The organism is Burkholderia sp. THE68, assembly GCF_009938265.1.
In the GTDB taxonomy this organism is placed as follows: Bacteria; Pseudomonadota; Gammaproteobacteria; order Burkholderiales; family Burkholderiaceae; genus Caballeronia.
Genome location: NZ_AP022315.1, coordinates 1,020,848 through 1,076,654 on the forward strand (window position 1 = coordinate 1,020,848; position 55,807 = coordinate 1,076,654).

Annotated in this window: 58 protein-coding genes and 2 tRNA genes (2 of these 60 cut by a window edge); 39 read left to right on the forward strand and 21 right to left on the reverse strand. The window is 64.4% G+C overall.

Translation table 11 applies throughout. The features are described 5' to 3' along the window. Nucleotides 1-90, forward strand: partial view of a DUF2968 domain-containing protein gene (locus tag BTHE68_RS04795; RefSeq protein WP_162065363.1) — the 3' end only. 621 nt of this gene lie to the left of the window's left edge; the window shows 90 of its 711 coding nt (coding positions 622-711); its start codon lies beyond the left edge, outside the window; the stop codon is at nt 88-90. Nucleotides 91-153: 63 nt separating this feature from the next. Here the strand turns inward: BTHE68_RS04795 and BTHE68_RS04800 are convergent, their stop codons facing one another. Next, complete coding sequence (locus BTHE68_RS04800; RefSeq protein ID WP_061175760.1) at nt 154-378, reverse strand: response regulator; 225 nt, start codon at nt 376-378, stop codon at nt 154-156. An 84-nt stretch (nt 379-462) separates the two neighbouring features. Here BTHE68_RS04800 and BTHE68_RS04805 point away from each other — a divergent pair, with 84 nt between their 5' ends. Beyond that, the gene (locus BTHE68_RS04805) at nt 463-705 is read left to right on the forward strand and encodes a hypothetical protein (RefSeq protein WP_162065364.1); all 243 of its coding nucleotides are present in this window, start codon (nt 463-465) and stop codon (nt 703-705) included. 34 nt (nt 706-739) lie between these two features. Here the strand turns inward: BTHE68_RS04805 and BTHE68_RS04810 are convergent, their stop codons facing one another. After that, entirely contained in the window at nt 740-1,246 is a 507-nt protein-coding gene (locus tag BTHE68_RS04810; RefSeq protein WP_162065365.1) for a PRC-barrel domain-containing protein, read from the reverse strand. Between the two features lie 113 nt (nt 1,247-1,359). Between BTHE68_RS04810 and BTHE68_RS04815 the strand changes: the two genes are divergently transcribed. Next, a complete protein-coding gene (locus BTHE68_RS04815) occupies nt 1,360-2,040 on the forward strand; it encodes a ribonuclease HI family protein (protein WP_162065366.1) in 681 nt (226 codons plus the stop codon). 25 nt (nt 2,041-2,065) lie between these two features. Here the strand turns inward: BTHE68_RS04815 and BTHE68_RS04820 are convergent, their stop codons facing one another. Beyond that, nucleotides 2,066-2,809, reverse strand: coding sequence for an SDR family oxidoreductase (locus BTHE68_RS04820; RefSeq protein ID WP_162065367.1), 744 nt, complete (start codon nt 2,807-2,809; stop codon nt 2,066-2,068). Between the two features lie 254 nt (nt 2,810-3,063). On the opposite strand from BTHE68_RS04820, the gene BTHE68_RS04825 reads away from it, so the two are divergent. The 4 genes from BTHE68_RS04825 (at nt 3,064) to BTHE68_RS04840 (ending at nt 6,703) form a co-directional block, all read left to right on the forward strand. Next, the gene (locus BTHE68_RS04825) at nt 3,064-4,194 is read left to right on the forward strand and encodes a porin (RefSeq protein WP_502710570.1); all 1,131 of its coding nucleotides are present in this window, start codon (nt 3,064-3,066) and stop codon (nt 4,192-4,194) included. A gap of 66 nt (nt 4,195-4,260) precedes the next feature. Then, nucleotides 4,261-4,893, forward strand: a complete 633-nt coding sequence (locus BTHE68_RS04830; protein WP_162065368.1) for a LysE family translocator — start codon at nt 4,261-4,263, stop codon at nt 4,891-4,893. Between the two features lie 140 nt (nt 4,894-5,033). Then, the gene (locus tag BTHE68_RS04835; protein ID WP_162065369.1) at nt 5,034-6,587 is read left to right on the forward strand and encodes a peptide MFS transporter; all 1,554 of its coding nucleotides are present in this window, start codon (nt 5,034-5,036) and stop codon (nt 6,585-6,587) included. Nucleotides 6,588-6,626: 39 nt separating this feature from the next. After that, nucleotides 6,627-6,703 (forward strand) — tRNA-Met (locus BTHE68_RS04840). Between the two features lie 300 nt (nt 6,704-7,003). On the opposite strand, the gene rpsU is transcribed toward BTHE68_RS04840, so the two are convergent. From rpsU to BTHE68_RS04860, 4 genes are all read right to left on the reverse strand, one after another. Continuing rightward, nucleotides 7,004-7,216, reverse strand: a complete 213-nt coding sequence (gene rpsU / locus BTHE68_RS04845) for a 30S ribosomal protein S21 (protein WP_006999077.1) — start codon at nt 7,214-7,216, stop codon at nt 7,004-7,006. Between the two features lie 163 nt (nt 7,217-7,379). Beyond that, nucleotides 7,380-7,682: a 2Fe-2S iron-sulfur cluster-binding protein gene (locus tag BTHE68_RS04850; protein WP_502710580.1), complete on the reverse strand. Its 303-nt coding sequence runs from the start codon at nt 7,680-7,682 to the stop codon at nt 7,380-7,382. Nucleotides 7,683-7,711: 29 nt separating this feature from the next. After that, nucleotides 7,712-8,305, reverse strand: a complete 594-nt coding sequence (locus tag BTHE68_RS04855; RefSeq protein ID WP_162065371.1) for an IMPACT family protein — start codon at nt 8,303-8,305, stop codon at nt 7,712-7,714. A gap of 53 nt (nt 8,306-8,358) precedes the next feature. Further along, nucleotides 8,359-8,898, reverse strand: a complete 540-nt coding sequence (locus BTHE68_RS04860) for a GNAT family N-acetyltransferase (protein ID WP_162065372.1) — start codon at nt 8,896-8,898, stop codon at nt 8,359-8,361. Between the two features lie 273 nt (nt 8,899-9,171). On the opposite strand from BTHE68_RS04860, the gene BTHE68_RS04865 reads away from it, so the two are divergent. The 13 genes from BTHE68_RS04865 to BTHE68_RS04925 all read left to right on the forward strand — a co-directional run bounded on the left by BTHE68_RS04865 (nt 9,172) and on the right by BTHE68_RS04925 (nt 23,006). Continuing rightward, the gene (locus BTHE68_RS04865; RefSeq protein ID WP_162065373.1) at nt 9,172-10,761 is read left to right on the forward strand and encodes an EAL domain-containing protein; all 1,590 of its coding nucleotides are present in this window, start codon (nt 9,172-9,174) and stop codon (nt 10,759-10,761) included. 59 nt (nt 10,762-10,820) lie between these two features. Then, nucleotides 10,821-11,219: a hypothetical protein gene (locus tag BTHE68_RS04870; protein ID WP_162065374.1), complete on the forward strand. Its 399-nt coding sequence runs from the start codon at nt 10,821-10,823 to the stop codon at nt 11,217-11,219. A gap of 282 nt (nt 11,220-11,501) precedes the next feature. Further along, nucleotides 11,502-12,191: an ABC transporter permease gene (locus tag BTHE68_RS04875; RefSeq protein ID WP_162065375.1), complete on the forward strand. Its 690-nt coding sequence runs from the start codon at nt 11,502-11,504 to the stop codon at nt 12,189-12,191. 21 nt (nt 12,192-12,212) lie between these two features. Then, entirely contained in the window at nt 12,213-12,947 is a 735-nt protein-coding gene (locus BTHE68_RS04880) for an ABC transporter permease (protein WP_162065376.1), read from the forward strand. An 18-nt stretch (nt 12,948-12,965) separates the two neighbouring features. Then, on the forward strand, nt 12,966-13,793 hold the full coding sequence (locus tag BTHE68_RS04885) for an ABC transporter ATP-binding protein (protein WP_232077906.1): 828 nt from the start codon (nt 12,966-12,968) through the stop codon (nt 13,791-13,793). 43 nt (nt 13,794-13,836) lie between these two features. Then, nucleotides 13,837-14,805 (forward strand): GlxA family transcriptional regulator, encoded by a 969-nt coding sequence (locus BTHE68_RS04890; RefSeq protein WP_232077925.1) that lies wholly within the window; start codon nt 13,837-13,839, stop codon nt 14,803-14,805. A 105-nt stretch (nt 14,806-14,910) separates the two neighbouring features. Next, nucleotides 14,911-16,137 carry an aspartate aminotransferase family protein gene (locus tag BTHE68_RS04895; RefSeq protein WP_162065379.1) on the forward strand — a complete coding sequence of 409 codons (1,227 nt, stop codon included), beginning with the start codon at nt 14,911-14,913 and terminating at the stop codon, nt 16,135-16,137. Nucleotides 16,138-16,153: 16 nt separating this feature from the next. Continuing rightward, nucleotides 16,154-17,200, forward strand: a complete 1,047-nt coding sequence (gene aruF / locus BTHE68_RS04900; protein ID WP_162066792.1) for an arginine/ornithine succinyltransferase subunit alpha — start codon at nt 16,154-16,156, stop codon at nt 17,198-17,200. After that, complete coding sequence (astA, locus tag BTHE68_RS04905; protein ID WP_162065380.1) at nt 17,197-18,225, forward strand: arginine N-succinyltransferase; 1,029 nt, start codon at nt 17,197-17,199, stop codon at nt 18,223-18,225. Before aruF ends, astA begins: the two co-directional genes overlap by 4 nt. A 16-nt stretch (nt 18,226-18,241) precedes the next feature. Beyond that, entirely contained in the window at nt 18,242-19,714 is a 1,473-nt protein-coding gene (gene astD / locus BTHE68_RS04910; RefSeq protein ID WP_162065381.1) for a succinylglutamate-semialdehyde dehydrogenase, read from the forward strand. Between the two features lie 29 nt (nt 19,715-19,743). Beyond that, the gene (gene astB, locus BTHE68_RS04915) at nt 19,744-21,084 is read left to right on the forward strand and encodes an N-succinylarginine dihydrolase (RefSeq protein WP_162065382.1); all 1,341 of its coding nucleotides are present in this window, start codon (nt 19,744-19,746) and stop codon (nt 21,082-21,084) included. Continuing rightward, nucleotides 21,068-22,084 (forward strand): succinylglutamate desuccinylase, encoded by a 1,017-nt coding sequence (gene astE / locus BTHE68_RS04920; protein ID WP_162065383.1) that lies wholly within the window; start codon nt 21,068-21,070, stop codon nt 22,082-22,084. The genes astB and astE overlap by 17 nt, the downstream gene beginning before the upstream one ends. Nucleotides 22,085-22,190: 106 nt before the next feature. Then, entirely contained in the window at nt 22,191-23,006 is an 816-nt protein-coding gene (locus tag BTHE68_RS04925; protein ID WP_162065384.1) for an ABC transporter substrate-binding protein, read from the forward strand. 685 nt (nt 23,007-23,691) lie between these two features. Here the strand turns inward: BTHE68_RS04925 and BTHE68_RS04930 are convergent. Genes BTHE68_RS04930 through BTHE68_RS04945 form a run of 4 tightly spaced genes read right to left on the reverse strand, consistent with a single transcriptional unit; the run spans nt 23,692 to nt 28,484 of the window. Continuing rightward, on the reverse strand, nt 23,692-24,555 hold the full coding sequence (locus tag BTHE68_RS04930; protein WP_162065385.1) for an efflux RND transporter periplasmic adaptor subunit: 864 nt from the start codon (nt 24,553-24,555) through the stop codon (nt 23,692-23,694). Nucleotides 24,556-24,593: 38 nt separating this feature from the next. After that, nucleotides 24,594-24,797 (reverse strand): DUF1656 domain-containing protein, encoded by a 204-nt coding sequence (locus tag BTHE68_RS04935; protein WP_061175740.1) that lies wholly within the window; start codon nt 24,795-24,797, stop codon nt 24,594-24,596. Further along, nucleotides 24,784-26,970, reverse strand: a complete 2,187-nt coding sequence (locus BTHE68_RS04940; protein WP_162065386.1) for an FUSC family protein — start codon at nt 26,968-26,970, stop codon at nt 24,784-24,786. The genes BTHE68_RS04935 and BTHE68_RS04940 overlap by 14 nt, the downstream gene beginning before the upstream one ends. A 2-nt stretch (nt 26,971-26,972) precedes the next feature. Further along, a complete protein-coding gene (locus tag BTHE68_RS04945) occupies nt 26,973-28,484 on the reverse strand; it encodes an efflux transporter outer membrane subunit (protein ID WP_162065387.1) in 1,512 nt (503 codons plus the stop codon). Between the two features lie 168 nt (nt 28,485-28,652). Here BTHE68_RS04945 and BTHE68_RS04950 point away from each other — a divergent pair, with 168 nt between their 5' ends. Continuing rightward, a complete protein-coding gene (locus BTHE68_RS04950) occupies nt 28,653-29,591 on the forward strand; it encodes a LysR family transcriptional regulator (protein ID WP_061175737.1) in 939 nt (312 codons plus the stop codon). A gap of 123 nt (nt 29,592-29,714) precedes the next feature. Then, nucleotides 29,715-29,903, forward strand: coding sequence for a hypothetical protein (locus BTHE68_RS04955; RefSeq protein WP_162065388.1), 189 nt, complete (start codon nt 29,715-29,717; stop codon nt 29,901-29,903). 4 nt (nt 29,904-29,907) lie between these two features. On the opposite strand, the gene BTHE68_RS04960 is transcribed toward BTHE68_RS04955, so the two are convergent. From BTHE68_RS04960 to wrbA, 5 genes are all read right to left on the reverse strand, one after another. Then, nucleotides 29,908-30,618 carry an SOS response-associated peptidase gene (locus BTHE68_RS04960; protein WP_162065389.1) on the reverse strand — a complete coding sequence of 237 codons (711 nt, stop codon included), beginning with the start codon at nt 30,616-30,618 and terminating at the stop codon, nt 29,908-29,910. Nucleotides 30,619-30,651: 33 nt separating this feature from the next. Then, on the reverse strand, nt 30,652-31,455 hold the full coding sequence (locus tag BTHE68_RS04965) for a metallophosphoesterase (protein ID WP_162065390.1): 804 nt from the start codon (nt 31,453-31,455) through the stop codon (nt 30,652-30,654). After that, nucleotides 31,452-32,906, reverse strand: coding sequence for an FAD-binding oxidoreductase (locus tag BTHE68_RS04970; RefSeq protein ID WP_162065391.1), 1,455 nt, complete (start codon nt 32,904-32,906; stop codon nt 31,452-31,454). The genes BTHE68_RS04965 and BTHE68_RS04970 overlap by 4 nt, the downstream gene beginning before the upstream one ends. 160 nt (nt 32,907-33,066) lie before the next feature. Next, nucleotides 33,067-33,462: a DUF2069 domain-containing protein gene (locus BTHE68_RS04975; RefSeq protein WP_162065392.1), complete on the reverse strand. Its 396-nt coding sequence runs from the start codon at nt 33,460-33,462 to the stop codon at nt 33,067-33,069. Next, nucleotides 33,459-34,079: an NAD(P)H:quinone oxidoreductase gene (gene wrbA, locus BTHE68_RS04980; protein WP_162065393.1), complete on the reverse strand. Its 621-nt coding sequence runs from the start codon at nt 34,077-34,079 to the stop codon at nt 33,459-33,461. Before wrbA ends, BTHE68_RS04975 begins: the two co-directional genes overlap by 4 nt. A gap of 91 nt (nt 34,080-34,170) precedes the next feature. Between wrbA and BTHE68_RS04985 the strand changes: the two genes are divergently transcribed. Continuing rightward, the gene (locus tag BTHE68_RS04985; RefSeq protein WP_174257990.1) at nt 34,171-35,484 is read left to right on the forward strand and encodes a YihY family inner membrane protein; all 1,314 of its coding nucleotides are present in this window, start codon (nt 34,171-34,173) and stop codon (nt 35,482-35,484) included. Nucleotides 35,485-35,502: 18 nt separating this feature from the next. Here BTHE68_RS04985 and BTHE68_RS04990 read toward each other — a convergent pair whose 3' ends face one another. From BTHE68_RS04990 to BTHE68_RS05000, 3 genes are all read right to left on the reverse strand, one after another. Next, nucleotides 35,503-35,823: an Mpo1-like protein gene (locus tag BTHE68_RS04990; RefSeq protein WP_162065394.1), complete on the reverse strand. Its 321-nt coding sequence runs from the start codon at nt 35,821-35,823 to the stop codon at nt 35,503-35,505. A gap of 116 nt (nt 35,824-35,939) precedes the next feature. Then, nucleotides 35,940-36,770 (reverse strand): alpha/beta fold hydrolase, encoded by an 831-nt coding sequence (locus BTHE68_RS04995; protein ID WP_162065395.1) that lies wholly within the window; start codon nt 36,768-36,770, stop codon nt 35,940-35,942. Next, complete coding sequence (locus BTHE68_RS05000) at nt 36,767-38,104, reverse strand: O-acetylhomoserine aminocarboxypropyltransferase (protein WP_162066794.1); 1,338 nt, start codon at nt 38,102-38,104, stop codon at nt 36,767-36,769. Before BTHE68_RS05000 ends, BTHE68_RS04995 begins: the two co-directional genes overlap by 4 nt. 240 nt (nt 38,105-38,344) lie before the next feature. Between BTHE68_RS05000 and BTHE68_RS05005 the strand changes: the two genes are divergently transcribed. From BTHE68_RS05005 to aroC, 3 genes are all read left to right on the forward strand, one after another. Next, entirely contained in the window at nt 38,345-38,797 is a 453-nt protein-coding gene (locus BTHE68_RS05005; protein ID WP_162065396.1) for a CBS domain-containing protein, read from the forward strand. A gap of 208 nt (nt 38,798-39,005) precedes the next feature. Beyond that, on the forward strand, nt 39,006-40,946 hold the full coding sequence (locus BTHE68_RS05010) for an MFS transporter (RefSeq protein ID WP_162065397.1): 1,941 nt from the start codon (nt 39,006-39,008) through the stop codon (nt 40,944-40,946). 58 nt (nt 40,947-41,004) lie between these two features. Then, nucleotides 41,005-42,111, forward strand: a complete 1,107-nt coding sequence (gene aroC, locus BTHE68_RS05015; RefSeq protein WP_162065398.1) for a chorismate synthase — start codon at nt 41,005-41,007, stop codon at nt 42,109-42,111. A 70-nt stretch (nt 42,112-42,181) separates the two neighbouring features. Here the strand turns inward: aroC and BTHE68_RS05020 are convergent, their stop codons facing one another. Continuing rightward, entirely contained in the window at nt 42,182-43,855 is a 1,674-nt protein-coding gene (locus tag BTHE68_RS05020) for an electron transfer flavoprotein-ubiquinone oxidoreductase (RefSeq protein ID WP_162065399.1), read from the reverse strand. Nucleotides 43,856-44,057: 202 nt separating this feature from the next. On the opposite strand from BTHE68_RS05020, the gene BTHE68_RS05025 reads away from it, so the two are divergent. Together BTHE68_RS05025 and BTHE68_RS05030 are read left to right on the forward strand one after the other, a co-directional pair. Beyond that, nucleotides 44,058-44,831 (forward strand): SDR family oxidoreductase, encoded by a 774-nt coding sequence (locus BTHE68_RS05025; RefSeq protein ID WP_061175724.1) that lies wholly within the window; start codon nt 44,058-44,060, stop codon nt 44,829-44,831. A 24-nt stretch (nt 44,832-44,855) separates the two neighbouring features. Beyond that, entirely contained in the window at nt 44,856-45,293 is a 438-nt protein-coding gene (locus BTHE68_RS05030; RefSeq protein ID WP_162065400.1) for an acyl-CoA thioesterase, read from the forward strand. Nucleotides 45,294-45,302: 9 nt separating this feature from the next. On the opposite strand, the gene BTHE68_RS05035 is transcribed toward BTHE68_RS05030, so the two are convergent. Then, nucleotides 45,303-45,848 (reverse strand): LuxR C-terminal-related transcriptional regulator, encoded by a 546-nt coding sequence (locus BTHE68_RS05035; RefSeq protein ID WP_162065401.1) that lies wholly within the window; start codon nt 45,846-45,848, stop codon nt 45,303-45,305. 219 nt (nt 45,849-46,067) lie between these two features. Here BTHE68_RS05035 and BTHE68_RS05040 point away from each other — a divergent pair, with 219 nt between their 5' ends. The 11 genes from BTHE68_RS05040 to pheS form a co-directional block, all read left to right on the forward strand. Next, nucleotides 46,068-46,772, forward strand: coding sequence for a CoA transferase subunit A (locus BTHE68_RS05040; protein WP_162065402.1), 705 nt, complete (start codon nt 46,068-46,070; stop codon nt 46,770-46,772). A gap of 2 nt (nt 46,773-46,774) precedes the next feature. Beyond that, nucleotides 46,775-47,416: a CoA transferase subunit B gene (locus BTHE68_RS05045; RefSeq protein ID WP_061175720.1), complete on the forward strand. Its 642-nt coding sequence runs from the start codon at nt 46,775-46,777 to the stop codon at nt 47,414-47,416. A gap of 204 nt (nt 47,417-47,620) precedes the next feature. Beyond that, the gene (locus BTHE68_RS05050) at nt 47,621-48,541 is read left to right on the forward strand and encodes an alpha/beta fold hydrolase (protein ID WP_162065403.1); all 921 of its coding nucleotides are present in this window, start codon (nt 47,621-47,623) and stop codon (nt 48,539-48,541) included. A 63-nt stretch (nt 48,542-48,604) separates the two neighbouring features. After that, entirely contained in the window at nt 48,605-48,958 is a 354-nt protein-coding gene (locus BTHE68_RS05055) for a RidA family protein (protein WP_162065404.1), read from the forward strand. 35 nt (nt 48,959-48,993) lie between these two features. Next, complete coding sequence (locus tag BTHE68_RS05060) at nt 48,994-51,216, forward strand: RelA/SpoT family protein (protein WP_162065405.1); 2,223 nt, start codon at nt 48,994-48,996, stop codon at nt 51,214-51,216. 97 nt (nt 51,217-51,313) lie between these two features. Beyond that, nucleotides 51,314-51,390: transfer RNA gene (locus BTHE68_RS05065), tRNA-Val, on the forward strand. A gap of 285 nt (nt 51,391-51,675) precedes the next feature. Continuing rightward, on the forward strand, nt 51,676-53,583 hold the full coding sequence (gene thrS / locus BTHE68_RS05070; protein WP_162065406.1) for a threonine--tRNA ligase: 1,908 nt from the start codon (nt 51,676-51,678) through the stop codon (nt 53,581-53,583). Nucleotides 53,584-53,630: 47 nt separating this feature from the next. After that, a complete protein-coding gene (gene infC / locus BTHE68_RS05075; protein ID WP_075644636.1) occupies nt 53,631-54,158 on the forward strand; it encodes a translation initiation factor IF-3 in 528 nt (175 codons plus the stop codon). Between the two features lie 233 nt (nt 54,159-54,391). Continuing rightward, nucleotides 54,392-54,589 carry a 50S ribosomal protein L35 gene (gene rpmI / locus BTHE68_RS05080; protein WP_061175715.1) on the forward strand — a complete coding sequence of 66 codons (198 nt, stop codon included), beginning with the start codon at nt 54,392-54,394 and terminating at the stop codon, nt 54,587-54,589. 28 nt (nt 54,590-54,617) lie between these two features. Continuing rightward, nucleotides 54,618-54,977, forward strand: coding sequence for a 50S ribosomal protein L20 (gene rplT / locus BTHE68_RS05085; protein ID WP_008350196.1), 360 nt, complete (start codon nt 54,618-54,620; stop codon nt 54,975-54,977). Between the two features lie 192 nt (nt 54,978-55,169). Continuing rightward, a protein-coding gene (gene pheS, locus BTHE68_RS05090) for a phenylalanine--tRNA ligase subunit alpha (protein ID WP_162065407.1) crosses the window boundary here: on the forward strand, nt 55,170-55,807 show its 5' portion. 376 nt of this gene lie beyond the right edge of the window; only the first 638 of its 1,014 coding nucleotides appear in the window; it begins with the start codon at nt 55,170-55,172; its stop codon lies beyond the right edge, outside the window.

Here is a 55,807-nt window from a genome sequence, read left to right on the forward strand (position 1 = left end):
CAGGCGCAACTGAACAAACTTCAGCGCCAGCTTCATCAACTGAATACCACGGTCAACGAGAGCGTTCCGCATCTGCCATCCGTGCGCTGACCCGGCGCATTGATTCGTCCGAAGAAAACGTTGTGATCTCGCGTAAAATCCCGCTTCGGGCAGCTAGTCGATTTTTTCGGCATACTCCGCTCCGAACTTCGCGATATAGGTACTGAGCCCGCGTCCGGCGCGGGCAAGCTGCTTCATTTCCTCGACGCGCGTGCGACCGGGCACGCGATAGTCATACAAGTATGTCCCGCCATTGACGAAGCGCACCTTGATGCCGTCGCGCAGGATGTCGAATGCTTCGACGCCCGAATTGCCGGCGAGATTTCGATAGGGTTGCATGGGCTTTTGAACGCGAATGTGCGCAAACGATTGCGCGTCTGGAGCGGGCCTAAAGTTTCGTCGGCCGGGACCGTTAAGGGTGTCATGGATAACGATCAATTCCCGTCCCTCGACTCGGACGATCCGCACTTTCAGCACGCTCGCGCGCTGAGTCTCTCGGTCGGTGCGATTCGCCGTGCACAGGGCAAGTGCAATCCCAACGACTTCCCGGTCGGCTCGCTCGAATGGCACTTTGCCATCGAGGACTTCGCGGAGGACGTCCTGCGCGCGCTGATGGGCGAAACCGAAGGCGTCGACGTTCAGGTCGGAGAGCGTCCGCGCGACTAAGCGAGCGGACGCGTTCTGCCACCTGGTTCGTTCGTCACAGCTTCACGCCGCCTGCTTCGGGCGCATCTACGCCCTCCGGCGGAATCGCGCCGGTCCGGCCGATGTCGCTCGCGCGGTCGTTCGACCAGTATGGCTCGCGGCCGTAGTGCTGATGCACGGTGCTGGCCCATACACGATCCGCCATCGACGGCCATGCGTCCTTGTCGAATCCCGGTGAGTTGCGCACCTGTTCCCCAGTCGCGTCGAGCCGGAAGCAGCGATTGTCGGTATCGAGCGTGAGCGCGCTCCAAGGCACGGCGAGCAACTTGTCGCCGATGCCGAGAAAACCGCCGCTCGACAACACCGCATACGCAATACGCCCGCTCGACACATCGAGCATGATTTCCTTGAGCGAGCCGACGTCGTGACCGTCGCTGCTTATCACCGAATTGCCGTCGAGCGTGCTCGCGGCCATCACGTCGGGACCGGGGCCCGCCGCCGTCGCCGCGCCCTTGCCGACGATCTTCGCGCCGCCCGAAGACTGCTCCATCGATTGATTCATGATCCGCTCCTTGAAGGCGTTGCCATGTACGCTTGTTCTTCAGCAACAGGCGTACCCATGAGCCGTCATGGACGTCTGCTAAGCTCGGGCTTCGTCCAATCCGCTCGCCGTCCATGATCGCTTTCGAGGAATTGCTTGCCGTCGCGTACAGGAAGGAACGCCTGCAAAGCCGCCGGCTTGCCAGAGGCGCGGCGCTTTCCGAGCACGAGGCGCTCGTCAGGACACTCAAGAAGACGGCGGGTGAGCAAAGCTTGCGCGATCTCGTCGATGCGCGCCGCGCTGCGCAAACCCGCAACGCCGAGTCGCTGCGCTCGCGCGAGACGCGCCGCGCCGAGCGGGCGACCCAGGCGAAACAGCGCAGGACTCAGGACGAAACTGGCGGATGGCGCGGCTGGTTCGACGGCTCCGCGCTGCCGAATCCCGGACGGCTGGGCATCGGCGGCTTGCTGATCGGGCCGGCCGGCGAGACCTTCGAGATCAGCAAGGCGTCAGGCGCGGGGGACAGCAGCGCGGCGGAGTACCTCGCGCTCATCGCGGTGCTCGAGGCGGCGTTGCGCGCAGGCGCCGTGGACCTCGTGATCTACGGGGACAGCCGCGTGGTCATCGACGACGTCAATTCGCCCGATGGCGCGACCATCGCCTCGCTCGCGCATCACGCGGCGCGCGTCCATGCGCTCATCGCGCAGATCGGCGATGTGCGGCTGCAATGGATTCCGCGCGCGCGCAATCTCCGCGCGGATGCGCTTTCGCGCGATGCGCTCGGCTCGGCGCGCGCGACGGTTGCCGCCGCGTGAGAGGCGTCACGCGTGGCTTCCATGCTTACTTCAAATCGCGCACATCCACGGTTGGCATTTCGCCGAACGCATCGCTCAACAGATGTTCAATCACCTTGCGCGCCGACTCTTCCGGCGTCGAGAGTTGACCGTCACGCTTGAGCGCCTCGAAGCGTTCACGCATCGGAAAGCGTTCGGGGTCAGTGTCGCGGATTTCCGCCTGCATGTCGGTGTCGACGACGCCCGGCGCGACGCTCGCGATGCGCAGCGCGCGATGGCCGTCCAGCGCGACCGCGCGCGCGTGATGATCGAGCGCCGCCTTGGTCGCGCAGTAAACGCTCCATCCGGGATAGGCGCTGCGCGCCGCGCCGCTGGAAATATGAACGATGCGCGTGTCCGCCGCCTGCTGGCTCGCCTGGACGACGGCAGCGGCGAGCGTCATCGGCGCTGCCACGTTCAGGCTGACCGCGCGCGCGACGGTGCCCGGGTCCTGCGTTGCGAGACTGCCGACAGGCGCGAGCATGCCCGCGTTGTTGATCAGCAGCACGCGTTCAGCTCCGGCGACGAAGCGGGACAGGGCGTCGCCCGCCAGCCATTCGGTGAGCGTCGGCAGATCGGCGAGATCCAGCTCGATCTCGTGCAGTTTGCCGGGATGGCGCGCGGCGAGTTCGCCGTTGCGCTGTCGCGAGATCGCGAGCACGTCGATGCCCTGCGCGAGCAGAAGCTCGGCGAGAGCGGCGCCGAGTCCGCGCGTGTGGCCGGTGAGAATGGCGCGAGTCTGATGGGACATGGAGCGTAGTCGGGTTGGCTGAAGGCGTGTCGATTCTATCGGCAACTCCGGCGGCACGCCGGCTACGCTGAATTGCGCCGATCCTGCAAGATGAAAGCATGTGGCAAACGGTCGTTCGTTGGTTCCAGGACACAGATGCACGCGGGCGCGTTTTTTCGACTGACAAGCTCCTTCACAAAACTGACAATCCTTTTGGTCCTGAATCAACGGAGACTGCCATGCCGATTCGCCCGAAAACGCTTCGCGCTGCGTCAATGACCTCCGCGAACGGTCCTGGCGCCGCGCCCGACGCGCGCTGGCTGGCGTTTTCGATGGTTTGCGCGACGCTCGTCGGCACGCCGGCAGCGGCCTGGGCGCAGAGTTCCGTGCAGCTCTACGGCGAGCTCGACGCCGGTGTCGCGTACGTCAACAACGTGGGCGGCCATTCGCAATATCGACTGACGTCGGGCACCGTCGACGGCAGCTACTGGGGCTTGCAAGGCACCGAGGATCTGGGCGGCGGCGCGCGCGCGATCTTCCGGCTCGAGCGTGGCTTCTCCGTCGCGACGGGCGAGGGCCTCAACGATCATCCGATGTACGTCGGCATCGGCACCGAGACGCTCGGCACGATCACCTTCGGTCATCAGTACGATTCGATCCACGATTATTTCCAGGTCTTCACACTGACCGGCAACACGGGCGGCACCGCGTTCGCGCACGTCCTCGACAACGACAACGCCAACAATTCGTTCCTGGCCGCGAACTCCATCAAGTACACGAGCGCGACCTATGGCGGCTTCAGCTTCGGCGGCCTCTACGCGTTTTCCAATCAGGCGGGCGCGTTCTCGAACAACCGCGCATACAGCGTCGGGGCGAATTATTCGGCGGGCTCGTTCAATGCGGGTGCGGCCTACCTGCACAACAACGGGCGCGGCAACACGACGAGCGGCGCATACGACTCGCTCGCGCTGCCCGGCTCGTCGAACACCATCTTCAATGCGAACGTGCAGCAGCAGAACACGTTCGGCGTCGGCATGAGCTACGAGCTCGGCGAGTTCACCCTGAGCGGCGCGTTCTCCCGCGCGATCAACTCCGGTGTCACCGATGCCGACACCGGCGACCTGATGCCATCGCTCGCGCTCAACAACTACGAGATCAACGGCATCTACAAGCTGACGCCGGCCATCCAGCTGGCGGGCATGTACGTGTACACCAACGGCGGTGGCGCGCACTGGCATGAAGGCGCGTTGCAAGTGGACTATCTGCTGTCCAAGCGCACCGATGTCTATCTCGAGTCGATCTATCAGCGCGCTTCGTCGGGCGCGCCTGCGGTGATCAACACCAACGATCCGTCGAGCGGCCGCAATCAGCTGATGCTGAGCACGGGCATCCGTCACCGCTTCTGACGCTTTTGAGGACGCGGCGCGCGTGCTAACTTAGCGGCTTCGCTTCCGCTGGTTCGCAGGTGTGCCATGTCGCTTCAGACCTTCGCGATTTTTCTGCCCGCGTGTTTCGCCATCAACATGGCCTTCGGGCCGAATAACGTGCTGTCGCTGTCGAACGGCGCGCGCGAGGGCGTGCGCGCATCGGTGCTGGCGTCGTCCGGGCGCATCGTCGCGTTCGCGATCATGATCGCCATTGCGGGCCTCGGGCTCGGCGCATTGCTGCTTGCGTCGCAGACGCTTTTCACGGCGATCAAGCTGGCAGGCGCCGCCTATCTCGTCTGGATCGGCGTGAAGCTGATCCGCTCGGGGCCATCGCTCGTCGAAAGGGAGGAGGGCGTGGCGCGCGGCCCGGTGAGTCTCGCGCGGCTCACGAAGCAGGAATTCTGGGTCGCCGCGGGCAATCCGAAAGCGATACTCGTCTTCACGGCATTTTTCCCGCAATTCGTCGATCGCAGCGCGTATGCGGCGAGCTTCGCGATTCTCGGCGCGACGTTCCTGCTGCTCGAACTCGTGGCGATCGTCATCTATGCCGCACTGGGCGCGCGTCTGGGCACGCTTTCGCGCGGTGCGCGCGGCTTCACCTGGTTCAATCGCGTGAGCGGTGCGCTCATGATCGGCTTCGGCGTCATGCTCGCGTTCGTGCGCAGGCCGGCGACCTAGAACAGCTACATGTTGGTAGCATCTGCAGCCGTAAAACAGACGACTGGCAGTAATTTGCGATAATCCGGCCGGTTTTATCGCATGTGATCGGCGCCTCGATGGCGCCGGTCTGCTTATCGCTGTTTGAAGGATCTTCTCCGATGCTTACTCACTCGTCCGGCGCCTCGCAGACGCGCTCGTTCACGACCGTCTTTCTGATCGAAATGTGGGAGCGTTTCGGCTATTACGGCATGGCCGCGCTGCTCGTGCTGTTCATGGTCGACCAGATCGGCTTCACCGACGAGCACGCCAATCTGACCTGGGGCGCCTTCACCGCGCTGGTATTTTCCGCGCCGTCGATAGGCGGCTGGATCGGCGACAAGGTGCTCGGCGCGCGCCGCACCATGACCGCGGGCGCGATCGTGCTCGCGCTGGGCTACCTGATGCTCGCGCTGCCGATCGACACGCTCGGGTTCATGTACGCGTCGCTGGGCGTGATCGTCGTCGGCAACGGGCTTTTCAAGTCGAACGCGGCGAATCTCGTGCGCCGCATCTACGAAGGCGACGACGCGCGCATCGACAGCGCGTTCACGATCTACTACATGGCGGTGAATATCGGCTCGACCTTCTCGATGCTTGCGATGCCGTGGATCAAGGACCATTGGGGCTGGCATGCCGCGTTCGCCGTGTGCTGCGGCGGCATGGTGCTCGGCCTGCTCAATTTCGCGATTATGCGCGAGACGCTCGCGCGTGTCGGCTCCGCGCCGGACGACGCCCCGATCCGCTGGAAGCACGTGTTCGTGGTCGGGGCGGGCGGCGTGGCGCTGGCGGCATCGACGGTGTTCATCCTGCAGCACAAGGCGGTGGCCGTGGCGTGTGTCTATACGGCGGGCGTCGCGATCCTTGCGATCTTCGGCTACATGCTCACGAAGTGCGATCGCAGTGAGCGCGCGGGTCTCGTCGCCGCGCTGATCCTTACTCTTCAGGTCATTCTGTTCTTCGTGTTCTATCAGCAGATGTCGACGTCGCTGACGCTGTTCGCGCTGCGCAATGTCGATCCGATGTTCTCGGTCGGTGGTGTCGGGCTGTTCACGTGGAGCGCGGCGCAGTTTCAGGCGCTCAATCCGATCTGGATCATGCTGCTGAGCCCGCTCCTCGCGTTCGTCTATACGCGGCAGGCGCGGCGCGGACGCGATATTCCAGTGGCGATGAAATACGCGTTCGGCTTCGTGGTGGTGGCGGTCGGGTTCTTCGTGTTCGGTCTGAGCGGACGTTACGCGGTGGACGGACGCGTGTCGTCGTGGTTCATGGTGGCGGGCTACGGGCTCTATTCGCTCGGCGAGCTGCTGGTATCGGGCCTCGGCCTCGCGATGATCGCGCGTTACGTTCCCGCACGCATGAGCGGCTTCATGATGGGCGCGTATTTCGTCGCGACGGGTGTGTCGCAGTATCTCGGGAGCGTCGTTGCCAATTTCGCGCGCATGCCGTCCGGCAACCTCGAACCGATTCAATCGCTGCCGCTATACACCAAACTGTTCTTCGGACTCGGCTGGCTCGCGACGGGCGGGGCGGTCGTCGCCATCGTGCTGTTGCCGCTGCTGGGCAGGCTGTCGCGGGCGCATCAGCTCGCGGTGGAGGCGGCGGTCAATGCCGATGCCGCCGCGAAGGCGCGCGCGCAGCCGGCGGCGAACCCGTTGGGCGCAAAGAACGTTTGACTTCGTAGAACGATCTCGTCTATAATTTAATTCTTCAGACGCGGGGTGGAGCAGTCTGGCAGCTCGTCGGGCTCATAACCCGAAGGTCGTAGGTTCAAATCCTACCCCCGCAACCAAATCATCAAGCAAAGAGCCCGGTTCTACCGGGCTCTTTGCTTTTGTCCGCGCGTTTCCAACTAAACCGATTCCAGATCGGTTGCCCGACTGATGCTCCCCATAAGCACGAAAAGCCTGCATGAGCATTCACTCATGCAGGCTTCTGTGCGATCTTGCCAACCTTATCGAAACGGGCGCAACCAAAAGTGCGCTACTCCGCGAGCTTTCACGCGACCTGCGCGCGAATCCGCGACCCGATCGATCTCAGGTTGCAGTGCCGATCCTGTCCAGACAGACGAGGGCAGGGCGCCCCGCGTCGATCAATAGAACTTCTTCGGCAGTTGCGCGCGACGGATCTGCTTGCGCAGACGAGCAACAGCAGCAGCTTTCTTGCGCTTGCGCTCGGTGGTCGGCTTTTCATAGGCCATGCGCGACTTGAGCTCTTGAATCAGGCCCGTGCGTTCGACGGTACGGCGAAAACGACGCATGGCGACGTCGAAAGGCTCGTTCTCTTTCAACAGTACTTTAGTCATTGAAATCTCGGTTGATCTGGCCCTGCCAGAATTTAGGGCAAAACGCAATTGTACACTTTTTGAGCTATACCCTGCACGCACTTTGTACGAAACGCGCACATGCGGACTCGGGAATCAAATCGTAGGTCGTTGAATCGAGACGACAATCCCGAAAAACCCGCGCTCAGAAGCCGCGCGAGCGGACTGGCCGGGGATCGGGCGCGGCCTCGCGCGCGTCGGGTTGATCGATCGTCACGTCGGTTCGCGCCAGCGCGACGCACGGCAAAATCCAGCCCTCGGCTTTTTCCTCGGCGGTCAGTCCCGGCCACTCGACGCGATACGCGATCTCGCCGCCGACGATCCGGCACAGGCACGCGCGGCAGGTTCCGTTGCGACACGATCGCGGCAGCGACAGCCCCGCCCGCAGCGCCGCTTCGAGCAGCGTCTCGCCGTCTCGCACCGCGACGAAGTGCCCAGCCGGCTCGATGATCAACGCGAAGGCGCGCGCTTCGTCCGTCACGCTTCTACCTCGACAACCGCGCGGCCATTGGTGAGGTCGCGCAATTCGGCTGCGGCCGGCTCGCGCGCGACGGCGGCCATCCGCACGACGAGACGCACGGTCATCCCGTATTCGCTTTGCACGAGTTCGGCATCGTTCTGCTCGATCCAGCGGCGCACGCGCGCTTCGTCGGCATAGTCGACTTCGATGGCCATCGAGCCGCGCTCGATCCGCTCCACGCGTTCGGCCAGTTGCATCGCGCTCGCGATCGCATCGGTGTAGGCGCGCACGAGGCCGCCCGCGCCCAGCTTGATGCCGCCGTAGTAACGCACGACCGCGGCCAGAACGCCGTCGACTTCGTGATGCCGCAGCACTTCGAGAATCGGCCGGCCGGCGGTGCCGGACGGCTCGCCGTCATCGGACATGCCCGACTGGCCGCCCGCGAGCAGCGCCCAGCAGACGTGCGTCGCAGTGGGATGCGCCGCGCGCAGGCGTTCGAGTTCGCGCATCGCTTCGTTGCGATCCGCGACGGGAATCGCGAGCGCGATGAAACGGCTCTTGCGGATGTCGATTTCGGCGCTGACGGGCGCGGCGAGGGTGTAGGTCGGCAAGGCAAAAAACGCGCGGAAGCAAATGCCGAATCATAGCCGCTCGGCGCGACCGGTCATGCCGTGACGTCCTGAGCAGTATTCAGCGCGCGCTGCATCAGCACGGTATCGACCCATCGTCCATGCTTGAAGCCCACATCGCGCAGCACGCCGACATGCTCGAAGCCGAGCCGCGCATGCAGCGCGATTGATCCCGCGTTGCCGCTGTTGCCGATCACCGCGATCATCTGCCGCCACGGTCCGCGTTCGCATCGCTCGATGAGCGCGGTGAGCAGCGCGAGGCCGATGCCGCGGCCGCTGTTGCCATCGGCGACATAGACCGAATCCTCGATCGTATGGCGGTAAGCCGAACGCGGCCGGTACGTCGACGCATATGCGTAGCCGGCGAGTTGGCCATCGAGTTCGGCGACGAGATAGGGCAGCCCCGCCGACGTGATCGCCGCATGGCGCGCGCGTATTTCGTCGACGGAAGGCGGGATCTCCTCGAACGTCGCGAGCGCGTGCTCCACGTAGTGCGAGTAGATGCGCGCGATGGCGTCGAAGTCGGCGGGCGCGGCGGCGCGCACGAGCGGACGAGCGATGTCGTGTGAAGCCATGGCTGTCATTTCACGCAAGGAAAGCGCTGTTTCTGGTCTGGCCATTTTCGCACGGCGCGCGGTCGGCAAAAAAAGCATCCACAGGCCGTGCGGAAGCCCACCTAAAAGCGAAGGTTTGGGCAAAGAAAACGTTGAACCGCGCGATGCGCGGCCCCTAAACTAAGTCGTTTGTCCGAGACTCTCGCAAGAGCGGCGCAAGACCAGCCGACGTCGTCGAGCAGAAAACAAGAAAACGCGCGCGCGAACCCTTTGCGCCGCGGACCATAACATGCAATGAACAACATCCAACGTGGGGCGCTGGCGGCGCTTCTGATCGTCATCGTGGTGATTGCGGCGCTGGCGCCGGCGGGGATCGGCTTTTTGTTCGCTCAGCGCAGCCAGCAGCAGGAGCAGTCCGAACGCCTGAACACGGTCGCCAATGCCGCGCTTTATCGCGCCGAAGACCTGACGCGGCGTCTTTCGGGCGCGCTCGGCGAGATCGGCAAGGTGGCGGCGGCGCCATGCTCGCCGCCGTATCTGAAGGAACTGCGGCGCATCGCGCTCACGCACGAGCAAGTGCGCGATGCCGGCGCCTACGATCGCGACGGGCGCTGGCAATGTTCGTCTCTACTGGGCGCGGTGTCGGCCGGCGTGCTCGACGGCCTCACGCTGCCGCCGCCCGACTGGCGCTCGCGCGATGGCATGATGGCCTGGTACGGGCTGGCGCGTCTGCCGGGCGGCAAGGTTTCGCTCGTGATGGGTCGCGACGGCTTCTATATCGCCGCCGATCCTTCGCTCTACGTCGACACTCTCGACCCGAATGGCGATCGCTCCGGCGGCGTCGGGATCATCAATACCGATGTGAGCCGCGTGATCGCGACCACGCCGGCCACCGACGCCGCCGCGGTCCTCGCCGTGTATCGCGCCCCTCCGCCCGCGCGCGACGACGACTCGCCCTACATCGTGCGGCGCTCCGCGTCGATGCCGCTCGCGGTCGTCGTGAGCGCGCCGCATCAGTCGTTGCGCCAGCGCGTACGCACGCTGCCGTGGGGCTGGCTGCTCGGCGGCGTCGCGGCGGGACTCGCGTTCGCGGGCTGGGCGGCGTTCTTCATCGTGCGCCGGCTGTCGCCGCGCGGTCAGTTGAGCGATGCCGTGCGGCGGCACCAGTTCATCGTCGCGTATCAGCCGATCGTCGATCTCGCCACGCGACGCTGCGTCGGCGCTGAAGCGCTGGTCCGCTGGAAGTATCACGACCGCATCGTGCGGCCCGATCATTTCATCCCGCTCGCGGAGCATCGCGGACTGATCCAGGCGATCACCGATCAGGTCCTCGACACGATCCTGCTCGAACTCGGCGATTTTCTTAAGCGCTACCCGGAGTACTACGTTTCGGTGAACCTGTCCGCGCCGGATCTCACCACGCACCGTTTTCTCGAGGTGCTCGGCCCGGCGCTCGCGCGTCAGGGTGTGCGGCCCGCGCAGATCCGCATCGAGGCGACCGAGCGCAGCTTTCTCGACGCCGATGCCGCCAAGGAAGTCATCAGCGCCTTCCGGGACGCCGGCCACGCCGTCTATCTCGACGATTTCGGCACCGGCTATTCGAGCCTCTCGCATCTGCAGAACTTCCGCATCGACGGCCTGAAGATCGACAAGTCCTTCGTCGATACGATCGGGCAGGACGCGGCGTCGAGCAGTGTCGCGTCGCACATCATCGACATGGCTGCGACCCTCGACGTGCAGGTGATCGCCGAGGGCATCGAGCGCGAGGAGCAGGCCGCGTATCTGCATGCGCGCGGCGCGCGTTTCGGGCAAGGCTGGCTCTTTTCTGCGCCGCTTTCCGCCGCCGAATTCATTCGCTATGCGGGGAGAATGCGCGGTGCCTGATTGCGCTTGATCGGCATGGAATCGTCCTCACTTAGTGAGTTTCCGGACGAGGCACGACCATGAACGACCAGACAGCCACCGCTTTTCTGCGCGACGTGCGGCATCCGCTGCTCGCGCTTCATCGCAGCGTGCTCGCGCATCTGCGCACGCGGCACGAAGCCGAGTTCGGGCCGGTATCGCCGGGTGAATTCCTGCAGATCGTGATCAACGGCTCGGCGTATCGCTGGCTGACGCCGCTTTCGACACTGATCGCCGCCCTCGACGACGTCCTCGACGACGACGAAGCCACCGCCGACGCGCGCATCGCGCACGCGAAGGCGGTCGTCGACATGTTCAGCGCCGGCACGCGTGATCCGGTGTTCGCGGAGCAGTTTCTGCCCTTGCTGCAGGACAGCCCGGACGTCGCCGTGGCGAACGGGCAGGTCGCGCAACTCGTGCGCGGCGTCGCGCGCGCGTAAAAGGCATGCGCGCGGTCTATCGAAAATGCGACCTGAAAAATGCAAATTTCGTCGACCGCGCGTGTGCGGGTTTTCCTGTCTGTCGCACGCGGGCAGCGTTGCGCGGCGGGCGCATGACGGCGCCGTCGCGCGTTTCATCCTTATGCTGCATCGCAGCAAGCCGCCTTCATCCCATTTGAGCGATTGATTTTCGCTTGCGAGTATCGCCCCCAATCGCCGGAGTGCGCCTGACGACGCGCTCCGTCTCTTTCCGGTCAACTCGAAAGACGATGGAGGCACCTCTTGATCCTTTACGGCTACGGCCCGCTCCTCTGGGCGGGCGCCAAAGCGACGCTCGCGCTCGCGGTGCTGTCTCTCGCGGTATCGGTGCTGCTCGGTCTGATGGGCGCATCCGCGAGGCTTTCGCGTCACGCCGCCTTGCGCGGCATCGCGACCGCCTACACGACGCTGATCCGCTCGGTTCCCGATCTCGTGCTGATGCTGCTGCTGTTCTACAGCATCCAGATCGCGGTGAACAATCTCACCGATGCCATCGGCTGGGATCAGTTCGACATCGATCCTTTCACGGCTGGCGTGCTCACGCTCGGTTTCATCTACGGCGCGTATTTCACCGAGACGTTTCGCGGCGCGTTTCTCGCCGTGCCGCGCGGCCAGCTGGAGGCGGGCAGCGCTTACGGCATGAGCGGCATGCGCGTGTTCGCGCGCATTCTCTTTCCGCAGATGATGCGTTTCGCGCTGCCGGGCATCGGCAATAACTGGCAGGTGCTCGTGAAAGCGACGGCGCTCGTGTCGATCATCGGTCTCGCCGATGTCGTGAAGGCCGCGCAGGACGCGGGCAAGAGCACGTTCAACATGTTCTTCTTCATCCTGATCGCGGCGTTGATCTATCTCGTGATCACGAGCGCATCGAACCTCGTGCTGATGGCGCTCGAGCGCCGCTATTCGATCGGCGTGCGGCATGCCGAACTTTGATCCCTGTCAGCGAGACAAGCCATGATCCAGATCTTCGCCGAATACTGGCGCCCGTTTCTGTACTCCGACGGCATGCGCGCGTCGGGTCTCGTCGTCACCTTGTGGCTGCTCGCCGCTTCCATCGTGCTCGGCTTCTGCGCGGCGGTGCCGCTCGCCTGCGCGCGGGTATCGCGAAATCGCTGGCTCTCGACGCCCGTTCGCCTCTACACGTACGTGTTCCGCGGCACGCCGCTCTACGTGCAGTTGCTGTTGCTCTACACCGGCATGTACAGCCTCGAATTCGTGCGCACGCAATCCGTGCTGGAGGCGTTCTTCAAGAGCGGCTTCAACTGTGCGATTCTCGCTTTCGCGCTGAACACATGTGCCTACACGACCGAGATCTTCGCGGGCGCGATTCGCGGGATTTCGCACGGCGAAGTGGAAGCCGCACGCGCCTACGGCATGAGCACCTTCACGATGTATCGCCGCGTGATCCTGCCGTCCGCGTTGCGCCGCGCCTTGCCTTTGTACAGCAACGAAGTGATCCTGATGCTGCACGCGACGACCGTCGCCTTCACGGCCACGGTGCCGGATATCCTGAAGGTCGCGCGCGATGCGAATTCGGCAACTTATCAGTCGTTCGAATCGTTCGGCATCGCCGCGCTTCTGTATGTCGCAATCTCGTTCGCGCTCGTCGCGGCGTTCCGGCGCGCGGAGCGTCACTGGCTCGCTTATCTGCGCCCGGCAGGCACGGCGCGCGCGGTGCGGCGCGCCTGAGCGGTAGAATTCGAACCCATGCAGCAGTCCCTGTCATCACCCGAGGAGAAAGCGTTGGAGCCAACCGCCAAAGACGTCGCGACCAAGCTCGTCGCCGAGGACATTCACAAGCGCTACGGCGACAACGAAGTGCTGAAGGGCGTGTCGCTCTCGGCCAAAGCGGGCGACGTGATCAGCATCATCGGCGCGAGCGGCTCCGGCAAGAGCACGTTTCTGCGCTGCATCAACTTTCTCGAACGGCCTAACGCTGGGCAGATCATCGTCGACGGTGAAGCCGTGCGCACGAAGGCCGACCGTGCGGGCAATCTCGAAGTCGCGGATCACAAGCAGTTGCAGCGCGTGCGCACCAAGCTCGCGATGGTGTTCCAGCATTTCAATCTCTGGTCGCACATGACGGCCATCGAGAATGTGATGGAAGCGCCGATGCACGTGCTCGGCATCTCGAAGAAGGAAGCGGAAGATCGCGCGCGCACGTATCTGGAGAAAGTGGGCTTGCCGCCGCGCGTCGAGAAGCAGTATCCGTCGCATCTGTCGGGCGGCCAGCAGCAGCGTGTGGCGATCGCGCGCGCGCTCGCGATGCATCCCGACGTCATGCTGTTCGACGAACCCACGTCCGCGCTCGATCCCGAACTCGTCGGCGAAGTGCTGAAGGTCATGCAGAAGCTCGCGGAAGAAGGCCGCACGATGATTGTCGTCACGCACGAGATGGGCTTCGCGCGCAACGTGTCGAATCATGTGATGTTCCTGCATCAGGGACGCACGGAGGAAGAGGGCGCGCCCGCGGACGTGCTCACGACGCCGAAGAGCGAGCGCCTGCGCCAGTTCCTGTCGGGAAGTCTGAAATAACGTGACGCTGCAAGTTGCGATCGTCGCGCTGCCGCCGGTGTCGATGAGCGGCATCGCGCCGATCATCGACAGCCTTGCGCTCGCGAACGACATCGACGGGCATCGTCTCTACGAGTGGCGCATCTGTTCCTGGGACGGCCGGCCCGTGCCGCTTTCGGGCGGCGCGCAACTGCCCGCCGATTGCGCATTCAACGACGCCGTGCGCTGCGACTGGCTCATCGTGGTGTCGGAGCGCTATCAGCAGTTCGCGGACTACCGGCTCTTTCTCGCGAGCCTCGCGCGCGTGGCGCCCCGCACGCCGCTCGTCAGCGGCATCCATCACGGCGTGTGGTGGCTCGCGATGGCCGGACAACTCTCGCAATATCGCGTCGCGGTGAACTGGGAAACGTATCAGCAGTTCACCGAGCAATTCGAGCGCGCGATCGTCAGCCAGCAGATCTTCGAAATCGACCGCGACCGCGCCACCTGTTCCGGCGGACAGGCCAGCATCGACTTCATGCTCGCGATGATCGCGCGCGACAACGGACAGGATCTCGCGGAACGCATCGCCGATTCGCTCGGCGCGGGCGTGCTGCGCGCGGGCACGGAGCGCCAGCGCATTCCGTTCGTCACCGCGCCGGGCGAGCGTCATCCGCGCCTGAACGATGCGCTGCAACTGATGGAAGCGAATATCGAAGATCCGCTCGCGACCGATGAAATCGCGGGTCTCGTCGGCATTTCGCGGCGGCAGTTGGAGCGGCTGTTTCGGCAATATCTCGGCGCGATGCCGTCGAAGTACTACCTCAATCTGCGCCTGACGAAGGCGCGCACGCAGTTGCAGCGCACGAGCAAGTCGGTGGTGCAGATCAGCCTCGCATGCGGGTTTTCATCGGCGGCGCATTTTTCCAATGCGTATCGCGACCGCTTCGGCGTGACGCCGCGCGAGGAACGCCGCAACTGGATCGAAAAGCAGCGCGGCGCGATCGACGAGCCGCGCGGCGGGGCGCTGATCGAGCCGCCCGAGCCCGTCTGAAAGCTGCGAAAAAGCCTATCGAAGCATGTCGCGAACGCGCAAGACGGAACGCGCGGGATTGCCTAATATCGAACCTGACTGCACGAACCTTACGAGGAGTGGCTCATGACCGACATCAATGTGAATCGCGGTACGTTCGACGAAGTAATGGTTCCGGTATTCGCGCCGGCCAGTTTCGTGCCCGACCGGGGCCGCGGCTCGCGCGTATGGGACACCGAAGGCCGCGATTATGTCGATTTCGCCGGCGGCATCGCGGTGACGGCGCTGGGCCACGGCCATCCCGAACTGCTGAAAGTGCTGCACGAGCAGGGCGAGAAGCTCTGGCACATCGGCAACGGCTACACGAACGCGCCGGTGCTGCGCCTCGCGAAACGCCTGACGGATCTCACTTTCGCCGACCGCGCGTTCTTCGCGAACTCGGGCGCGGAAGCGAACGAAGCGGCGCTGAAGCTCGCGCGCCGCTATGCCATCGACAAGCACGGCAACGACAAGATCGAGATCATCTCGTTCACGCAGTCGTTTCATGGCCGCACGTTCTTCACGGTGAGCGTCGGCGGCCAGCCGAAGTACGCCGAAGGCTTCGGCCCGCAGCCGCAGGGCATCCGCCATCTGCCGTACAACGATCTGCCGAAGGCGCTCGAAGCCATCGGCCCGAAGACGTGCGCGGTGATCGTCGAGCCGGTGCAGGGCGAAGGCGGCGTGCTGCCCGCCGATCCGGCGTTCCTGAAGGGCCTGCGCGAAGCGTGCGACAAGCACGACGCACTGCTCATTTTCGACGAAGTGCAGACCGGCGTCGGCCGCACGGGCACGTTCTACGCGTACATGCAATACGGCGTGACGCCCGACATCCTCACGAGCGCAAAGGCGCTGGGCAACGGCTTCCCGATCGGCGTGATGCTGACGACCAACGAGATCGCCGCGCACTTCACCGTCGGCGTGCACGGCACGACTTACGGCGGCAATCCGCTGGGCGCGTCGATCGCGGAGAAGGTCGTCGAACTGATCAGCGATCCGAAACTGCTCGAAGGCGTGAACGAACGCAGCAAGGCGATCAAGGCGCATCTCGAGCGCATCAACGAACGCTTCGGCATGTTCAAGGAAATTCGCGGACGTGGTCTTCTGATCGGTGCGGAACTGAACGACGCCTACAAGGACCGCGCGAAGGACGTGCTCAATGCGGCGGCGGCGAACGGCGTCATCATGCTGATCGCCGGGCCGAACGTGCTGCGTTTCGCGCCGTCGCTCATCATGCCGATGGCCGATCTCGACGAAGGCTTCGCGCGCATCGGCCGGGCGATCGAGCAGGTCGTCGGCGCCGCGGCCGTCAAGTGACGAACAGGACCCGATGATGCTATTCGTCCGCCCCGCAGCACTCTCCGATCTCGACGAGCTCGAACGGATGGCGCGCGCAGCGCTTCCCGTGCTGCACTCGCTGCCGCGCGACCGCCGCGCACTCGAAACGCGCGTCGCGCTGTCGGAAGACTCGTTTCGCGCCGAAGTGGAATTTCCCGGCGAGGAGTTCTATCTCTTCGTGCTGGAAGATGCGCAGACGGGCCGGCTGCTCGGCACGTCGAGCATCGTCGCGTCGGCGGGCTATTCGGAGCCGTTCTACGCGTTTCGCAACGATGCGCTGATCCACGCGTCGCGCGAACTCAAGGTGAACCGCAAGATCCACGCGCTCACGATGTCGCACGAGCTGACGGGCAAGAGCCGTCTGACGGGTTTCTACATCGACCCGTCGCTGCGCGATGAAGCAAACGAAGCGGCCGCGCATCTGCTGTCGCGTGCGCGCATGATCTACATCGCCGCGAACCGCAAGCGGTTTTCCAGCGAAGTGTTTTCGCTGATGCTCGGCGTCACCGACGCCGCCGGCGCGTCGCCGTTCTGGGATGCGGTCGGGCGCAAGTTCTTCGGCCGCGACTTCGAGCAGGTGGAAGCGGAATCGGGCGGACGCAGCCGCACTTTCATCGCGGAAGTGATGCCGAGCTATCCGCTCTACGTGCCCTTGCTTCCGGGCGACGCGCAACGCGTGCTCGGCGAGCCGAACGAAACCACGCTGCTCGCCTACGACATCCATCTCGAAGAAGGCTTCGAGCCGGACCGTTTCGTCGATATCTTCGATGCGGGCCCCGTGCTCACGATCGCCATCGACAAGAGCGCGTCGGCGAGTTCGAGCGAATTGCGCGTGGTGCGCGAGGTCGCGTCCGAAAGCGGTGCGCCGTATCTGGTCGCAGCGGGCGGCGCGCATGAATTCCGCTGCGCGGTGGCCGGACTGGCGGGCACGCGCGCCGACGGCGCCGCGCTGAACGCGGCCACGCGCGCTGCGCTCGGCGTAGCGGACAAGGACACGGTGCGTTGCGTGCCGTTGCATCAGGCATCGGGAGAATTGCAATGATCGTCGTGCGTTGCACGCAGCCGGGCGATGTCGACGCGCTCGTCGCGCTCGCCCAGGAAACGGGTCCGGGTCTGACCACCTTCAAGCCGGATCACGGCGCGCTGACGGCCCGCGTCGAACGCGCGCGCCGCACGCTCACCGGCGATGCGCAAGCGTTCGAAGCAGGCTATCTCTTCGTGATGGAAGACACCGCGACCGGCGATGTCGCGGGCGTGTGCGGCATCGAAACGCAAGTCGGTCTGGAGCAGCCGTTCTACAACTATCGCGTGTCGACGGTCGTGCATGCGAGCAAGGACATGGGCGTATGGACGCGCATGTCGCTGCTCAACATCTCGCACGATCTGACCGGCTATGCCGAAGTGTGCTCGCTCTTTCTGAGCCCGCGTTATCGCACGGCGGGCGTGGGCGGCTTGCTGTCGCGTTCGCGCTTCATGTTCATCGCGCAGTTCACGGATCGCTTTCCGCAGCGTCTGTGCGCGGAACTGCGCGGCCATTTCGACGAGAACGGCGAGTCGCCGTTCTGGAACGCGGTCGGCTCGCATTTCTATCAGATCGATTTCAACGAAGCCGACTATCTGAGCTCGCATGGCAAGAAATCGTTCGTCGCCGAGCTGATGCCGCGCTATCCGGTGTATCTCGATCTGCTGCCCGATGCCGCGCAGCAGGCGGTCGGCGTCACGCACAAGGACACCGCGCCCGCGCGCAAGATGCTCGAAGCGGAAGGGCTGCGCTACGAAAATCACGTCGATATCTTCGATGCCGGTCCGGTGCTCGAATGCCACATCGCGGATCTGCGCACGGTGCGCGAGAGCGTGCTGGCGCGCGTGAAGATCGCGGAACAGCGCGCGCCCGGCGAAGCGAAAAGCCTCGTCTCGAACACGCTGCTCGAAGACTTCCGCTGCGGCGCGACGGTCGGCGCGGTCGAGAACGGCATGTTCCTGCTGACGGCGGATGAAGCCGCCGCATTGCGCGTGAAGGAAGGCGACGACGTGCGCGTGCTGACGTCCTGGCCGCGCGCCAAATAAACAGTTGAGACACGACATGGAAATCTCGAACCAGTTGTATATCGGCGGTGACTGGCAGGCAGGCTCGGGCGCGGCGTTCGCATCGCGCAATCCGGGCACCGATGAAACCGTGTGGCAAGGCAACAGCGCATCGGCGCAGGACGTGGACCGCGCGGTGTCGTCGGCGCGGCGCGCGTTCGCGTCGTGGTCGGCGCTTGCGTTCGATGAGCGGGTTGCCATCGCGAGATGTTTCGCCGCGCTGCTCAACGAGAACAAGGAAGCGCTCGCGAGCGCGATCGGCCGCGAAACCGGCAAGCCGCTGTGGGAAGCGCGCACCGAAGTGGCGTCGATGGCCGCGAAGGTCGATATCTCCGTGCAGGCGTATCACGAGCGCACCGGCGAGAAACGCGCGCCGATGGCCGATGGCGTCGCGGTGCTGCGGCATCGTCCGCATGGCGTCGTGGCCGTGTTCGGGCCGTACAACTTCCCGGGGCATCTGCCGAACGGGCATATCGTGCCGGCGCTGATCGCGGGCAACACGGTCGTGTTCAAGCCATCCGAACTCGCGCCGGGCGTCGCGGCGGCGACGCTCGCGCTGTGGATTCAGGCCGGCTTGCCCGCGGGCGTGCTCAATCTCGTGCAGGGCGAAAAGGACACGGGCATCGCGCTCGCGAATCATCGGCAGATCGACGGGCTGTTCTTCACTGGCAGCTCGGACACGGGCACGCTGCTGCACAAACAGTTCGGCGGGCGTCCGGAGATCGTGCTCGCGCTGGAGATGGGCGGCAACAATCCGCTCGTCGTCGCACCGGTCGACGATATCGACGCCGCCGTGCATCACACGATCCAGTCGGCGTTTCTGTCGGCGGGACAGCGCTGCACGTGCGCGCGCCGGCTGCTGGTTCCCGACGATGCCTTCGGCGAGCGCTTCATGCGGCGCTTCGCCGAGGTGAGCGCGAACATCCGCGTCGGCAAGTTCGACGAGGAACCGCAGCCGTACATGGGCGCCGTGATTTCCGCGCGCGCGGCGTCGCGTCTCGTCGATGCGCAGGCGCGTCTCATCGAAGCGGGCGCCGCGCCCGTGCTCGAAATGAGGCAGCGCGCGGCGAACCTCGGCTTCGTCTCGCCGGCGATCCTCGATGTCACGCGCGCCCGCGACATCCCCGACGAAGAGCACTTCGGCCCGATGGTGCAGGTCACGCGCTACAAGACTTTCGATGAAGCCATCGAGCGCGCGAACGATACCGCCTACGGCCTGTCCGCCGGTCTCCTCGCCGACGACGAAACCGCGTGGCGGCACTTCCAGCGCACCATCCGCGCGGGCATCGTCAACTGGAACCGGCCGACCAACGGCGCATCGTCGGCGGCGCCGTTCGGCGGTGTCGGGCGCTCGGGCAATCAGCGGCCGAGCGCGTACTACGCGGCGGACTACTGCTCGTACCCGATGGCGTCGGTGGAGAGCGAGCAATTGCAGATGCCCGCGAGCGTATCGCCGGGGCTCACGTTTTAAGACTCACGTTTTAAGCACCGGAATCGAACATGCAAGCATACGAGGCGAACTTCGACGGGCTGGTCGGCCCCACGCACAACTACGCGGGACTGTCGTTCGGCAATGTCGCGTCGCGCAGCAACGAGAAGTCGGTGGCGAATCCGAAGGCCGCCGCGAAGCAGGGCTTGCGCAAGATGAAGCGGCTTGCCGACCTAGGTTTTCAGCAAGGCGTGCTGCCGCCGCTCGAACGGCCGTCGATCCGGCTGTTGCGCGCTGTCGGCTTTTCCGGCGACGACGCCACCGTGATCTCCCGTGCCGCGCGTGAAGCGCCCGAGTTGCTCGCGGCGGCGAGTTCCGCGTCCGCGATGTGGACGGCGAACGCCGCGACCGTGAGTCCATCGGCGGATACGGAAGACGGCCGCGTGCATTTCACGCCGGCGAACCTCGCGGCCAAGCTGCATCGCGCGATCGAGCATGGCGAGACGCGCCGCTCGCTTGGCGCGATTTTCGCCGACGAAGCGCGCTTCCGTATTCATCACGCGCTGCCCGGCACGCCCGCGCTCGGCGATGAAGGCGCGGCGAACCATACGCGCTTCGCACGCGAGTACGGCGAAAAGGGCGTCGAGTTCTTCGTGTATGGCAAGAGCGAGTACGGCCAGGGTCCGCAGCCGCAGCGCTATCCGGCGCGCCAGACGCTCGAGGCGAGCCGCGCGGTCGCGCGCCTGCATGGTCTTGACGGCGATGCCACCGTGTTCGCGCAACAGTCACCCGACGTGATCGATGCGGGCGTGTTCCACAACGACGTGATCGCGGTCGGCAATCGCACGACGCTGTTCTGCCACGAGCGCGCTTTCGTCGATCAGCACAAGGTCTACGAGGAACTGCGCGCGAAGCTCGACGCGCAGGGCACGCCGTTCAGCGCGCTCGAAGTGCCGGCGAACGAAGTGAGCGTGGAGGACGCGGTTTCCTCGTATCTCTTCAACAGCCAGTTGCTGTCGAGCGCGGACGGGCGGCAACTGCTCGTCGTGCCGCAGGAATGTCGCGAGAACGCGCGCGTCGCGGCGTATCTCGATTCGCTTGGCGGCCGCGATACGCCCATCGACGAAGTGCTCGTCTTCGATCTGCGCGAGAGCATGAAGAACGGCGGCGGCCCGGCCTGTCTGCGCCTGCGCGTCGTGCTGAACGACGCCGAGCGCGCCGCCGTGAACGCGCGCGTGTGGATGAACGACGCGCTCTTCACGCAACTCGATGCGTGGATCGACACGCACTATCGCGACCGTCTCGCGCCCGCCGATCTCGCGGACCCGAGGCTGCTCGCCGAGTCGCGCGCCGCGCTCGACGAACTGACGACCATCCTCGGACTCGGTGCCGTCTATGACTTCCAGCGCTGATTCGTCATTGCTCGACGACTTTCTCGCGTTCACGCTGCAAGGCCGGCGGCCCGAGGCAAGCACCGGCACCGCGCCTTCAGGCGTGCGCTGGACGTGGCAAGGCGAGGGCGTGCTGTTGCTCGAACCCGCGAACGCGCCGACGCTCAGCGTGCTCGTATCGGCGGGCATTCATGGCGATGAAACCGCGCCCATCGAAATGCTGTCGCTGCTGATCGCGGATATCGCCAGTGGAAAGGCGTCGCTTGCGGCGAGCATGCTCGTGATCGTCGGCAATATCGGCGCGATGCGCTCGGGCGATCGTTATATCGACGACGATCTCAATCGCCTGTTCAGCGGCCGACACGCGAGCCTGCCCGAAAGCCGCGAGGCACGGCGCGCGGCCGAGCTGGAGGACGCCGCGCTGAAGTTCTTCGAGCGCGCTGCGCTGCCCAGGTGGCATATCGACATGCACACGGCGATCCGCGCGTCCGTGTTCGAGCAGTTCGCACTGTTGCCGCACACGGGCGCGCCGCTCGCCCGCGCGATGTTCGACTGGCTGCGCGATGCGCGGCTGCAGGCCGTGCTGCTGCATCGCGAGAAGGGCAACACGTTCACGCATTTCACGGCGCAGCACGCGGGCGCGCTCGCGTGCACGCTGGAACTCGGCAAGGTGCGGCCGTTCGGCCAGAACGACCTGACGCGTTTTGCCGCATCGGATGCGGCATTGCGCCGTCTGATCGCGGGCGAAGCCGCGGCGCAGCGCGCGCCGTTGCGCGTGTTCACCGTCGTCGCGCAGATCGACAAGCAGAGCGATCGCTTCGTGCTGAACGTCGCGAGCGATGTGCCGAACTTCACGCCATTCGCTGCGGGCACCGAGCTCGCGCGCGATGGCGACTATTGCTATCGCGTGTCGCACGATGAAGAGCGCATCGTGTTTCCGAACGCGAAGGTGAAGCCGGGCTTGCGCGCCGGCCTGATGGTCATCGACACCACCGACGCCACGCTCGACTCCCTCGATTGAACCGGTATTGCGCGCTCGCGCGCTACAATCGCGCCCCGGTGTTTCGGCGGCCGCGTCAGGCCGCATCATCACACCGGGTTCGAACCGCAATGGAAGGAGATAGAAGTTGAAGAAATCGCAATTGATCGGCCGCAAGCTTGCTGCGTTCGCGGTGTTGGGCGTGACCGTCGCCACGAGCGTAGCCACGTTCAACGCGCAAGCCGCCGATGACATGAAGACATTGCGCTTCGGCGTCGAAGCGTCGTATGCGCCGTTCGAGTCGAAGTCGCCGGGCGGCGAGCTGATGGGCTTCGATATCGACATCGGCAACGCGGTGTGCGCGAAGCTGAAGATGAAGTGCGTGTGGGTCGAGAATTCGTTCGACGGGCTGATTCCCGCGCTGCAGGCGCGCAAGTTCGACGGCATCAACTCGGACATGACGATCACCGACAAGCGCAAGCTCGCGATCGATTTCACCGATCCGATCTACACCATTCCCAATCAGTTGGTCGCGAAGAAGGGCAGCAGCATTCAGCCGACCGTCGATGGTCTGAAGGGCAAGCGCGTCGGCGTGTTGCAGGGCTCGATTCAGGAGACGTACGCGAAGGCGAAGTGGGCGCCTGCGGGCATCGATGTGGCGTCGTATCAGGCGCAGGATCAGATTTACGCGGATCTGGCGGCGGGCCGTCTGGATGCGGCGTTCCAGGATGCCGAGGCGGCGTCGAAGGGCTTTCTGAAGCAGCCGCAGGGCGCGGGGTTTGCGTTCGCGGGTCCGGCGGTGACGGATGACAAACTGCTCGGCGCGGGTGTGGGGTTCGGTGTGCGCAAGAACGACAAGGCGTTGAAGGAAGCGCTCAATCGCGCGCTGAAGGAACTGAAGGACGATGGGAGCATTGATCGCTTCGCAGCGAAGTATTTCGATGTGAGGGTGGTGTTGAAGTAGCTTCGGTGGCGTTTAGGGTTGGGTGCGGTTGGGTTGGTTGCCGGATCCCGTTTTCGTGTTGGTTTATTGGCGTTGCCCCTGTGCGGGGCGGCAGTCACTTTCTTTGCTGCTGCAAAGAAAGTAACCAAAGAAAGCAGCTCGATACGCCCGCGGTCATACGCAATTTGGGCATTCTTCTCCTCGCTCGTGGCCTCTGTAGCGAGTGCCCTCGTAGGCCTAACCGGGCTTGGACCGCGCACGGTCTGACAAGCTAGTCGTTTGAGCGCGCTGGTTCAGCACGAAACTGTTCCGGCTCAGCGCTGCGCGCTGCCGTCGGGTATGCAAGGGAAACCAACGAGAACAGAGAAACGCAGAAGCCCACGCAGCCCCGATGGACCCATCGGCTGCGAAGCGGGCCGGAGCCATTTCGTGCTGAACCAGTTTGTTTTGTGGCGCGATGTGGCAGACCGTGCGCGGTCCAAGCCCGGTCTGGCCTTTGAGGGCACTCGCTACTGCTGTGCCAAGACTGATCGCCTGTGCCGCGGCCGGCATGAAGCACTTTGGATGGGGAAAGCTGTTTCTTTGGTTACTTTCTTTGCAGCAGCAAAGAAAGTGACTGCCGCCCCGCACAGGGGCAACGCCAATATACCGACACGCCAACGGGATCCGGCGACAAACCCTCGCCTAGAAGAGGCCGAAGCCTCACTCAACTCGACGGCGCAATCACCACCGTACACGTCGTCCCCGCACTCAGCAGCACCCCCTCCGGCACCTGATCGATCTGCACCCGCACCGGCACGCGCTGCGCGAGCCGCACCCAGTTGAAAGTCGGGTTCACATCGGCGAGCAGTTCGCGGCTTTGCGGATTGTCGCGATCGTAAATACCGCGCGAAATGCTCTCCACATGCCCCTTCAACTCGCCGCCGCTCATCAGTCGAATCGACGCCTTGTCGCCGATACGCACATGCGGCAGCTTCGTTTCCTCGAAATAGCCGTAGACCCAGAACGAATGACTGTCGACGATCGCGAGCTTCGCCGCGCCGGTCGTCGCGTAGTCGCCGCGGAACACGTTCAGGTTCGTCACGTAGCCATCCACCGGCGAAAACACCTTCGTGCGCTCGAGATTGAGCTTCGCGGCGTCGAGCGCGGCCTGCGCCTGCTGCAACTGCGCCTCGGCGGTCGATGCGGTCTGCATCGCGTTCTCGCGCGCTTCCTTCGAGACGACCTGACTGTCCATATCGGCGCGACGCACGGCATCGGCGCGGCGCATGCGCAACTCGGCCGCGCGCGCCGCGACGTTCGCCTGCGCCTGTTCGACCGCGATCCGGTAGTGCGACGGATCGATCTCCATCAGCAGATCGCCTTTCTTGACGAACTGGTTGTCGCGAACCGGCAGTTGCACGACCGCGCCCGACACGTCCGGCGCGACGTTGACGACATCCGCGCGCACGCGGCCATCGCGCGTCCACGGCTCGTCCATGTAATGCACCCACAGCACGCGCCCGATGACGAGGGCAGCGGCGAAGATGGCAATCGTCAAAACCAGGCCGATGATTTTCCTGAGAATCATGTTGGAACTCTTTTTCAGCTTGTATGAAGGTGATGCGCTCATCGATACGCGATGAGCCCGAGCGTGCCGCAGATGCACACCAGCAGGCTCGCGCGAAAGAGCGCCGGATGCCAGACCACGCGATAGATTCCCGTCAGCGAAAGCACGCGGTCGACGACCCACGTGATCATCGCGCCGGCGATGAAGAGCAGGAGAATCGTCGGCACATAGGCTTCGAGGATCGCGACGTTACGCGGCAGCATGGGGCGCTCCTTCAGGCGAGTGTTGTTGCGTGGACGCCGAGGCTGCGAACTGCGCAAACGGCGATTCGTGATCGAGCAGCGCGGTACGGATGAAGTGCAGATGACTCGCGATGCGCTGCAGCCGATGTCTTTCCTCGCGCGGCGCATCGAACGTGGCGAGCACGGCTTGCGTATCAGCGATCGCGCGTTCGGTCGCGGCCAGGGCCGCGTCGAAGCGCGCTTGCTTCGGCCGGTCGAAGAGCCGCGCGACGGCATCGAGCGTCGCGTCGACCGAGCGGCGCCAAGGCATCGACGCGTCCGGCAGCGCCGCGATCTCGCGCCGCAGATCGATCACCGCGTTACCGAATTCGAGCACCGCGAAGAGCCACTGCAGTGCGTCGCGTTGCGAATCGGGACGGCCGGCCGGAAGCGCGTTGATCTGCGCGAGCAGGTCGCGCGTGCGGCTTTCGAAGTGCGTCGTGAGCGTGGTCAGACGTCCGCGGCGCGCGCTCACCACTTCGCGCCGCAAGTCGCCGAGCAGCAGATGACGCAGCCACGGCGCATCGGTCGGCAGCAGCACCGCGAAGGCGATCGCCGCGACGATCATCGACAGCACGAGCGCGAGCGCATCGTTCATGTAGCCGGTCGGATCGTAATGGACCAGATTGTCCGGGCCCGCGAGAAAGCAGAAGAAGATGCAATAGCCGATACCCACGCCCGCGAGCGCGCGCCGCGTGCTCAGATACGCGCCGAGCAGCAGCGCGGGCGCGAGCGCGGCGCACATCATCGTGAAGCCGTCGATATGCGGAAACACGCCGAACACGACGATCATGCCGACCACGCTCGCGAGCATCGTGCCGAGCGCCATTTGAGCGGACATGAGGGTCGGACGCGGCGACGACGACGCGAGCGCGCACACGGCCGCCGCGTTGAGCACCATCGTGCCGCCGCTCGGCCACGCGGTCTCGATCCAGAACGCGGAGAGGATGAACATCACGACCGCGCCGCGCAAGCCCGAGATGGCCGCCGCGAACATGTTGGTCTTCGGCACGTAGCGCGCGATCCAGCGCTCGCGTTCATGCGACGGCGAGGTCAGCGACGCGTACGTCTGCGCATACGCGAGCATGTCATCGACGAAACGGTAGAGCAGTTCCGCCGCGGTATCGAATTCGAGTTGCGCGAAGTCCGGATTCGCTTCGAGTGCGGCACGCGCCGCGCGCACGCGCTTCGGCAAGGCGGCCTTGTAGTCGTGCAATTGCGCGGCGGCGTGCGCGGCTTCGGCGGCGTTGCGCACCGGCTCGCCCGCTACTGAAAAGAGCGGCGGCACTTCGCGAAAGAACGGTTCGAGCGCCGCGATGGTCGTCGCCGATGCGTTCTCGCGCAGCCGGTTCATCAACTGATGCAGCGCGTGAAAGCGCGTCGACGCGCTCATGAATTCGCTGTTCAGACGCGCGAGGCGTCCGCCGCGCATGCGCGACTCGGGATTCTCGAACACGGCGACGCTGCGCGCGGCCTCGAAGCCGACGATATCCGACACGAACGCGAGATTGGTCCGCTCGATCTGCGCGCGCTCCATCTTGCCCGACAGCGCGCGGCACACATAATCGACGAACTGCGTGAAGCGGCGGCGCACCGTCGTCCTGATCTGTTCGCCCGCGTGCTGCGGAAAGATCAGCGCGCTCACCGCGCCGGAACACACGATGCCGAGCGTCACTTCGCCGACGCGCGTGAGCGCCGACAGATACGCGGCCTCCGGATGCTGCGCCGCCGGAATGCCGATCAGCGCGGCCGTGTAACCCGCGAGCACGAAGCCGTACGAGCGAAAGTTGCGGTTGCGCGCCGCGCCCGCCGTGCAGACGCCGACCCACAGCGCCGTCGCCGAAAGAAACAGCACCGGCTGCTGCGAAAACAGGCTGATGAAGACCATCATCACGACGAGGCCGACCATCGTCCCGCAGAAGCGATAGAAGCTCTTCGCGAGCACCATGCCGCTTTGCGGCTGCATCACGACGAACACGGTGGTCATCGCGGTGCGCGGCTGCTGCATGTCGAGGCGCATCGCGATCCACAGCGCCAGCAGCGCCGCGAGCACGGCCTTGAAAATGTAGATCCAGGCGAGGCCGTCGGTGCGCGCCCAGTCGAGCAAGGCCAGCTTGAGCGACGGACGTTCGATGAGTGTAGCGGGCGTCGACATGCTCAGTCCCGCGTCTTGCTGAACGGGCCGATGTGCTGCGACGGCGCGAGCGCGTTCTGTTCCGGGCCGTTGGCCGGATCGTCGATCCCGCCGCCGAGCGCCGACGTGAGCGTCGCATACGACGCGAGACGTTGCGCCCGCACGCGCGCCTGTCCGTCCTGCGCCTTCAGCAACTGCGTCTGCGCGATGAGCACGTTCAGGTAATCGGTCAGCCCGCGCTTGTAGCCCTGGTTCGCGAGGTCGTAGTTCTTGCGCGCGGCCGCGACCGAGCGGCCGGACGCTTCGAGCTGCGTATCGAGCGAATGCACGCGCACGACCTGATCGGCGATGTCCTTGAGCGCCGCGACGAGCGTCGCGTTGTAGTGATCGACGGCCTGATCGTATTGCGCCGATGCCGCGCCGAGTTGCGCGCGCAGGCGTCCGCCTTCGAAGATCGGCAGCGAGATCGCCGGGCCGAAGCTGTAGCCGGATGCGTCGCGCGTGAGGAAACTGAGCAGCGCGCCGCCCGCGAACGCCTGCGTGAGCGATGCCGCCAGATTGATGTTCGGATAGAAACCGGCTTTCGCCACATCGATGCCACGCGCCTGCGCCGCGACCATCCAGCGCGCCGCGACGATATCGGGCCGATGACCGACCAGTTCGGCCGGCAGCGCGGAGGGCAGGGGCAGCGGCGTCGCGAGCGACAGCGCCGGGCGCGTGAGCGCCTCGCCCGCGCCCGGACCGTCGCCCGCGAGCGCGGCGAGCTGATGGCGCGCGAGCTGGATCTCTTCCTCGTAGACATCGACCTGACGCTCGTATTCAGGCAACGGCGTTTCGGCCTGGCTGACTTCGAGCTGCGTGCCGAGGCCGCCGCGCAGACGCCGCCGCGCGAGGTCCGCGATGCGTTCCTGCTGCGCGAGCGTGTCCTCGGCGATATCGAGCAGCGCGAACGACTGCGAGAAACCGACGTACGCCCGCACGATGTTCGTCTCGAGTTCGAGCTGCGCGGCGCGCGCATCGGCGGCGCGCACGTGGGCGACATCGAGCGCGCGCTCGGCGGTGTTGTCGTCGCGATGCCAGAGGTCGAGGTTGTAGGACAGCGTGAGACCGGCGGTGTTGTCCCAGGTGGTCGTGTCGGCGTAGGGGCCGGGACCGTAGAAATCGTTATTGGGCCAGTTCTTGCGCGAGATGCTCATCGCGCCGTCGACGTGCGGCAGGAGCTCGGAACGGGCGACGCCCGCCTGTTGCTGCGCTTCGCGCACGCGCGCCGCCGCCATCGCCAGCGTTGGGCTGCCGTGGGTCGCGCGTGCGATCCAGGCGTCGAGCTGCGGGTCGCGATATTCGCGCCACCATTCCTGCGCGGGCCATTGGGCGTCGGCGTTGGCTGCGCGAATGGCGCTGCCGACATCGAGCGTCGATGCATCGTTGAGCGAATCCTGCGGCGCGATCTTGCCGGTGCTGGCGCACCCGGCAATTGTTAATATCGCTGTAAGAACCGCGGCACACGCAGCGCTTCTGGACACTCGCCCTCGCACGATTCACTCCCGAATTTGAATTAGATGTCAGGAGGTCATTATATTTTTGCAAGGATTGTCGAATAACCCGTAAGGATGCAAAGCATTTTTACGGAGGATGTGATAATCGTTGTTGCCGGATGTGCAACAATTCGGTCCACGAACAGTTCTTGAAGACGGAAAAGCGCCATGGACACGCTCCAGAACATGCGCGTATTTGTGCGGGTGGTTGAAGCGGGCAGCTTCACCGCGGCCGCGCAGCATCTCAATACGACGACGGCTTACGCGTCGCGCGCCGTGTCGGATCTCGAAGCGCATCTGCGCGCGCGCTTGCTCAATCGCACGACGCGGCGCATCGCGCTCACCGAAGCCGGCGAGCGGTATCTCCAACGCTGCGAGCAGATCCTCGCCTATGTCGATCAGGCGGAAGCGGAGGCCGGCGACGCGCACGCGCGTCCTTCCGGCAAGCTCAAGGTGCATTCGATGACGAGCTTCGGCCAGCACTACATCGTGCCGATGATCTCGCGCTATCAGCAGCGCCATTCGTCGGTGCAGGTCGATCTGACGCTCGCGCAGCGCGTGCCGGATCTGCTCGACGAAGGCTACGACGTGTCTGTCGTGCTCGCGTCCGAGCTGCCCGATTCCGGGCTCGTGTCGGCGCGTCTCGGCACGGTGTTCAGCATCGCGTGCGCGTCGCCTGCGTATATCGAGAAGCACGGCGCGCCGCATGTGCTGTCCGATCTCGTGCGCCACACCTGCCTGCATTTGATGACGCCGGTGTTCCCGCCCGACCGCTGGGTCTTCGACGGCCCGAACGGCCAGGAGACGGTGAGCCTCGGGCCGTCGACGTTCACGGTGAACGTCGCGGAGGCGATGGTGGTCGCGATCCGCGAGAGCATGGGCATCGGCGTGCTGCCGACTTCGTCCGCGCTGCCGGGCCTGCGCGCGGGCACGCTGGTGCGCGTGCTGCCGCAGTACACCATGCAGGAGCTGCACGTCTACGCGCTCTATCCGTCGCGGCAGTATCTCGATGCGAAAATCCGCACCTGGGTCGAGTTTCTGCGCGAGGCGCTGCCCGACACGCTCGCCGCGGATGCCGAATCGCTAAAGGAATTCGTCGTCGCCTGAAGCGCGCGGGTGCGCGTCCGGTTACGAAATAAAGCGCGGTGCAACACTTGCTTACTCACGGTTCGGCCGCAGCTTGATACCGTCTGGACTGGTTCGAACGCATCTTTTACCGGGATAAGTCACATGAGTACGCCACTTCTGATCGCCCTTGCCGCGCTTCTGGCGTTGATCGCCGTTCCGGCGTCTCGGGATTTCTTCAACGCCATGCGCGGCCTGTCGGAGCGCGACGCGAAGCCGCGTCTCGTGCCGATACGCATCGACGACGACCGCGACCCGCGCGTGCGCCGTCCGCGCGATCACTACGATCGCTGATTTTTCAGAGCGCCGTCGCCAGCGGCTCGATGAGGCGAGGCTCGTCGTTGGTCGCGCGATTCACATCGGTCGATACGCGATGCCAGACGAAGTGAGACGCCGGCACGCCGTCCGCCTTGACGAGCGCCGCGAGGTCTTCGGGCGACGCGTCCGGATCGAGCCAGCGCCGCGCGACGGCGGGTGAGAAGACCAGCGGGCGGCGGTCGTGCACGTCGACCAGGCCTTCGTCGGCGGCCGCCGTCACGATGACGAAGCCCGCGCCGGGCGCGGCGGCGTCTTCATCGCGCAGGATGCTGGTGAGCGCAGCGAGATACATCGGCTCGCCGTCCGCGCGCTGAATGAAGTACGGCTGCTTGAAGGGCTTCGCCGCGGGATCGCCGGGGCGCGGCTCGATGCGCCATTCGAACCAGCCGTCGGCCGGCACTAGAATGCGCGCCTTCTTCCACAAATGCTTGAAATACGCGCTGGTCGCCGCGGTCTCGACGCGCGCGTTGATCGTCTGCGGCAGCTTCTTCTGGATGGCCCACGGCGGGCAATAGCCCCAGTGCACCGCGCGGATGGTCTCGTCCGGATAGACGGCGAGCGGATGCGTGCCCGGCGACAGGTTATAGCCGGGACGCCGGTCGGCGGCATCCACGAGCACGAACGGATTCTTCAGATGCAGACGTTGCGCGTAATGCATCGGCAGTCGGTACTGGCTGATTCGGCCACACATGGCGTTCCTCCGCAAAGTCCAACACGGTTCGCTTCATATCTCGACGACCTTGTCCCACGCGAAATCGGGATTCTCCCACTGTTGCCTGCGCCGGTCGAAATAACCGCGCGGATTGCACACGACGCGCGTGCCCTCGACGACGTAATCAAACGACGTATGCGTATGCCCGTGTATCCATAGCGACGCGGGCGCGCGCGCGAGTTGCGGCAGATGATTGACGAAGCCTGCCGATACGAGATCTTCCGCGTAGCGCGGCGCGAGGCTCTGCCGCATCGGCGCATGATGCGTGACGACGATCGTCTGGCCCGCGAACGGCTTCGCGAGCTCGGCTTCGAGCCACGCACGCGCCTGTTGGTGCAAGGCGAGCGAATCGTCGGGGGCGAACTCGCGCGGTTCGCCGTCCGGCTCGGGCCATGACAGTTGAATGAGGCCCTTGTAGTCGAGCATGACCTTCGTGCACGCCTCTTTGGCGTTCTCGATTTTGTCGTCGCCCGCGCCGAACAGCGCAAAGTCGGTCCACAGCGTCGTGCCGAGCACGCGCCACGCGCCGCGTCGATCGACCAGCGACGCGTTGTTCAGATAGTGCACGTTGTCGACGCTGCGCGCGGCATCGTGCATCGCCGCTTCCATCGCGCCGAACTCGGCGTCGTAATACTCGTGATTGCCGGGGACGTAGATGACCGGCACCTCGGAGCCGAAGTTTTCCGCCGCCCAGCGCAAGCCCTCGGCGTGATTGTGGATGTCACCCGCCAGCACGACGAGATCGGCCTCGGCGTAGGGAATCGCCAGCGGCTCGTCGCATTCGAGATGCAGGTCCGACAGCACGCGAATCTTCATGCGATGTCCTCCGTGGGCGAAGCCGCGTTCCAGTGCACGACCTTGCCGGGATTCATCAGATTGTCCGGATCGAGCGCGGCCTTGATGGTCTGCATGAGGCGCACTTCGACCGGCGACTTGTAGTGCATGGCTTCATCCACCTTCAGTTGGCCGAGGCCGTGCTCGGCGCTGATGCTGCCGCGATGCGCGTGTACCTGGTCATACACGAGCGCGTTGATCGGCGCCTGATGCTCGTCCAGAAACCGTTTCTGATCGACGCCCTCGGGCGCCTGCACGTTGTAGTGCAGATTGCCGTCGCCGAGATGGCCGAACGTCACCATGCGCGCGCCGGGAACCGCCTTCGCGATGATCGCATCGGTTTCGTCGATGAAGCGGCCGATGCTCGAAATGGGCACGGCAATATCATGCTTGATGTTCAGGCCTTCTTCCGCCTGCGCGAGCGGAATATGTTCGCGCAAGTCCCAGAATGCCTGCGATTGCGCGAGATTTTCCGCGACGACGGCATCTTCCACGACGCCTTTTTCGAGCGCTTCTTCCATCAGTCGCTCGAAGAGGATGCGGGCGTGCTCTTCGCTTTCGCTGTCCGAGAGTTCGAGCAGCACGGTCTGCGCGTGCGGCTCGCCGAATGGATAGCGCAGTTGCGGAAAGTGCCGGCCGACCAGGCGCATCGAGAAATCGGACATCAGTTCGAAACCGGTCAGTAGCGCGCCCGCGTGATGCTGCGCCATCGAAAGGAAATCGAGCGTGGCGTGCGGCGACGCGAGCCCGGCGAGCGCCGTGACTTTCGCGACCGGCGCGGGATGCAGCTTCATGACGGCCGCCGTGATGATGCCGAGCGTGCCTTCCGCGCCGATGAACAAATCGCGCAGATCGTAGCCGGTGTTGTCCTTGCGCAGACCGCGCAGCCCGTCCCATATTTCACCTTGCGGCGTCACGACTTCGAGCCCGAGGCAAAGCTCGCGCGTGTTGCCGTAGCGCAGCACGCCGGTGCCGCCCGCGTTCGTCGACAAATTGCCGCCGATCGTGCAACTGCCTTCCGCCGCGAGACTGAGCGGAAAAAGACGCTGCGCGCTCTCGGCGCGCGCCTGAATCTCGGCGAGGATGACGCCGGCTTCGACGGTGATCGTGTTGTTGTGCGGATCGATGCCGCGAATCCGGTTGAGCCGCTTCAGGCTGATGACGGCCTGCGCGCCGCTCGGATCGGGCGTCGCGCCGCCGGCGAGCCCTGTATTGCCGCCCTGCGGCACGATCGCCACGCGATATTCACGCGCGAGACGCACGACGGCCGCGACCTGCGCGGTATCGGCGGGCAGCAGCACGGCGCACGCGTTGCCGCGATAGCGCTTGCGCCAGTCGACGAGATAGGGCTCCGTATCGTGGGTGTCGGTCAGGACGTGCGGCGCGCCGAGGACCTCGGTGCAGGCGGCGATGAAGGCTTGGGATGCGGTCATGGGCTGAAAAGCGGAGATTCCGGTAGGGCGTAGTCGACAGTATCGCGCAGGCATGCGGCGCGCGACCCTCGTCCGAATGGCATAGGCACGCGCGGCGCGCGCCAATCCGTGCTACAAAGCATCAAGACCTGGCGGCGCAGGCGTCAGAAAAGCGAATGGACTAGCTTTTTTTCGCACGGGCGTTCAACCGGGCCGTACGCTTGAACGGCGCGACGTAGGCGAGCGCGCAGACGAAGAACGCGAGGGCGAGCAGCGCTTCCAGCCAGGCGAGCGATGCGGAAAGGCCCGCATCGGTCATGCCGCGCACGACGCCCTCGGCCAGATAGAGCAGAACGAGCATCGACGCCCATTGCAGCGTATAGAGGCTCTTGCGTGCGACACCGGGCAGCGCGCACGCGAGCGGCAGCGCCTTCAGCGCGAGCGCCCACGCGCCGGGGCGCAGCGGCGCGAGCCAGAGCTCCCAGACGAGCGAAAGGACGATGAGCGCGGCGAGGCTGGCAAGCGCGCCGACTGCCAGCACGGCGTTGGGACGCGTCGTGGAGATCGGCGTGGTCATGCGGAGCGCGCGCCGCGCACGAGATTGAGCGCGGTGCGCGCGAGCCGCGCGCCGAGGGCGATGGCGAGCGCTTTCTCGTCGGCGGAAATGCCGTGGCGGCCGTTGTCGTCGCCGCCCGCGCGCGCATGATGCGATGCGCCGTAGGGCGTGCCGCCGCTTTGCGTCGAAGTGAGCCGCGATTCGGTGTACGGGATGCCGACGATCATCATGCCGTGATGCAGAAGCGGCAGCATCATCGAAAGCAGGGTGCTTTCCTGGCCCCCGTGCAGGCTGCCGGTCGAGGTGAAGACGCTGGCGGGCTTGCCCGCCAAAGCTCCAGAGAGCCACTGCGGCGTGGTGCCGTCGAGGAAGTATTTGAGCGGCGCCGCCATGTTGCCGAAGCGCGTGGGCGAGCCGAGCGCGAGACCGGCGCATTCCTCGAGGTCGCGCAGTTCGGCGTAGGGCGGGCCGTCGGCGGGAATGTCGGGCTGGGTGGCTTCGCAGACGGCCGAGACCGGCGGCACCGTGCGCACGCGCGCCTGCATGCCGGGCACGCTGTCGACGCCCTGGGCGATCGCGAGCGCAAGCTCGCGGGTCGCGCCGTGGCGGCTGTAGTAGAGCACGAGAATGTCGTTCATAAGGCTTTTTTAGTGAACGGCTATTATAGGTATTGAGCGATATTCGTGGCGTGGCACGCCTTCGCGTGCAGCGCATCGCCACGACGGGAGAATGCGTTTGCAGCACCTTTCCATCGATTTTGCGGCGGTCAAGCGTCTCGCCGGCTTCGTCGCGCGGCGCATCGGCGAGGACCGCGTCGCGCAAGTGGCGGGCAGCCTCACGTTCACGAGCGTGCTGTCGCTCGTGCCGCTTGCGACGGTCGCCTTCGCGCTCTTCACCGCGTTCCCGATCTTCGGCTCCTTTCAGGCGTCGCTGCAGGATTTTCTCGCGGTGCACCTGATGCCGCCGCAGATCAACGACCAGATTTTCAAGTACCTGAACCAGTTCGCGTCGAAGGCGAAGGGGCTCACCACCGTCGGCATGATCATCCTCTTCGTGACTTCCGTCATGACGATGATGACCGTCGAGTCCGCGTTCAACGTGATCTGGCGCGTGAGAAAGGCGCGCCCGATCGCGCAGCGCGTGCTCGTCTACTGGTCGATCATCACGCTCGGGCCGATCCTGTTCGGCTGCAGTCTCTCGATCTCCTCGTATGTGTTCGCGCATTCGATCGCGTTCGCGGGCTCGCACAACCTGATGCCGCCGATCGTCGAATGGGCGCTGACGGGCGTGTCGCTGCCGCTCACCGGGCTCGCGTTCACGTTCATCTACGTCTACATGCCGAACTGCAAGGTGGAGTGGCGCGATGCGATCGTCGGCGGGCTGATCGCGGCGGTCGCGTTCGAGCTCGGCAAGCGCGGCTTCGGATCTTACGTGCGCCGCATTCCCACTTACACCGCCGTGTACGGCGCGTTCGCCGCGCTGCCGGTCTTCCTGCTGTGGGTCTATCTGTGCTGGATGATCGCGCTCGTCGGCGCGATGGTCACGTCCGCGCTGCCCGCGATTCGCACCGGCCAGTATCATCGCCGCGATTTTCCCGGCAGCGATCTGCTCGATGCGCTCGAAATCCTGGCGCGGCTCGTCGAGGCGCGCGACGAGGGCAAGCCCGGCTACACGGCGCTGCAACTATCGAGCATGGCGCGCTGCGATCTGGATACCTCGACGCGGCTGATCGCGCGGCTCGATGCGCTCGGCTGGATCGGCCGGCTGGAGGATTCCGCCGCGCCGCGCTACGTGCTGATCGCCAATCCGAATCAGATCACGGTGACGATGCTCTCCGACCAGTTCGTGATCGACCGCGGCGAGCTGGAGTATCAGTTGAAGCTCGACGCGGCGCAGGTGGATTGCGCCGCGCTCATGACTGCGCTGGATAACGAGAAGCTGGAAATCACGCTGGGGTCGCTGATCGCCGCGCGGGCATCGGCGCTGACGAGCGCGCGGATGCGCGAAACACCGCGCCCGTCGATGCCGCAACAGCCCGCCTGAGAGCGGCGGGCGCGCTCATCAAAGCGAAATCTTGCCGATGCAGATGTCCTTGAACATCACCCAGTCGCCCATCAGGCTGTAGACCGGATGCCGGAAGGTCGCGGGGCGGTTCTTTTCGAAGAAAAAGTGGCCGATCCATGCGAAGCCGTAGCCGCAGACGACCGCCGCGGGCAGCCAGAGCCAGTCGCCGGTCGCGATCGCCATCGCGAAGCAGCCGATCACGCCGAGCGAGCCGATGAAATGCAGCCTGCGCGAGACCGCGTTGCGGTGTTCATCGAGGTAATAGGGATAGAACTCGGCGAAGTTCGCGAAATGTTCTCCGTGTGCGGTGTGCGACATGACGGCCTCCCTGATGATGCCTGCCTGACGATCTCGTCTTCACGTCAGCAAGATTCATTCTGCGACCGTCATGCGCGGCGTGCAAGCGGGAACGGCGGTGTGCCGCACGGTACGGTTCAGCCCGTCTTGGCGCATCCGAGCGCGAACGCGAACAGCGTGTCGAGCGTCGCGTCCGGCTGCTCGGACATCAGCGCGTGGCCCGCATCCAGTTCCACCGTTTGCACCGGAGCGCCGGCTTTCTTCAGCGCGTCGACGAGTGGGCGGGCGGCGCGCGGCGGCGTCATCATGTCGCGTTTGCCGCTCACGACGCACACCGGGCAACGCACGGCGGATGCGCGGTCGAGCGCGTCCGCATAGGTGTTGCAGGCGCTGAAATCGGTATGGAAAAGCTGCGCTTCGCCGCGCAGGCTCACGCGCTCCATCAGCCGCTGATTCACGCCTTGCAGCCAGAAGCCCGGCGCGGGGCTCGACGGTTTCGCGGCGATCGTCGAGTGCGACCACTGGTTCACCATCGCGATGGCTTCCGGCTCGTGCTCGCGGGCGGCGTCGAGCAGCGTGTCGGAGACGGCCATCGGCGCGGCGCTCGCGAGCAGCGCGAGGCCCATCGTGCGCGCGGGATAGCGGCCGGCGGTATCCAGTGCGATCAGCGAGCCCATGCTATGACCGATGAAGAGCGCTCGCTGCACGCCCGCCGCATCGAGCACGCCGATCACCCAGTCCGCGAGTGCGCCGATGGTGGAGCGCGCGGGCCCGACGCTGCGTCCATGCCCCGGAAGGTCGAGCGCCAGCACGCCGAAGCCGTGATGCGCGAAGTAACGCGTCTGCAGGGCCCAGACGCTGTGATCGTGTTCTGCGCCGTGAATGAACACGACGGCTGGCCGCGCGGCGTCGAAAGGCTTGCCGCCGGTGTAGGCGTACGCGTCGCGGCCCTGGAGATCGAAGATCATGCGCGGCTCCCGAGCGGCACGGCCGCGCCGGCGTCCGGTGCGCTTTCGCCGGCTTTCTGCGCGGCTTTCAGGCCGCGCTTCAGATCGTCGATGAGATCGTCCGGATCTTCCAGACCGATCGAAAGACGGATGCGCCCGGGCCCGATACCAGCAGCAGCGAGCGCGGCGGCATCCATGCGGAAATGCGTCGTCGATGCGGGATGGATCACGAGCGAGCGCGCATCGCCGACGTTCGCGAGATGCGAGAACAGCGTGAGCGTTTCGATGAATTTGCGCGCTGCCGGCACGCCGCCTTTCAGATCGAAGCTGAACACCGCGCCCGCGCCGCGCGGCAGCAGACGTTCGGCGAGCGCGCGATCGCGGTGCGTCGGCAGTTCGGGATAGGCCACCCCCTCGACCGCGGGCGAGCTCAGCAGGAATTCGATCACCTTGCGCGTATTCGCGACATGGCGATCCATGCGCAACGGCAAGGTTTCGATGCCTTGTAGCAACTGCCACGCGGCTTGCGGATGCAGACACGCGCCGAAATCGCGCAAGCCTTCGCGCCGGGCGCGCAACAGGAACGGCGCGACGGTGCTTTCCTCGGCGAAGACCATGCCGTGAAAACCGTCGTAAGGCTCGGTGAATTCGGGGAAGCGCCCGCTCTCGGTGAAATCGAAGGTGCCGCCGTCGACGAGCACGCCGCCGATCGTCGTCCCATGTCCGCCGAGAAACTTGGTCGCGGAGTGATAGACGAGGTCGGCGCCATGTTCGAACGGGCGCAGCAGATAGGGCGTCGTGAAGGTGGAATCCACGAGCAGCGGCGCGCCATGCTCGTGCGCGATCTCCGCGACGCCGGCGATATCGAGCACGTCGAGCCCGGGATTGCCGAGCGTTTCGCCGAAGAACAGCCGCGTGTCCGGCCGCGCGGCTGCGCGCCACGCGTCGAGATCGTGAGGCGGCACGAAGGTCGTCTCGATGCCGAAGCGCCGCAGCGTGTAGTGCAGCAGATTATGCGAGCCGCCGTAGAGCGCGCTCGATGCGACGATATGCGAGCCCGCGCCCATCAGCGTGGCGATCGCGAGATGCAGCGCGGCCTGGCCGCTTGCCGTGCCGATCGCGCCGACGCCGCCTTCGAGCGCCGCGACGCGTTCCTCGAACACCGCGACGGTCGGGTTCGAGATGCGCGAATACACGTGCCCCGAGCGTTCCATGTTGAAGAGCGCGGCGGCGTGATCGCTGTCGCGGAACGTGAACGAGGTGGTCTGATAAATCGGCGTCGCGCGGGCGCCGGTGGCGGGGTCGGGCGCGGCGCCCGCGTGCAGTGCGAGCGTGTCGAAACGGTTGGCTGGCATCATGGGCGGCCGGCGCGCGGGCGGCGCGGCGTGCGGCGAAAATGAGGGTCAATCATCCTAACATCGGATCCGGGCGGCCAGACCTAGGGCGAACGCGCGGCCGGCAATCGCGCAAAGCCTTGTCCATTCGGCTGATGCGGGCTGCGTTCGCTTTCCTTTTGCGGGCCTTTCCGATAGCATCGATCCATCGTTTCATTCATTTTTGAGCATCAGAACCAGGCATTTCGCGAGGAGACAGCCATGCGAGTCAGCGACATTCTTAAGGTGAAGGGCAACACGCTGTTCACCGTGACCCCCGATACGCCGCTCTCCGACGCAATCGATACCATGGCGGCGCACGACATCGGCTCGCTCGTCATCATGGAATACGGCGATCTGGTCGGCATGCTGACCTTCCGCGAGATCATCCTGACCTTGCACAACAACAGCGGCTCGGTCGGCGCGACCACCATCCGCAAGGTCATGGACGACCATCCGCTCACCTGCACGCCGGAAACTGACGTCAACGAAGTGCGCCGCATGATGCTGGAGCATCACGTGCGCTATCTGCCCGTCATGGACAAGCGCCAGTTGATGGGCGTGATCTCGTTCTACGACGTGGCCAAGGCCGTCGTGGAAGAGCAGGGCTTCGAGAATCGCATGCTGAAGGCGTATATCCGCGACTGGCCCGAGCAGCAGGAAGAAGCACGCTGAGCCCTCGTGTCGTGCCGCGAGGCGTCGCCCTTCGCGGCGACCGGCGAGCCGAACTTGCGCCAGATTCATCATCCGCAGCGCGCCACGATGGCGCGCTTTTTTTCATCCGGCCCAAAGACGAGCGCAACCCGCGGCCCGGTTTCCGTTCCATTCGGATTCGATCGCGGTCCACGCGCGATCAACGCCGGACTTCAATACTCCGCAAGTCATGAGTGACAAACCGCTGCGCGCCTCGTCGCGCACTTCCGCACGTTCGCACGCCGAAGGCGAAAGCCAGTTCAGCCTGTTGCGCGAGCGCCGCTTCGCGCCGTTTTTCTGGACCCAGTTCCTCGGCGCGATGAACGACAACGTCTTCAAGGTCGGCTTCACGTCGCTCGTGACGTTTCAGGCCGCGCGCTTTTCCGGCGTCGATCCGAAGACCGCCGCATTTCTCATTTCCGCGATTTTCATCGTGCCGTTCGTGCTGTTCTCGGCGACCTCCGGCCAGATCGCCGACAAGTACGACAAGGCGGTGCTCGCGCGTCTCGTGAAGAGCTTCGAGATCGTCGTGATGCTGATCGGCGGCGCGGGTTTCCTGCTGCATAGCGCGCCGCTGCTGTACGCGTGCACGTTCCTGATGGGCGTGCATTCCACCGTATTCGGGCCGGTGAAGTACGCCTACTTGCCGCAGCATCTCGATTCGCACGAACTGGTCGGCGGCAACGGGCTCGTCGAGATGGGCACGTTCGTCGCGATCCTGATCGGCACCATCATCGGCGGGGCGGCGGCGGGGGCGACCGAGCATGGCGCGATGATGCTCGCGCTCGCGTGCATCGCGTTCGCGATCATCGGGCGCGTGGCGTCGACGTTCGTGCCGAAGTCGGACGCGTCGCAGCCGGATCTGCGCATCAACTGGAATCCGTTTTCGGAGACGTGGCGCAATCTCCGGCTCGCGAAGTCCGACCGCACGGTGTTTCTGAGCCTGCTCGGCATTTCGTGGCTGTGGTTCGTCGGCGCGACCTTTCTCACTTCGTTCTTCAATTTCGCGAAAGACGTGCTGTCCGCCGATCCCGACGTCGTGACGATTCTGCTCGCGACGTTTTCCATCGGCATCGGCACCGGGTCGCTGCTGTGCGAGCGGCTCTCGAAGCGCCGCGTCGAAATCGGGCTCGTGCCGTTGGGCTCCATCGGCATCAGCGTGTTCGCGATCGATCTGTTCTTCGCGAGTCATCGCATCGCGCCGGCCGGGCATCTGCTCAACGTCGGCGAATTCCTGCTCGCGCTGCCGCACTGGCGCATTCTCGCGGACCTGTTCCTGCTCGCGATGTTCGGCGGTTTCTACAGCGTACCGCTCTACGCGCTGATTCAGGCGCGCAGCCAGCCGACGCACCGCGCGCGCATCATTGCGGCGAACAATATCCTCAACTCGTTCTTCATGATCGTCTCGGCGCTGATGGCGCTTGCGCTCACGTCGTTCGGCGTCGGCATTCCGGGGCTCTTTCTGACGACGGCGCTGCTCAATGTCGTGGTCGCCGTGTACATCTATTCGCTCGTGCCGGAGTTTCTGCTGCGTTTCATCGCGTGGATTCTGGTGCACACGTTCTATCGCATTCGTCTCGTCGACGCGCAGCGTATTCCGTCGCATGGCGCGGCGGTGCTCGTGTGCAATCACGTGAGTTTCGTCGATGCGGTCGTCATCATGGCGGAAAGCCCGCGGCCGATTCGCTTCGTGATGGATCATCGCATCTTCCGCACGCGCTTCGTCGGCTGGATGTTCAGGCATGTGAAGGCGATTCCGATCGCGCCCGCGCACGAGGACCCCGGCATGCTCGAACGTGCCTACGCGGCGTGCGCGAAGGCGCTGGACGAGGGCGATCTCGTCTGTATCTTTCCCGAGGGCAAGCTCACGCGGACCGGCGAACTCAATCCGTTTCGCGGCGGCATCTCCGAGATTCTGCGGCGTCATCCTGCGCCCGTCGTGCCGATGGCGCTGCGCGGTCTCTGGGGCAGCGTGTTTTCGCGCCACGAAGACGCGCAGTGGCCGCGCCCGATCCAGCGCGGTGCGATGACACGCCTCACGCTCGCGGTCGGCGAGCCGATCGCGCCCGCCGATGCGACGCCCCAGCATCTGCAGGAAGTCGTGTCGGCGCTGCGGGGCGCAAGGCGCTGAAAGCGATGGCGCTGGCATAATAGCGGTTTCCCCGACACTTTTTTTCAGGTCGACGCTCATGTCCGGCAATACCCTTGGCACGCTCTTCACCGTCACGAATTTCGGCGAGTCGCATGGTCCGGCGATCGGCTGCGTGATCGACGGTTGCCCGCCGGGCATGGCGCTCACGGAAGCCGATATCCAGATCGAACTCGATCGGCGCCGCCCGGGCACGTCGCGTCACGTCACGCAGCGTCAGGAAGCGGATCAGGTCGAGATCCTTTCCGGCGTGTTCGAAGGCGTGACGACGGGCACGCCCATCGCGCTCCTGATCCGCAACACCGATCAGCGCAGCAAGGACTACGGCAACATCGCGCAGACCTTCCGGCCCGGTCATGCCGATTACACGTACTGGCAAAAGTACGGCGTGCGCGACTATCGCGGCGGCGGGCGTTCGTCGGCGCGGCTGACCGCGCCGACCGTCGCGGCGGGCGCGGTCGCGAAGAAGTGGCTGCGAGAGAAGTTCGGTCTCGAAACACGCGGCTGCATGAGCGCGCTGGGCGAGATCGATATCCCGTTCGTCGACTGGCAGCACGTGAGCGAGAACCCGTTCTTCTCGCCGAATGCGCAGATCGTGCCGCAGCTCGAGGAATACATGGACAACCTGCGTCGTGACGGCGATTCGGTTGGCGCGCGTATCGAAATCGTCGCGAGCGGCGTGCCGGTCGGGCTGGGCGAGCCGCTGTACGACCGGCTCGACGCCGACATCGCCCACGCGATGATGGGCCTCAACGCGGTGAAGGCCGTGGAGATCGGCGCGGGGTTTGCGAGCGTCGCGCAACGCGGCTCGCAACACGGCGACGAGATGACGCCCGAAGGCTTTCTGAACAACAACGCGGGCGGCATTCTCGGCGGCATCTCGAGCGGTCAGGACATCACGGTGTCGATCGCGATCAAACCGACCTCGAGCATCCGCACGCCGCGCCAGTCGATCGACCGGTCCGGCGAGAGCGCGACCGTCGAGACGTTCGGGCGTCATGATCCGTGCGTCGGCATTCGCGCCACGCCGATCGCCGAAGCGCTGCTCGCGCTCGTGCTGATGGATCACGCGCTGCGGCATCGCGCGCAATGCGGCGACGTGGTCGTCGACACGCCGCGGATCGCGGCTCAGGCGCCCGCGAAGTAAGTCGCGCAGCATTGAAAAACGGGCGCCGGTCTTAACGACCGGCGCCCGTTTTCATTTGGCGAGGCAGCAATCACATGTTCGGATAGTTCGGCCCGCCGCCGCCCTCCGGCGTGACCCACACGATGTTTTGCGTCGGGTCCTTGATGTCGCAGGTCTTGCAGTGCACGCAGTTCTGCGCGTTGATCTGCAGGCGCTCGTTGCCGTCGTCGGACTTCACGAACTCGTACACCGCCGCCGGGCAGTAGCGGCTTTCCGGACCGGCATAGGTGCGCAGATTCACGTTGACCGGCACGCTCGGGTCCTTCAGCGTCAGATGCGCCGGCTGATTCTCTTCGTGGTTCGTGTTCGAGATGAACACCGACGAGAGACGATCGAACGTGAGCTTGCCATCCGGCTTCGGATAGACGATCGGCTTGCACTGCGAGGCCGGCCTCAGCATCTCGTGATCCCAATGCTGATGATGCAGCGTCCACGGCACGTTGCCGCCCATCACCTTCTGTTCGAGACCGACCATGAAGGTGCCGAGGTAGAGACCCTTGCTCATCCACTGCTTGAAGTTGCGCGCGCGATGCAGTTCGGTCTTGAGCCACGACGTGTCGAACGCTTCGGGGTATGCCGTGAGTTCGTCGTTCTGACGGCCCGCCTGCACGGCTTCGAACGCGGCTTCGGCGGCCATCTTGCCGGACTTGATCGCCGCGTGGCTGCCCTTGATGCGCGATGCGTTGAGGAAACCCGCGTCGTCGCCGGCTAGCGCGCCGCCCGGGAATGCGAGCTTCGGCAGCGACATCAGCCCGCCCGCGGTGATCGCGCGCGCGCCGTAGGAAATGCGCTTGCCGCCTTCGAGGAATGGCCGGATCGACGGATGCGTCTTGTAACGCTGGAATTCCTCGAACGGCGACAGATACGGATTCGAATACCCCAGCCCGACGACGAAGCCCACGACCACCTGATTGTTGTCCATGTGGTAGAGGAACGAGCCGCCGTAGGTATCGGGTTCGAGCGGCCAGCCGGCGGTGTGGATCACGAGGCCGGGCTTGTGCTTGACCGGATCGATTTCCCACAGCTCCTTGATGCCGATGCCGTACACCTGAGGGTCGGAATTCTGGTTGAGCTTGAATTTATCGATGAGCTGGCGGCCCAGATGCCCGCGCGCGCCTTCGCAGAAAAGCGTGTACTTCGCGTGCAGTTCCATGCCGAGCTGGAAATTCTCGGTCGGCTCGCCGTCCTTGCCGACGCCCATGTTGCCTGTGACGACGCCGCGCACGGAACCGTCCTCGGCGTAGAGCACTTCGGCGGCCGGAAAGCCCGGGAAAATCTCGACGCCCACCGCCTCCGCCTGCTGACCGAGCCAGCGCGTGACATTCGCCAGCGAAATGACGTAATTGCCGTGATTCTTGAAATTGTCGGGAAGCAGCCAGTTCGGCACTTGCTTCGCGTCGTTCTGCGACAGGAACAGGAACCGGTCCTCGGTTACTTCGACGTCGAGCGGCGCGCCTCTTTCCTTCCAGTCGGGGATGAGTTCGGACAGCCCGCGCGGGTCCATCACCGCGCCGGAGAGGATATGCGCGCCGATCTCGGAGCCTTTCTCCAGCACGCATACGCCGATCTCGACGCCTTTTTCCTCCGCCAGTTGCTTCAACCGGATGGCCGCCGACAAACCGGCTGGTCCGCCGCCGACGATGACGACGTCGTATTCCATCGATTCGCGGGGACCGTATTGCTCGATGAGGCTCGCCGGGGTCATCAATGCTCCTATGTACCGTTAGAATGCCCTTTCGGGATCGCGTATTTTCAGCGAAGGTTAAGCGGGCTGCAACCGAAGCTCGCCAATTTAGCACGATCGTACTAATATTCACGGCACCCGCGCCATCGGTGTCGACGCTGACAGCCCCGCATCGCGCCCCGCGCCAGCCAGGGCTGAGTTAACCACAGAACAAGGAAGCACAATGGGCCGTTCGATCAACCTGGAAGGCAAGGTCGCGCTGATCACCGGCGCGTCCAGCGGTTTGGGCAAGCGTTTCGCGCAGGTGCTGTCGCAGGCGGGCGCCAAGGTAGTGCTCGCGAGCCGCCGCACGGAGCGGCTCAAGGAGTTGCGCGCCGAAATCGAGTCGTCGGGCGGCGCCGCGCACGTCGTGTCGCTCGACGTGACCGACTACCAGAGCATCAAGGCGGCGGTCGCGCACGCGGAAACGGAAGCGGGTACCATCGACATCCTCGTCAATAACTCGGGCGTGTCGACCACGCAGAAGCTGACGGACGTGACCCCCGCGGACTTCGAGTTCGTGTTCGGCACGAACGTGCGCGGCGCGTTTTTCGTCGCGCAGGAGGTCGCCAAGCGCATGATCATGCGCGGTAACGGCGCGCCCAAGCCCGCTTACCGCATCATCAACGTGGCGTCCGTGGCGGGCTTGCGCGTGTTTCCGCAAATCGGCCTCTATGCGATGAGCAAGGCCGCCGTTGTGCAGATGACCAAGGCGATGGCGCTGGAGTGGGGCCGCCACGGCATCAACGTCAACGCGATCTGCCCGGGTTACATCGATACCGAAATCAATCACCATCACTGGAAAACCGAGCAGGGGCAGAAGCTCGTTTCGATGCTGCCGCGCCGCCGGGTGGGCTCGCCGAACGATCTCGACGGCCTGCTTCTGCTGCTCGCCGCCGACGAATCGCAGTTCATGAACGGCTCGGTGATCTCGGCGGACGATGGTTTTTCGCTTTGAACATCGCCTTTCTTCCGATAGCAAATGACCACGCATAACGACTTTCACACCGTCTTCAACCTGTCCATGCCGATCCGCTGGGGCGACATGGACGCGTTCGGCCACGTCAACAACACCGTGTATTTCCGCTACATGGAGCAGGCGCGCATCTCGTGGTTCGAGGAGATCGGCATTGCGGGCGGCAATGGCGAGGGGCAGGGGCCGGTGATCGTGAACGCGTCGATGGAGTTCCTGAAGCAGCTTCATTATCCCGGCGACGTGATCGGGCGGATGTCAGTGGGCCAGCCGGGACGCAGCAGCTTCGATACGCGCTTCGAGCTGTATCGCGCCGATGCGCCCGGCGTGCTGTACGCGCGCGGCGCGGCGAAAGTCGTGTGGATCGACTACGCCGCCGGCAAGTCCGTGCCGCTTCCGGATTATCTGCGGCAGGTCATCGAGACGCGATCGCCGGTCGCGCTCTGAGCGCGCATGTCACGTGCCGAGCAGCCGCTGTAGCAGTTCGGTGGCGTTGCCCGTGTCGTACTTCCTCATGAGCCGCGCGCGGTAGATATCCACTGTGCGCGGGCTGATTTCGAGCACGCGGCCGATCTGCTTGCTCGTCTTGCCCATCACGAGCTGCGCGGCGATTTCCCGCTCGCGCGGCGTCAGTTCGATCGCGACCCGCCGCGTCGCGCTCAGGTCCTCGAACGTCCACACGCCCGCCGCATGCGGCGCCCCCTGATCGAGCGCGCGCCCGGTCACGTGGCACCAGAACAATTCACCGTTGCGGCGCTTCATGATGCGGTCGTCGCTGTACGTGCCTTCCTTGCTGATGTGCGCGGCGATGCGCTCGCCGATGCGCGCGAACTCGTCCGGCGACGGATACAGCACCTCGAACGACTTGCCGATGAGCGCCTCGCGCACATACCCGAAGATCGCGCAAAGCTGCTCGTTGCAGTCCTCGATGGTGCGCTCGCGCGAGAGCACGAGCCCGACGGGCGCGAGATGGAACGCGGTTTGATAATCCAGTGCTTGCATGAGAGATGGGCGCGCGCTCGCTTTGCGTTCGCGGCCAAAATACGCCGGGAACCAAACATGCGCGGGCAATGACTTATGTATTTTTGCGTATTGTGCCGGATCGAGTGGGCAAAGTACTCTCTTGTCACGCCAAAAGGCCGCGTGAAGCGCGCGTAACAGCGCATCGGCGGCATCAAAAAGCCGATTTTCAGTTGGTTTCAACATGGAAGGGACACTCAGATGAACAAGGTCTATCCCAGCGCGAAAGCCGCGCTCGAGGACATCGTCAAGGACGGGCAGACGTTCGCCGTCGGCGGTTTCGGGCTGTGCGGCATTCCCGAAGCGCTCATCGCCGCGCTGCGCGACACCGGCGTGAAGGACATCACCTGCATCAGCAATAACGCGGGCGTCGATGGCTTCGGCCTCGGTCTGCTGCTCGAGACGCGCCAGATCAAGAAGATGATTTCGTCGTACGTCGGCGAAAACAAGGAGTTCGAGCGGCAATACCTCGCCGGCGAACTCGAACTCGAATTCACGCCGCAAGGCACGCTCGCCGAGAAACTGCGCGCGGGCGGCTCGGGCATTCCGGCGTTCTTCACCAACACCGGCTTCGGCACCGTGATCGCCGAAGGCAAGGAAACGCGCCAGTTCGGCGAGAACCACTACGTGCTCGAACATTCGCTGACGGCGGACGTGGGTATCGTGAAGGCATGGAAAGCCGACAAATCGGGCAATCTGATCTACCGCCGCACGGCGCGCAACTTCAACCCGATGTGCGCGATGGCCGGCAAGATCACCGTCGCCGAAGTGGAAGAGATCGTCGAGACGGGCGAACTCGATCCGGACATGATCCATACGCCCGGCATCTTCGTGCAGCGCCTCGTCCTGAATGCGCATCCGGAAAAGCGCATCGAACAACGTATCGTCCGCGCGAAAGGAGCGTAATCATGGCTTGGACTCGTGACCAGATGGCCGCGCGCGCGGCGAAGGAACTGCAGGACGGCTTCTACGTGAACCTCGGCATCGGCTTGCCGACGCTCGTCGCCAATCACGTGCCGGACGGCATGGAAGTGTGGCTGCAATCGGAAAACGGCCTGCTCGGCATCGGCCCGTCGCCGTATGAAGATGAAGTCGACGCCGACCTCATCAACGCCGGCAAGCAGACGGTGACCACATTGCCGGGCTCGTCGATCTTTTCGTCGGCGGATTCGTTCGCGATGATCCGCGGCGGCCACATCAACCTGGCGATCCTCGGCGCGATGCAGATCAGCAAGAAAGGCGATCTCGCGAACTGGATGATTCCCGGCAAGATGATCAAGGGCATGGGCGGCGCGATGGACCTCGTCGCGGGCGTCAAGAAGGTCGTCGTGCTGATGGAACATGTCGCGAAGGGCGACCAGCACAAGATTCTCGACGAATGCACGCTGCCGCTGACGGGCGTGGGCGTCGTGGATCGCATCATCACGGATCTCGGCGTGATCGACGTCACCGACAACGGCCTGAAGCTCGTCGAACTGGCGGATGGCGTGAGCGTCGAGGAAATTCAGAAGAAGACGGGCGCGCCGCTCGATGTTACGAGCGTGAAGTAAGCGCGATGTGACATGAACGCCGCGCGTGCGGCGTGAGCGCGAACCGGGGCGGGCGAAGCTGTTGAAGCTTCGCCCGCTTTGTTTTTTGCGCGCATGGCCGCATCTGCGTTGCGCGTGAGCGGGGTCGTCCGTTCGGCCAGGCTCCGCTCGAACAGGGCTGATGGGCTTTACAATAATTTGGACTCTTCCCATGAGGATCTCTCCATGACCGCATCCATCGTCGTCGAAGCAGTGCATTCCGATCTGAGCGAGCCGCGCCAGCGCTTCGTGCAATGTGCGAGCCCGGCGGGTCTGCATCGCATGGCCTATACGGAATGGGGCGATCCGGCGAATCCGCGCGTGCTGCTCTGCGTGCATGGTCTGACGCGCTCGGGCCGCGACTTCGACAAGGTCGCGCAGGCCTTCGCCCTCGACTATCGCGTGGTGTGTCCGGATGTGGTCGGGCGCGGTCTGTCCGACTGGCTGGCCGATCCGCGCTACTACGGCGTGGCGCAGTATGTCGCCGACATGGTCACGCTGGTCGCGCGCCTGAACGTGGAGACGGTGGACTGGTTCGGCACGTCGATGGGCGGGCTCATCGGCATGGCGCTCGGCGGGCTGCCGAACACGCCGATCAGGAAGATGCTGCTCAATGACGTCGGGCCGCACATCGAGCCCATCGCGTTACAGCGCATCGGCGATTATCTCGGCAAGCCGGCGCGCTTCGCTTCGCTCGATGAAGGCGTGCGCCACGCGGCGGCGCTCGCGTCGTCGTTCGGGCCACTGACCGACGAGGAGTGGGCCAGCATCAACACGCCGCTTTTGCACGAGCGCGATGGCGCGTGGGGCTTTCGCTACGACCCGGGCATCGCGACGCCTTTCACGGCGGCAACCGACGAGCAGAACGCCGCCGGCGAAGCGTTCCTGTGGCACTCGCTCGCGTCGATCAGGACGCCGGTGCTCGTCGTGCGCGGCGAGACGTCGGATTTGCTGTCGCGCGAGACGGTCGCGCAGATGGTCGAAAAAGGCCAGGCCGTGACGAGCGCGGAGATTCCCGGCGCGGGGCATGCGCCGGCCTTTCTTGTCGAAGATCAAATCGCCGTCGCCAAGGGGTTCTTTCTCGAACATGGCGGCAGCGGGGCATAATATCGGGCTGGGCGTACGTCGCTAGTGCCCGTTTTTCCATCATTCATCGATCAGGAACACACAATGGCAGTCATTCGTCATCACGTCGGCCCGCGCCTTTCCGAGATCGCGATCCACAACGGCACGGTGTATCTCGCCGGCCAGATCGCGGAAGACACGGAGCAGGACATCACCGGTCAGACGCGTGAAGTGCTCGGCCACATCGACCGCTTGCTCGAAGAGGCGAACAGCGACAAGTCGCATTTGCTGTCCGTGCAGATCTACATCTCGGACATGATCCATTTCCCCGGCATGAACGCGGTGTGGGATTCGTGGGTCGCGGAGGGCAACACGCCGCCGCGCGCCACGGTCGAATCGAAGCTGGCCAATCCCGCGTGCCTCGTCGAAATCGTCGTGATCGCGGCTCAACGCAGCTGATCGACCGCCTCGCCTGAAGTAGTCGCATTGCCCGCATGACCGAGACCGCCGTCCGCGCCGAAATGCTGCCCGAGCCGTCCATCGACGACGCGCTCGCGTTCGTGCGCGAGCGCGCCGGAGACGCGCGCGTCTCGACGGGCGAGTCGCTCGCCGATCACGCGGTCGGCACCGCGCGCATCATGCAGACGCTCAACGTCGATTCGCATGCCGTCGCCGCCGCGGCGCTGTTCGTGCTCGCACCGCATCTCGACGATCCGGAAAAAGTCATCGCCGAGCGTTTCGGTCCGGAAGTGCAGAGGCTCGTCGGCGATGTGCGCAAGCTCTTGCGGCTGGGCTCCGTGAGTTCGCGCGCGACGCTCGCGGAACTGCCCGAGAACACGCGCGATGCGCAGGCCGCGCGCCGCGCGCAAGTCGAGGCGCTGCGCAAGATGTTGCTGGCGTTCGCGCAGGACATCCGCGTCGTGCTCATCAGGCTTGCATCGCGCGTGCAGACCCTGCGTTATCACGCCGCGCACAAGACCGAACCGTCGCCGGACGTGCCGCGCGAGACGCTCGAAATCTACGCGCCGCTCGCCAACCGGCTCGGCATCTGGCAACTGAAGTGGGAACTCGAGGATCTCTCGTTCCGCTTCCAGGACCCGGTCACCTACAAGCGTATCGCCAAGCTGCTCGATGAAAAGCGCGTCGAGCGCGAGACCTATGTGACCGAGGCGATCGCGCGTCTGCAGAAGGAACTCGACACCGCGCACATCAAGGCTGATGTGAGCGGGCGGCCGAAGCACATCTACAGCATCTGGAAGAAGATGCGCGGCAAGCATCTCGACTTCTCCGAGCTGAACGACGTGCGTGCATTTCGCGTCATCGTCGGCGACATCAAGGACTGCTATACCGTGCTCGGCATCGTGCACAACCTGTGGCAGCCGGTCCCGCGCGAGTTCGACGACTACATCTCGCGACCCAAGCCGAACGGCTACATGTCGTTGCACACGGTCGTGATCGGCGACGACGGGCGCGCGTTCGAAGTGCAGATCCGCACGCAGGAAATGCATCAGTTCGCGGAATACGGCGTGGCTGCGCACTGGCGCTACAAGGAAGCGGGCACGCGCGGCTATGCGGGCCAGGTGACGGCGAACGAGAAATACGACGAGAAGATCGCGTGGCTGCGGCAGTTGCTCGCGTGGAAGGACGATGTCGAAGGCGAGCCGCCGGGCTGGCAGCATCTGCGCGACGCCACGCTCGACGACGACCATATCTACGTGCTGACGCCGCAAGCGCGCGTGATCGCGTTGCCGCAGGGCGCGACCGCCGTCGATTTTGCGTATCACCTGCACAGCGAGCTGGGACATCGCTGCCGCGGCGCGCGCGTCGACGGCGCGATGGTGCCGCTCAATACACCGCTGCAGAACGGCCAGACGGTCGAAATCGTCGCGGTGAAGGAGGGCGGCCCGTCGCGCGACTGGCTCAATCCGCAACTCGGCTATCTGCACAGCGCGCGTGCGCGGCAGAAGGTGCGTTCGTGGTTCCTCGCGGCGGACGCGGCGGAGAACATCGCGGCGGGCCGGACGATCGTCGAAAAGACCTTGCAGCGCGAAGGGAAGACCTCGGTCAGCCTCGACCAACTGGCGGCGAAGCTCGGCTTCAAGACGCCCGAGGATCTCTACGCGGTCGTCGCGAAGGAAGAGTTCAGTCTGCGCCACATCGAACAGGCGCTCTCTGATGCACCGCCGCCCGAGCCCGAACCCGAAGCGCCCGAGCAGTTCGAAAAGCGCAGCAGCGGGCAGAGCGTCGCGCATGGTGCATCGACGGGCGTGCTGGTCGTCGGCGTGGACGCGCTGCTCACGCAACTCGCGCGCTGCTGCCGTCCGGCGCCGCCCGATCCGATCGCGGGCTTCGTCACGCGCGGCAAGGGCATGTCGATTCACCGCACCGATTGCGCGACGTTCGAGCGCATGGCCCAGCGCTCGCCCGAGCGCGTGCTGCACACGACATGGTCCGTCGAAGTGATGAACGGGCGGGGATCGTCGGTGTATCCGGTGGATCTCGCGGTCGAGTCAGCGGACCGGCAGGGCTTGTTGCGCGACATCTCCGAAGTGTTCGCGCGCGAGAAGATCAACGTGATCGGCGTGAAAAGCCAGAGCCGCAGGAACATCGCGTATATGCAGTTCACCGTGGAAGTGTCGAACGCAGCGCAGATTCAGCGTGCGTGCACGTTGCTCGGCGAGATACAAGGTGTGATTCGCGCGTCGCGGCGTGCGTGATCGGCGGGATGTTGAACGGATCGGCGAATATTTTCCATTTTTCTGAAGATAAGCACTTGCCAAGATCCGAAACGCTCCATATAATCTCACTTCTTTCAGGCTCGTAGCTCAGCTGGTTAGAGCACCACCTTGACATGGTGGGGGTCGTTGGTTCGAGTCCAATCGAGCCTACCAACGAAACAGAAACTGCGGTTCACCGGAGTTTCGAACCGCAAGAAGCGCTCAGCGCAAAAGGCGAAAAGAAATGGCACGTCGAACGTTGACCGAAACACATTCGGAGCGACGCTAGTCGAGGACCTATTTCGCCTTCTGCCAATTGTTTCGCGGTATGTGTGAAAAGTGAATGCGGCCCCTCGATAGCGGGGCCGCATTTTTTTTGCCTTGCGATTTCTGAAATGAAGTCGCGCGGCAATGCTTAATCGAATCGCTCGGCATGCGCGGAGCGTCTTGGAGAACGATATGGTTTCGGTACGTTTGCCTGATGGGTCGGTCCGACAATACGACCACCCGGTGACCGTCGCGGAAGTCGCGGCATCGATCGGCGCGGGCCTCGCCAAGGCGGCGCTCGCCGGCAAGCTCAATGGCGAACTCGTCGACACCTCGTTTCTGATCGACAAGGATTCCTCGCTTGCCATCGTCACCGACAAAGACCCGGAAGGCGTCGATGTCGTGCGTCACTCTACCGCGCACCTGCTGGCGTATGCGGTGAAGGACCTGTTCCCCGAGGCGCAGGTGACCATCGGGCCGGTCATCGACAACGGGTTCTATTACGACTTCTCGTACAGCCGCCCCTTTACGCCCGAAGATCTCGAGAAGATCGAAAAGCGCATGCAGGAGCTCGCGAAGAAAGACGAGCCGGTGTCGCGCCGCGTCGTGTCGCGCAATGAGGCGGTCGAGTACTTCAAGAGCATCGGCGAGCAGTACAAGGCGCAGATCATCGAGTCGATCCCGGAAAGCGATGAGATCAGGCTTTATGGCCACGGCAATTTCATCGATCTGTGCCGCGGCCCGCACGTGCCGTCCACCGGCAAGCTGAAGGTCTTCAAGCTGATGAAGGTCGCGGGCGCCTACTGGCGCGGCGACTCGAAGAACGAGCAATTGCAGCGTATTTACGGCACCGCCTGGACCAAGAAGGAAGATCAGGATGCGTATCTGCACATGCTCGAAGAAGCCGAAAAGCGCGATCACCGCAAGCTCGGCAAGCAACTCGACCTGTTCCACCTGCAGGACGAAGCGCCGGGCATGGTGTTCTGGCATCCGAAGGGCTGGTCGCTGTGGCAGCAGGTCGAGCAGTACATGCGCCGTCGCGTGAACGACGCCGGCTATCTCGAGATCAAGACTCCGATGGTGATGGACCGCTCGCTCTGGGAAGCGTCGGGCCACTGGCAGAACTATCGTGAAAACATGTTCACGACCGAGTCGGAAAAGCGCGACTACGCCATCAAGCCGATGAACTGCCCGGGTCACGTTCAGGTGTTCAACCACGGCCTGCGTTCGTACCGCGATCTGCCGCTGCGTTACGCGGAATTCGGTTCGTGCCACCGCAACGAGCCGTCGGGCGCGCTGCACGGACTGATGCGCGTGCGCGGCTTCGTCCAGGACGACGCGCACATCTTCTGCACCGAGGATCAGTTCATCGCCGAATCGATCGCCTTCAACACCCTCGCGATGAGCGTGTACAAGGATTTCGGGTTCGATCACATCGACATCAAGTTGTCGCTGCGCCCCGAACAGCGCGCCGGCACCGATGAAACCTGGGATCGCGCCGAAGAGGGTTTGCGCGAAGCGCTGACCGCGTGCGGTTTGCAGTGGGAAGAGCTGGCCGGCGAAGGCGCGTTCTACGGTCCGAAGATCGAATACCACATCAAGGATGCGCTCGGCCGTTCGTGGCAATGCGGCACGCTGCAGCTCGACATGGTGCTGCCGGAACGGCTCGGCGCGGAGTATGTCGCGGAAGACAACAGCCGCCGCCGTCCGGTGATGCTCCACCGTGCAATCGTCGGCTCGATGGAGCGATTCCTCGGCATTCTGATCGAGCACCATGCCGGTGCAATGCCGCCGTGGCTCGCGCCGACCCAGGCCGTTGTGCTGAATATTGCTGAAAGTCAGGCGGAATATGCCGGAAATCTGACCCAATCGTTGCAAAAACAAGGGCTTAGAGTGGAGTCCGATTTGCGCAACGAGAAGATTAGCTATAAAATACGCGAGCACACGCTGCAAAAGGTTCCGTATTTGCTGGTCGTCGGGGACAAGGAGCGTGATGCGCAAACCGTGGCCGTGCGTGCTCGTGGCGGTGTCGATCTGGGCGTGATGCCGGTCGACGCATTCCTCGAACGTCTGCAGCAGGAAGTGCGGGCGTTCAAGTAAGTCACTCGCAGCGCGGCTTGTTTTTTCATTTTTAGAGGAAACGTAACATCGCTACTGATAAGTCGTCACATCGCATCAACGGTGAAATTACCGCGCCGGAAGTGCGCTTGGTCGGAGTGGACAACGAGCCGCTCGGAATCGTGAAGCTGGCCGAAGCGTTCCGTCAATCGGAACAGCTCGACGTGGATCTCGTCGAAATCGCGCCGCAGGCGTCGCCGCCTGTCTGCCGTTTGATGGATTACGGCAAGTTCAAGTATTCGGAAGCGAAGAAGCAGCACGAAGCGAAGTTGAAGCAGAAGATCGTGCAGGTGAAGGAAGTCAAATTCCGCCCCGGCACGGATGACGGTGACTACAACGTCAAGCTGCGCAACCTCACGCGCTTCCTCGAAGACGGCGACAAGACGAAAATCACGTTGCGTTTCCGCGGCCGTGAAATGGCGCACCAGGAAATCGGCATGCGTATGCTCGAACGTCTGAAGACGGATCTGGACGAATTCGGCCAGGTCGAGCAGATGCCGAAGATGGAAGGGCGTCAGATGATCATGGTGCTTGCCCCGAAGAAAAAGGGTAAGTAAGCACAGGTAGCAAGACAGTGGATCGCGCGCCGTCGCAAGGCGGCTGGCGCGGCATTGTCGGAAGTTTCAGGGCGTGGCCGCTTCGGCGGCGGCGCTCATGAAAGGCGGCGGTTCTTCACCGAACCGTTCGCGCATAAGTGGAGCGTGGGTTTCGAAGGGCGGGAAGGGATTCGTTGGCGGTATCGGCGGATCAGCCGCACACCCATGACCATCTAATAAACTGGAGTTGTTTCATGCCGAAGATGAAGACCAAGAAGAGTGCTGCAAAGCGCTTCGTGGTGCGTCCGGGCGGTACCGTCAAGCGCGGTCAAGCGTTCAAGCGCCACATTCTTACCAAGAAAACCACCAAGAACAAACGCCATCTGCGTGGCATCACCGGAGTTCATGAGTCTGATATGAACTCCGTCCGCGCAATGCTGCCGTTCGCGTAACCTCAACTTACACTCATAGGAGAGCAACATGCCTCGAGTAAAACGTGGGGTTACCGCACGGGCCCGTCACAAGAAGATCATCCGTCTGGCCAAGGGTTACCGCGGCCGTCGCAATAACGTCTATCGCATCGCCAAGCAGGCGGTCATGCGCGCAGGGCAGTACGCCTACCGCGATCGCCGCAACAAGAAGCGTGTGTTCCGCGCACTGTGGATCACGCGTATCAACGCGGCGGTGCGTCAGCACGACATGACCTACAGCGTGTTCATCAACGGTCTGAAGAAGGCTTCGATCGAACTCGACCGCAAGGTTCTGGCTGACATGGCTGTGTTCGACAAGGCTGCTTTTGCTGCGATCGTGAAGCAGGTGAAAGCCGCCGTTGCAGCCTAATTGCGAAATTAGTACTGCGTGGTTCGCCTCTTCGTCGCCGGGTTGTTGACGGCGGCGCAAAGGCAGAAAACGGGGCTCTCACCGAGCCCCGTTTTTGTTGGTCGGACGGTTTTGCACATCACATGCGCATCACGGGCGTGGATGAGCAAAACCGAACCTCAGTTTGAACTTCGACGTTAAAAGATGGGATCAATGGATCTGGACCAGATTGTCGCCGACGCGAAAAGCGCCTTTGAACACGCCACCGATACCACCACGCTCGAAAACGAGAAGGCCCGGTTTCTCGGCAAGTCCGGCGCGCTGACCGAATTGCTGAAGGGGCTGGGCAAGCTCGATCCGGAAGCGAAGAAGACCGCAGGCGCGCGCATCAATCAGGCGAAGCAGCAGGTCGAAGCCGGGCTCAATACGCGCCGTCAGGCGCTCGCCGACGCGCTGCTGAACCAGCGTCTCGCGGCGGAAGCCATCGACGTCACGCTGCCGGGACGCGGCGCGGGCGCGGGCACGCTGCATCCGGTGATGCGAACGTGGGAGCGCGTGGAGCAGGTGTTCCGCACCATCGGCTTCGACGTGGCCGACGGCCCCGAGATCGAAACCGACTGGTACAACTTCACCGCGCTGAACAGCCCGGAGAACCATCCGGCGCGCTCGATGCAGGACACGTTCTACGTCGACAGCAACGACGCCGACGGCCGGCCGCTGCTGCTTCGCACGCACACGAGCCCGATGCAGGTGCGCTACGCGCGCATGAACAAGCCGCCGATCAAGGTGATCGTGCCGGGCCGCACGTACCGCGTCGACAGCGACGCCACGCACTCGCCGATGTTCAACCA

Coding starts and splice junctions, on each gene's coding strand:
- BTHE68_RS05005 (WP_162065396.1), top strand. CDS start 38,345: ATGCGAGTCAGCGACATTCTTAAGGTGAAGGGCAACACGCTGTTCACC.
- BTHE68_RS04865 (WP_162065373.1), top strand. CDS start 9,172: ATGAACAACATCCAACGTGGGGCGCTGGCGGCGCTTCTGATCGTCATC.
- BTHE68_RS04830 (WP_162065368.1), top strand. CDS start 4,261: ATGTCGCTTCAGACCTTCGCGATTTTTCTGCCCGCGTGTTTCGCCATC.
- BTHE68_RS04870 (WP_162065374.1), top strand. CDS start 10,821: ATGAACGACCAGACAGCCACCGCTTTTCTGCGCGACGTGCGGCATCCG.
- BTHE68_RS04890 (WP_232077925.1), top strand. CDS start 13,837: ATGAGCGGCATCGCGCCGATCATCGACAGCCTTGCGCTCGCGAACGAC.
- BTHE68_RS05045 (WP_061175720.1), top strand. CDS start 46,775: ATGGCTTGGACTCGTGACCAGATGGCCGCGCGCGCGGCGAAGGAACTG.
- astB (WP_162065382.1), top strand. CDS start 19,744: ATGCAAGCATACGAGGCGAACTTCGACGGGCTGGTCGGCCCCACGCAC.
- BTHE68_RS05010 (WP_162065397.1), top strand. CDS start 39,006: ATGAGTGACAAACCGCTGCGCGCCTCGTCGCGCACTTCCGCACGTTCG.
- BTHE68_RS04970 (WP_162065391.1), bottom strand. CDS start 32,906: ATGACCGCATCCCAAGCCTTCATCGCCGCCTGCACCGAGGTCCTCGGC.
- BTHE68_RS05030 (WP_162065400.1), top strand. CDS start 44,856: ATGACCACGCATAACGACTTTCACACCGTCTTCAACCTGTCCATGCCG.
- BTHE68_RS04940 (WP_162065386.1), bottom strand. CDS start 26,970: ATGTCGACGCCCGCTACACTCATCGAACGTCCGTCGCTCAAGCTGGCC.
- BTHE68_RS04880 (WP_162065376.1), top strand. CDS start 12,213: ATGATCCAGATCTTCGCCGAATACTGGCGCCCGTTTCTGTACTCCGAC.
- astD (WP_162065381.1), top strand. CDS start 18,242: ATGGAAATCTCGAACCAGTTGTATATCGGCGGTGACTGGCAGGCAGGC.
- BTHE68_RS04955 (WP_162065388.1), top strand. CDS start 29,715: ATGAGTACGCCACTTCTGATCGCCCTTGCCGCGCTTCTGGCGTTGATC.
- BTHE68_RS05025 (WP_061175724.1), top strand. CDS start 44,058: ATGGGCCGTTCGATCAACCTGGAAGGCAAGGTCGCGCTGATCACCGGC.
- BTHE68_RS04930 (WP_162065385.1), bottom strand. CDS start 24,555: ATGATTCTCAGGAAAATCATCGGCCTGGTTTTGACGATTGCCATCTTC.
- BTHE68_RS04995 (WP_162065395.1), bottom strand. CDS start 36,770: ATGATCTTCGATCTCCAGGGCCGCGACGCGTACGCCTACACCGGCGGC.
- BTHE68_RS04965 (WP_162065390.1), bottom strand. CDS start 31,455: ATGAAGATTCGCGTGCTGTCGGACCTGCATCTCGAATGCGACGAGCCG.
- BTHE68_RS04990 (WP_162065394.1), bottom strand. CDS start 35,823: ATGTCGCACACCGCACACGGAGAACATTTCGCGAACTTCGCCGAGTTC.
- BTHE68_RS05040 (WP_162065402.1), top strand. CDS start 46,068: ATGAACAAGGTCTATCCCAGCGCGAAAGCCGCGCTCGAGGACATCGTC.
- BTHE68_RS04950 (WP_061175737.1), top strand. CDS start 28,653: ATGGACACGCTCCAGAACATGCGCGTATTTGTGCGGGTGGTTGAAGCG.
- BTHE68_RS04985 (WP_174257990.1), top strand. CDS start 34,171: ATGCGTTTGCAGCACCTTTCCATCGATTTTGCGGCGGTCAAGCGTCTC.
- rpsU (WP_006999077.1), bottom strand. CDS start 7,216: ATGACTAAAGTACTGTTGAAAGAGAACGAGCCTTTCGACGTCGCCATG.
- BTHE68_RS04835 (WP_162065369.1), top strand. CDS start 5,034: ATGCTTACTCACTCGTCCGGCGCCTCGCAGACGCGCTCGTTCACGACC.
- astE (WP_162065383.1), top strand. CDS start 21,068: ATGACTTCCAGCGCTGATTCGTCATTGCTCGACGACTTTCTCGCGTTC.
- BTHE68_RS05060 (WP_162065405.1), top strand. CDS start 48,994: ATGACCGAGACCGCCGTCCGCGCCGAAATGCTGCCCGAGCCGTCCATC.
- BTHE68_RS04805 (WP_162065364.1), top strand. CDS start 463: ATGGATAACGATCAATTCCCGTCCCTCGACTCGGACGATCCGCACTTT.
- BTHE68_RS04960 (WP_162065389.1), bottom strand. CDS start 30,618: ATGTGTGGCCGAATCAGCCAGTACCGACTGCCGATGCATTACGCGCAA.
- BTHE68_RS04825 (WP_502710570.1), top strand. CDS start 3,064: ATGACCTCCGCGAACGGTCCTGGCGCCGCGCCCGACGCGCGCTGGCTG.
- BTHE68_RS04820 (WP_162065367.1), bottom strand. CDS start 2,809: ATGTCCCATCAGACTCGCGCCATTCTCACCGGCCACACGCGCGGACTC.
- BTHE68_RS05000 (WP_162066794.1), bottom strand. CDS start 38,104: ATGCCAGCCAACCGTTTCGACACGCTCGCACTGCACGCGGGCGCCGCG.
- BTHE68_RS04975 (WP_162065392.1), bottom strand. CDS start 33,462: ATGACCACGCCGATCTCCACGACGCGTCCCAACGCCGTGCTGGCAGTC.
- BTHE68_RS04800 (WP_061175760.1), bottom strand. CDS start 378: ATGCAACCCTATCGAAATCTCGCCGGCAATTCGGGCGTCGAAGCATTC.
- aroC (WP_162065398.1), top strand. CDS start 41,005: ATGTCCGGCAATACCCTTGGCACGCTCTTCACCGTCACGAATTTCGGC.
- BTHE68_RS04935 (WP_061175740.1), bottom strand. CDS start 24,797: ATGCTGCCGCGTAACGTCGCGATCCTCGAAGCCTATGTGCCGACGATT.
- rplT (WP_008350196.1), top strand. CDS start 54,618: ATGCCTCGAGTAAAACGTGGGGTTACCGCACGGGCCCGTCACAAGAAG.
- BTHE68_RS05055 (WP_162065404.1), top strand. CDS start 48,605: ATGGCAGTCATTCGTCATCACGTCGGCCCGCGCCTTTCCGAGATCGCG.
- wrbA (WP_162065393.1), bottom strand. CDS start 34,079: ATGAACGACATTCTCGTGCTCTACTACAGCCGCCACGGCGCGACCCGC.
- rpmI (WP_061175715.1), top strand. CDS start 54,392: ATGCCGAAGATGAAGACCAAGAAGAGTGCTGCAAAGCGCTTCGTGGTG.
- BTHE68_RS05050 (WP_162065403.1), top strand. CDS start 47,621: ATGACCGCATCCATCGTCGTCGAAGCAGTGCATTCCGATCTGAGCGAG.
- BTHE68_RS04815 (WP_162065366.1), top strand. CDS start 1,360: ATGATCGCTTTCGAGGAATTGCTTGCCGTCGCGTACAGGAAGGAACGC.
- BTHE68_RS05035 (WP_162065401.1), bottom strand. CDS start 45,848: ATGCAAGCACTGGATTATCAAACCGCGTTCCATCTCGCGCCCGTCGGG.
- astA (WP_162065380.1), top strand. CDS start 17,197: ATGATCGTCGTGCGTTGCACGCAGCCGGGCGATGTCGACGCGCTCGTC.
- BTHE68_RS04860 (WP_162065372.1), bottom strand. CDS start 8,898: ATGGCTTCACACGACATCGCTCGTCCGCTCGTGCGCGCCGCCGCGCCC.
- aruF (WP_162066792.1), top strand. CDS start 16,154: ATGCTATTCGTCCGCCCCGCAGCACTCTCCGATCTCGACGAGCTCGAA.
- BTHE68_RS04895 (WP_162065379.1), top strand. CDS start 14,911: ATGACCGACATCAATGTGAATCGCGGTACGTTCGACGAAGTAATGGTT.
- BTHE68_RS05020 (WP_162065399.1), bottom strand. CDS start 43,855: ATGACCCCGGCGAGCCTCATCGAGCAATACGGTCCCCGCGAATCGATG.
- BTHE68_RS04810 (WP_162065365.1), bottom strand. CDS start 1,246: ATGAATCAATCGATGGAGCAGTCTTCGGGCGGCGCGAAGATCGTCGGC.
- thrS (WP_162065406.1), top strand. CDS start 51,676: ATGGTTTCGGTACGTTTGCCTGATGGGTCGGTCCGACAATACGACCAC.
- BTHE68_RS04885 (WP_232077906.1), top strand. CDS start 12,966: ATGCAGCAGTCCCTGTCATCACCCGAGGAGAAAGCGTTGGAGCCAACC.